This window comes from Glaciihabitans arcticus (assembly GCF_004310685.1).
Classification (GTDB): Bacteria; Actinomycetota; Actinomycetes; order Actinomycetales; family Microbacteriaceae; genus Conyzicola; species Conyzicola arctica.
The window spans coordinates 2,535,913-2,591,353 of record NZ_SISG01000001.1 but is presented as its reverse complement, the minus strand read 5'-3'; the positions used below and the strand labels follow the sequence as shown (position 1 = coordinate 2,591,353).

Genomic DNA, 55,441 nt, shown 5'->3' with positions numbered 1-55,441 from the left:
TGATCACCGGCGGCGCGAAGGAGGGGCTCGAACTGCCCCTCCCCTCCGAGCAGCTGACCATCGGCCGCGCGAGCGAGTCCGGTCTTGTCATCCGCGACGACTACACCTCGACACACCACGCGCGCCTGCTGCTCTGGCAGGACGGCTGGGTCATCCAAGACCTAGACTCGACCAACGGAACATTCCTCGACGGAACCCGCGTCATCGTTCCCACCCAGGTACCCGTGAACACGCCAGTCAAGATCGGCACAACGAGTTTTGAACTTCGGCGGTAGGTGAATGGCCACTAGCGGCAAGAGCGCGGCCGTCTCCCACGTCGGGAAGATCCGCGCCAACAACCAGGACAGCGGCTACGCCGGCTCGCACCTGTTCGTCGTCGCCGACGGCATGGGCGGCCACGCGGGCGGCGACGTCGCCTCGGCCATCACCGTCAACCGCGTCATCGACATCGACAAGCAGTTCTCCTCGGGCTCCGAGGCCGAGTTCGCCTTCCACGCCTCCCTCACCGCGGCCAACGCGATGCTCGCCGAGACCGTGTTCGACCACCCCGAACTGACCGGCATGGGCACAACGGTGAGCGGCATGCTTCTCGTCGATGGCCAAGCCGCGATCGCTCACATCGGCGACTCCCGCATCTATCTGCTTCGGGATGGCGAGCTCAAGCAGGTGACCTCTGATCACACGTTCGTGCAGCGCCTGGTCGACTCCGGCCGCATCACGGAAGAGGAGGCCGCCGTCCACCCCCGCCGTTCCGTGCTCATGCGCGTGCTCGGCGACGTGGATGCCACCCCCGAGATCGACACCTCGGTTGTTCCCGTCCGAGACGGAGATCGCTGGCTGCTCTGCTCCGACGGACTCAGCAGCTACGTGAGCGAGGACAAGATCGCTGCCGCCCTGATGACGAACCCGCTCGCCCAGGATGCGGCCGAGCGTCTCGTCAAGGACAGCCTCGACCAGGGTGCCCCCGACAACGTCACCGTCGTCATCGTCGACATCGACTCCGCCGAGGGCTCGGCGCACGTTCCCCCTCTCACGGTCGGATCCGCCTCGGTCCCGCTCGTGTTCGAGGGCGACACGGGCCGCAAGGCGATCCGGCTGCCGACGCTGCTGCTTCATCCCCTCAAGGCGACGAAGCCCGACGACAGCCACTTCGAACCGGAGTCAGACGGCTACCTCGACGAGCTGATCCTCGAGGACCGCAAGCGCGCCCGGCGTCGCCGCATCACCTGGCTCGTTGTGCTCGCGCTCATCGTCGCTGCGGTGGTCGCCGCCGCGGTGATCGGCTACCAGTGGACCCAGACCCGTTTCTTCGTGGGCGCGAGTGGCACCTCGGTCGCGATCTATCAGGGTGTGCAGCAGGATCTCGGGCCGATCAGCCTCTCCAACGTGTACCGCAAGACCGATCTCGGTCTCGACCAGTTGTCCGATTTCTCGCGCAAGGCGGTGATGGCGACGATCAGCGCCTCCGATCTCGCCGACGCCGAACGCATAGTGGAGCAGCTGGTCGATGCCAGCAATTAACGACGTAGCGACCGGCCCGGTGAACACATCCACGGGCCGCCTGAACCTGACCGGGGCGATCAAGCTGCGCCTGCGCGTGCCCGCACGCCTGCGCAATCTCGAACTCGTTCTGCTGGTCTTCGCCTGCACCATCAACCTCGCCGCGATCTGCCTCGTGCAGCTCGGTGCGCTCGGGGCCATCGACTCGAGCATCATCACCCTGGGCTTCGGGCTCACCGCGCTCGTCTTCGCGATGCATATCGTGATGCGGTTCATCGCGACCGAAGCCGACCCGTTCATCCTGCCGGTCGCCACCCTGCTCAACGGCCTGGGCGTCGCGATGATCTACCGCATCGATCTCGCCAAGGGCTTCACCGGCTGGGACAGCGCGGGCATCCGCCAGATCGTCTGGACCGCGATCGCGATCGCCATCTCGATCGCGGTGATCGTCGTCGTACGCAACCACCGCGTGCTGCAGCGCTTCCGCTTCGTGGCGATGTTCGCCGGCATCGTGCTGCTGCTGCTCCCCCTCCTGCCGGGTATCGGCGACGAGCGCTTCGGCGCACGCATCTGGATCCAGGTCGGCCCGCTGAGCTTCCAGCCCGGCGAGCTCGCCAAGATCGCGCTCGCGATCTTCTTCGCCGGCTACCTGGTGACCGCGCGCGACTCGCTCTCCATGGTCGGCAGGCGTGTGCTCGGGATGCGGTTCCCCCGCGCCCGCGATCTCGGTCCGATCCTCGTGATCTTCGCTGTGTCGATGGGTGTGCTCATCTTCCAGCGCGACCTCGGCACCTCGCTGCTCTACTTCGGCCTCTTCCTGGTGATGATCTACGTGGCCACGGGGCGCGCGAGCTGGATCGTGCTCGGCCTCGGCATGTTCCTTGCCGGCGCTCTCGTCGCCGCCCAGGTCCTCGCCTACGTGCAGGGCCGCTTCAGCGCCTGGCTCGACGCGTTCAGCCAGGTGAACTACGACCGTCAGGGCGGAAGCTTCCAACTCGTGCAGGGACTCTTCGGTCTCGGCAACGGAGGTCTCATCGGAACCGGACTCGGTGTGGGCCGTCCGAACATCGTGCCGCTCGCCGAGAGCGACTACATTATCGCGAGCCTCGGCGAGGAGCTCGGCCTGATCGGCCTGTTCGCCATCCTCTGCCTCTACCTGCTGCTCGTCGCCCGCGGCTTCCGCATCGGCTTCGCCGGGCAGGATGACTTCGGTCGCCTCCTCGGGGTCGGCCTCGCATTCGTCGTGGCGCTGCAGGTGTTCATCGTGGTCGGTGGGGTGACCCGCGTCATCCCGCTCACCGGTCTGACGACCCCGTTCCTCGCGGCCGGTGGATCGTCTCTCGTCGCCAACTGGATCATCGTCGCGCTGCTGCTGCGCCTGAGCGACACCGTGCGCAACCAGCCCCGGGCGGTGATCGAGCCGTGAACAAGGAACTCAAGCGCGTGAGTACCGTGGTGCTGCTCATGTTCCTCGCGCTGTTCGTGTCGACAAGCGTCATCCAGGTCGCCAGCGTCGACTCCCTCAAGGCCGACCCGCGCAACTCGCGCACCCTGTACGACAGCTTCTCGGCCGAGCGCGGTCCGATCCTCGTCGACGGCGTCGCGATCGCCGAGTCGACCCCGGTCGACGACGCGTTCTCGTACCTGCGCACCTACTCGAACGGCCCGCTGTACGCGCCGGTCACCGGCTACTTCACCCTCAACCAGGGCAACACCGGCGTTGAGGGATCCCTCAACGACTACCTGAGCGGGTCGGCGAACGAGCAGTTCCTCAACAAGCTCTACGGCATCATCACCGGGCAGGATCCGAAGGGCGCTGCGGTCGAGACGACCATCGACGCCTCCGTGCAGCAGGCGGCGTGGGATGCGCTCGGCAGCAACAGTGGAGCGGTGGTGGCCATCGTCCCGCAGACGGGTGAGATCCTCGCGATGGTCTCGAAGGAATCCTTCGACCCGAACCTGCTCGCCGTGCACAAGACCTCCGAGGTCATCGCCAGCTACGAAGCGCTCAGCGCCGACGCCGGCAAGCCGCTCGTCAATCGCGCGATCGGCGGCGACCTGTACCCGCCCGGGTCGGTGTTCAAGATCATCATGACCGCGGCCGCGCTCGAGAGCGGCGAATACACCCCAGAGTCCGAGTTCCCGAACCCTCCGCGCCTGACCCTGCCGGAGAGCAGCAACGTCATCCGCAATGCCGGCGGCAGCAACTGCGGTGGGGGCGAGAACGCGTCCATCGCGACCGCCCTGCGACTGTCGTGCAACATCCCCTTCGCTCAACTGGGACTCGCGCTCGGCAACGAGCGCGTTCGGGACATGGCGGAGGGCTTCGGATTCGGCACCTCGTTCGACCTGCCCATGGCGTCCACGCCGAGCCAGTACCCGCAGACCGCGAGCGACGCCGAGCAGATGCTCTCCTCGTTCGGCCAGGCGAGCGACCGCGTCACCCCCCTGCAAATGGCAATGGTCTCGGCCGCTGTCGCGAACGGAGGCACAGTCATGCAGCCCACAGTCGTCGAGAAGATCCTCGGCCCCGACCTGACCGTGCTGCAGCAGTTCGAGCCCACGGTCTTCAACAATCCGATCAGCCCCGAGAACGCCGACATCATCAAGCAGATGATGGTCGACGGGGTCGCCAACGGGGCCGCGAGTAATGCGAGAATTAGCGGGGTCGACGTGGGTGGAAAGACCGGTACAGCCGAGAACGGCGGCTCGCGGCCGTACACACTCTGGTTCACCGGTTTCGCTCCCGCTGACAACCCGCAGGTAGCGGTTGCCGTTGTCGTGGAGAACGGCGGCGGCCTCGGCCAGTCGGCGTTCGGAAACCAGATCGCAGCTCCAATAGCAAAGAAAGTCATAGAGGCGGTGCTAAGCAGATGAGACCCACAAGCGGCCTCACATTCGGGGGCAGATACCAGCTCTCCAGTCGCGTAGCGATTGGTGGCATGGGCGAGGTCTGGCAGGCGACCGACCTGGTGATCGGGCGCACCGTCGCGATCAAGATCCTCAAGGACGAGTACCTCGGCGACCCCGGCTTCCTCGAGCGTTTCCGCGCCGAGGCGCGCCACGCAGCCCTCGTCAACCACGAGGGCATCGCGAACGTCTTCGACTACGGCGAGGAGGAGGGCAGCGCCTTCCTCGTGATGGAGCTCGTGCCCGGCGAGGCACTCTCGGCAATCCTCGAGCGAGAGCGGGTGCTCTCCAGCGACCGCGTGCTCGACATCGTGGCGCAGACCGCGAACGCTCTCTCCGCCGCGCACGCCGCAGGTCTGGTCCACCGCGACATCAAGCCCGGCAACCTGCTCATCACGCCCGACAACCGCGTGAAGATCACCGACTTCGGCATCGCCCGTATCGCGGACCAGGTTCCCCTCACCGCGACCGGCCAGGTCATGGGCACCGTGCAGTACCTCTCACCCGAGCAGGCGAGCGGCCACTCCGCGAGCCCGAGCACCGACATCTATTCGCTCGGCATCGTCGCCTACGAAGCCCTCGCCGGCCGCCGCCCCTTCACGGGCGAGTCGCAGGTGGCCATCGCCATGGCGCAGATCAACGAGACCCCGCCCGAGCTCCCGGTCACCGTGTCGGAGCCCGTACGCAACCTCGTCTACTCCTGCCTCGCCAAGTCACCGGCCGATCGTCCCGCCTCCGCCGCCCACCTCGCGCGCGCGGCCCAGTCGCTTCGCCGAGGGGATGTCGCGGCCGCCGCCGCCGCCGTGCCCGGCATCATCGGCTCCGGTTCCCTCGCGGCGACCGTCGGGGCGAACTACGGGCAGCCCACTCAGGCCACGACCGTGCTCGAGTCGGCGACGCCGCCGACCGCCCCGCTCGAGGAGGTGCGTAAGCGCAACCCGTGGACCTGGCCGCTCGTCGCCCTCGTCTCGATCCTCGCCGTTGTGCTCGTCGCGGTCATCATCGCGCTCACCCTCAACCCGGATGAGGAGCCGGAGCCCGCTCCGACTACGCCAAGCAGCTCGGTGCCACCCTCGATCGAGCCCTCTCCGTCTTCGACGACCGTTCAGGTCGACGAAGCGGAGTTTGTCGGACTCACGCAGGCCCAGGCGAAGGCGAAGATCGAGGCCCTCGAGCTCGAGTTCCAGGCCCGCACGGGCGACGTCGCCCCGACGCAGGCCCAGAACGGTCTGTCCTACCGGGTGAACCCGACGGGTCGAGCGACCAAGGGTGACGTGATCGAGGTCACGTTCTACTCCGACCTCGCCGATCCGGCCAAGCCCGACCCCCTGTCGTCGGAGACCGTCGATCCGCAGCCCATCTCCACCGTGGTCACCGTGACGTGGCCGTCGTACGGCAAGTGCCCCGCGGGCCACCCGCTCACCGGGTACAGCTTCGAGGTGACGAACGGCACGGCGGCCAGCCCCAATCCGGTCGACGAGAACGCCACCTCGCTGGACATCACTCTGCGGGGCAACCCCGGAACGACGACCGTCGCCTATACCGCGCTCTGCGAAAAGCTTCCCTCCATCGTCTCGGACACCCTGACCTTCACCGTCCAGTGACCGCCGACCCGCACCCTCCGCCCAGGGCTCACCGGAGCCGGGCGGTACACTATCCAGAGCAATTTCGTGGAGTGACCGGAGATATTTCGTGACTGATGGCGTAGCCCAAAGTGTCCGCCTGCTCGCAGGCAGGTACCAGGTCGGCGACCTCATCGGCCGGGGCGGCATGGCCGACGTGCATGTCGGAACCGATTCCCGTCTCGGGCGCCGCGTGGCGATCAAGCTGCTTAAACCGCAGCTTGCCACCGATCCCGCATTCCGCAGCCGCTTCCGCCGTGAGGCCCAGGACGCCGCCAAGATGGCGCACCCGACCATCGTGCGCATCTTCGACGCGGGCGAGGAGACGGTGCGCGACTCCCTCGGCGCCGAGATTCAGGTTCCGTTCATCATCATGGAGTTCGTGGATGGTCGCCTGCTCAAGGACATGATCGCCCAGGGCCCGCTCGAGTCGGCAGAAGCCGTGCGCATCACCGAACAGGTGCTCACCGCACTCGAGTACTCGCACCGCGCGGGTGTCGTGCACCGCGACATCAAGCCCGGCAACATCATGGTGACGACCTCCGGCCAGGTGAAGGTCATGGACTTCGGCATCGCGCGGGCGATCTCCGAGTCCTCCGCGAGCATCGCCGAGACGAGCACCATCGTCGGCACCGCCCAGTACTTCTCCCCCGAGCAGGCTCGCGGTGAGGCGGTCGACGCCCGCACCGACCTGTATTCGATGGGCATCGTGCTCTTCGAGATGCTGACCGGTCGCGCCCCGTTCACCGGTGAGAACCCGGTCGCCGTCGCCTACCAGCACGTCAACCAGCCCGCGCCCCGCCCGAGCGCGCTGAATCCCTCCGTCTCCGCATCGCTCGATGCCGTGGTGCTGCGTTCGATCGCGAAGGACCGCTTCGAGCGCTTCCAGAGTGCCGCCGAGTTCCGCGCCGACGTCGAGTCGGCCGGGGCCGGCGCAGCTGTCACGCGCAAGCTGCCGGCCAACGATTTTAACTCGACGCTGTTCGGCGTCAACCCGACCGCCACGAGTGGGCAGGAGGCAACCCTCCGCCAGCTCTCCGCGGAGGAGACCGATCGCTCGGTCCGCACGCAGGCCCGACCGCCGGTGGCCTGGATCTGGGGCGGCATCGCCGTGCTCGCCGTCGTGATCGTGGCCGTCGGCTTCTGGGCGTTCAGCCTCACGCAGACCAGCTTCGGCGGAGAGGGTGTCTCCGCAACGGTGCCCGTCGTCGAGAAGCTCGGCTGGGACGAAGCTGCCGCCAAGCTCGAGACGGCGAAGCTCAGCCCGCAGCGAGTCGACAAGGTCGATGACAGTGTGCAGGCCGGCACCGTCATCAGTACCGATCCGCCCGCGGGCGTCACGGTACCGCCGAACACGTCGATCATTGTCTACGTGTCGAGCGGCGGGGCGAAGGTCAAGATCCCCGAGCTCGCCGGACTCACCCAGGCGGCTGCGCGCGACAGGCTCGAAGCGCTCGGCATCACGCTCGGCGTGACGACGACCTCGCACTCGGCGACCATCAAGAAGGGCGTCGTTATCTCTTCGTCCGTTCCGACCGGAACTCTCGTGACCCCGAGCGACACCACCCTCGACCTCGTGGTGTCCGATGGGCTGATTTCGGTGCCCGACGTGGTGGGCCAGTCGATCGGCGAGGCGACATCGGTGCTCAGCGGCCCCGACCTTCAACTGCAGGTCAATGCCGTACCCGACCTGAACTGCACCGGCGACAAGGTGAAGAGCCAGTCCATCAAGGGCGACAACCCCCAGCGGTCGAAGGTCACCATCTCCTACTGCGCCAAGTCCTAGCGAGTATTCGCCCGCTCAACCCATCCGCACGAGCGGCGTGAGACCCTTCGCGGTCTCCGCGGCTTCGGGCAGGCCCGCGACGGCGAGCCAGTTGCCGAGCATCAGGTAGCCACCCTCGGTGAGAACTGATTCGGGATGGAACTGCACGCCGTATACCGGGCTACTCGCGTGCTTCACGCCCATGATCACTCCCCCGGCGGTGCGACTCGTGACGACGAGGTCGTCCGGCACCGTGGAGTCGACGATCGCGAGCGAGTGGTAGCGGGTTGCCGTGAACGGGTCGGGCACACCGGTGTAGAACGCGCTCCCGTCGTGCTCGATGAGCGAGGTCTTGCCGTGCATCAGGTCTTCGGCATGGGTGACGACTCCGCCCATGGCCTCGGCGATGGCCTGGTGTCCGAGGCAGACGCCGAGCAGGGGTTGTCCCGATGCAATCGCGGCGCGCACCACGGGGATCGAGACGCCGGCGGATGCGGGAGTGCCGGGGCCGGGCGAGAGCAGCACGGCGTCGTAGTCCGCTATTGTCGCCGCCGCGTCATCCACAGCGAATGAATCGTTGCGAACCACGGTCGTCTCGGCACCCAGTTGCAGCAGGTATCCGTTGAGCGTGTACACAAAACTGTCGTAGTTGTCGACCACCAGTACTCGCGTCATTCGTCCAGCGTAACTTCCTCATTGTTCAACCACAGGTCGATGGCCGGAAAAACCCACGTGACGAGCACGGCGAGCACCGCCGCGACGAGGGCGAGAGCGAGAATCACGCGTAGCCATACGGGGCCGGGCAGGGTGCGCCAGATCCAGCCGTACATCAGTTGCCCGCCGCGTTCACGGTGCCGGCGATCTCGTCGGGGGCTCCCCCGGCGCGCGGCCACCAGCGGTCGTAGACCGTGTACACGATCATGCGCTCGGCGGTCGAGTAGAGCGGGTTGCAGGTGGTCAGGGTCAGCAGGCTCTCGGTCGGGGTCTCGTTCACGAAATGCGGAACCGACGCGAGCACCTCGCCCTGCGACGCACGCACATACTCGGTGTTGCGGTAGGTGTACTGGTACCAGCCGGCCTTGGTCTCCAGGAAGACGTGGTCGCCGACGACGAGCGCGTTGATGTTGTGAAACGCTCCGCCGTATGCGGAGCGGTGTGAGGCGAGCACCACGTTGCCGAGCTCGCCCGGAAGGTTGGTGGTCGGGTAGCGACCGATGCCGAGACGGCTCGTGTTGAGCACGTTGTGGCCGACCCCCTCGGCAACCGGCTTGCGGTAGTCGGCGCCGAATCGCGGGATGATGATGTTGGCCCAGGCCTCACCGTCGGCGAACTGCTTCGCAACGGGTGCGACTCCCGATTCATCTCCCTCGGAAGTTCCTTCGGGCTCCGCCGGTTCTTCTTCTGCCCACTCCTGCGAGAGCTCGTTGGCGGCAGAGGTCTGCGAGTTGCTGAACATCGCGTCGTTGTAATACAGCTTCCACCCGAGGAACAGCGCGATGAGCACACCGGCCGTGACAGCCAGCTCGCCGATGACGAGAATACCGGTCGAGCGGCGGTAGCTCTTCGCCCTCCGGGCGTCTCCCCGCCTGGCGACGGGCTGCGACTCGCTACTCATGCTTCCGATTCTACGGCGAACGTCGTGGCCGCCCACCCGCTCCGGGGTGACGGACAGGCGTTTAAGGCTAGGATTCTGGGCATGGCCCGTAGCACTGACCGCACCAAGTCCGAACGTCCCGTGAGTTCAACGTCGAGCGAGCCCGGACCGAACCCGGTGTGGTTCAAGCCGATCATGTTCGGCTTTATGCTCATTGGCCTCATCTGGATCATCGTCTACTACGTGAGCGACCAGCAGCTGCCCGTCGCCGACTGGAAGTACATGAACATCGTCGCCGGCTTCGGCATCATGTTCGTCGGCTTCCTGATGACGACGCGCTGGCGCTGAGTTCTCGCCAGCCCGGTCAAACACTGGCTAGTTACAGCCGTGTAATTATCCCCACTGTGGATTAACCTGTGGAGAACTTTCCCTCAGCTTTACTCAGGCGGCGATGAGCGTGATCGCCACGAGCGCGGCGGCGATCGCCACGACCCCGCCGATCTGCCAGCGACGCTGCGCCGGCGAGCGGGTCTGCAGGTAGACGTACGACACCGCGAGGCCCACAACGAGTCCTCCGACGTGGCCCTGCCATGACACATTCGGGATGATGAACCCGAGCACCAGGTTGAGCGCGATGAGGATCACCAGCTGGATCGTGTTGCCGCCCAGCTTGCGCTGGATCATGAAGAACGCACCGAATAGGCCGAAGATGGCACCGGATGCCCCGATCACTCCGCCCGTAGGATCCCCGAGTAGCAGCACCGCAACCGATCCGCCGAATGCGGACAACAGGTAGAGCGCGATGAAGCGCCCCCGCCCGAGCATCTGCTCGAGCTGCGGCCCGAAGATGAACAGGGCGTACATGTTGAACAGGATGTGGAAGATGGAGGTCTCGGAGTGCAGGAACGCCGAGGTGATCATGCGCCACGGCTCTGACGCCGTGAGGAACGGTGCGTAGGCGAAGTTCTGGAACACGAAGTCGCCGAGCAGGAACTGCAGCGCGAAGACGATCGCGTTCAGCACGATGATCGAATAGGTGACGACGGGCTTGGTGCTCGAGCGGCGGAACGCGGTGACGATCGCGGGCTTGCGCTTGGGCATCCGGGCTCGCGCCTCAGCTACACACTCGGGGCAATGCACCCCGACGGCGGCCTGTGTCTGGCACTCCGGGCAGATCGTCCGCCCGCACCGCTGGCACAGGATGTAGCTCTCGCGATCCGGATGCCGGTAACAGTAGTTGTTCGGATCCCGCGCGTCACTCACGAACGGGGACTAAACGGTGGTGATCGTGACGCTCTCAATGACGACGTCACTGAGTGGCTTGTCACGGCCGTCCGTCGGCACTGCCTCGATCGCGTCGACGACGCGGCGCGACTCCTCGTCTTCGACCAGGCCGAAGATCGTGTGCTTGGCCTGGAGCCACGGGGTCGGAACCGTCGTGATGAAGAACTGCGAGCCGTTGGTGCCCTTGCCGCCGCGCGAGCCGGCGTTGGCCATGGCGAGCACGTACGGCTCGTTGAAGTTCAGCTCGGGGTGGATCTCGTCGTCGAACTCGTAGCCGGGTCCACCGACGCCCTGGCCCAGCGGGTCGCCGGCCTGGAGCATGAACTGCTTGATGATGCGATGGAAGATCACACCGTTGTACAGCGGGTCATTGGAGACCTTGCCCGTTGCCGGGTGGGTCCATTCGCGGCTACCCGTGGCAAGGCCGACGAAGTTGTCGACGGTCTTCGGGGCGTGGTTACCGAGAAGGTTGACCGTGATGACGCCGTGGTTGGTGGTGATGGTTGCAACAGCAGTGTGGACAGACATAGCCCCAATTCTTGCATAGGGCGTAGCTGTGAGGCTGCGGTGACGTTCGGCTCCTCCACAAGTCTCTCCCAGCTTCATCGGTACTGTTGAAGCAAGCGCGTGACAGGATTGTCACGATTGCTGATCCCCACAGACGGAGGTTGTTCCATGGGACTGTCCCGCAAGCGCCAGCGCGAGTTCACAAAGCTCAAGCGCCAGGCCGAAGAACTCGTGCACGACCAGCGAGACGTTCTCGAGCACGCCACCCGAGTCGTTCGTGACGCAAGTCGCCAGGCTGCCAACTACGCCCGCGAAGACGTCGCCCCGCGCGTCAAGGACACGTACGAGGACCGCATCCGTCCCGTCGTGAACACTGGCGTCTCGGCAACGCGTCACGCGGCCACCTCGACCCGCGACAAGTTCGTCGATGACGTCTTCCCCGCCGTGACCTCAGCCCTCGGTTCGGCTCTCGCCGTCATCGAGGCCGCGAAGAGCCCGCACGTGCGCGAAGCTCTCGGACGCGCGACCAAGTCTGCCGCCAAGACCGCCAACGCGGTGGGCGTGAAGACCGGCCTCGTGCAGCAGAAGTCCGGACCCGGCAAGTACATCCTGATCGGCATCGGCGTTGTGGCCTTCGCCGGCATCGCCTACGCCGCCTGGCAGACGCTGCGCGCCGACGACGACCTGTGGATCGACGACGAGGAACTGCTCCCCGTCGACCAGGCCGACGTCGAGACGCCGACCGCCTAACCACGCCAACGAGAAAAGGCCCGCACATTGTGCGGGCCTTTTCTTGTTAGGACGTGGAGCCTAGGGGAATCGAACCCCTGACCTCCTGCTTGCAAAGCAGGCGCTCTACCAATTGAGCTAAGGCCCCGGTCGAAGAGTCCTTTTTTCATGGACTCCAGTGGGGGTACGTGGACTTGAACCACGGACCTCTTCGTTATCAGCGAAGCGCTCTAACCGCCTGAGCTATACCCCCGTTGGGCAGATACGAGAGTATCGCACCCGCACCCAGTTTCCCAATCGAGCGATGCTCGCTGAGAAAAAGTGGCTTAGTTGTTGGTGAATCCGACGAGGAGTCCACCGGTCAGTCGCACGCTGAGGTTGTACAGCAGGCTCGTGATCGCACCGAGGGCCGTGCCCACGATGATGTTCACGATAGCGACGATGATGCTGAAGAAACCGACCGTGCCGAGCGAGAGGTTCTTGGCGATGCTGAACCCGTCCTCCGTCAGGATGTCGATGAGCAGGGCATCCACCTTGTCAAAAACGCCCGTGGATTGCAGGACGAGGTAGATCAGGATGGTTGCGACGACGAGCACAACGCCCAGCGAAACCGCGACGAGGAACGACAGCTTGACCGTCGACCAGAAGTCGACGTAGACCAGCTTGAGGCGAACCTGCTTGGTGGCTACTGGCCGCTGCGACTTGCGCTGCAGCTTCTCCGCGACACTACTCATCTACTGACTCGTCCTTTCCAGGAGCTTCGACTTCCGTCACGCCCTCGGCGTCGACGGGTTCGTCGTCCTGACTAACTAGATTGCGCTCACTGTTCTTGGCAAGTGCGATGATCTTGTCGTCGTCCGCAAACCGGGCGAACACAACACCCATGGTGTCACGACCCTTGGCCGGAACCTCGGCCACCGAGGAGCGTACCACCTTGCCGCTGGCAAGAACCACAAGGACCTCGTCGTCGTCGCCGACGATCAGGGCACCCGCGAGATCGCCACGCGCCTCCTGCAACTTGGCCACCTTGATGCCCAGGCCGCCTCGATTCTGCACGCGGTACTGGTCGGCCGCGGTGCGCTTCGCGAAGCCACCCTCGGTCACGACGAAGACGAAACCGTCGTCGGTGACGACACTCGCGCTCAGCAGCTGGTCCTCCGCCCGGAAGTCCATTCCCTTCACGCCAGAGGTCGAACGGCCCATGGGTCGCATCGCCGAGTCGGATGCCGTGAAACGGATCGACATGCCCTTGCGGGAGACGAGGAGCACATCCTGGTCCTCCTCGACGAGCATGGCCGAGACAAGCTCGTCGCCCTCGCGCAGGTTGATGGCGATGATGCCTCCGGTGCGGTTGGTGTCGTACTCGGTGAGGCCGGTCTTCTTGACGAGGCCGCCGCGGGTGGCGAGCACCAGGTACTTGGCCGCCTCGTAGTCGCGGATGTCGAGGATCTGGGCTATCTCCTCCCCCGGCTGCATGGCGAGCAGGTTGGCGACGTGCTGGCCCTTGGCATCGCGGCCGGCCTCCTGCACCTCGTAGGCCTTGGCGCGGTAGACCCGACCGGTATTCGTGAAGAACAGCAGCCAGTGGTGGGTCGTGGTGACGAAGAAGTGCTCGACGATGTCGTCGGCGCGCAGCTGGGCGCCCTTGACGCCCTTGCCGCCGCGGTGCTGGCTGCGGTAGTTGTCGCTGCGGGTGCGCTTGATGTACCCACCGCGCGTGACGGTGAGAACCATCTCCTCTTCGGGGATGAGGTCTTCGACGCTCATGTCGCCGTCGAAACCGAACATGATCTCGGTGCGGCGGTCGTCGCCGTACTTGGCGATCAGGTCGGTGAGCTCTTCGCTGACGATCGCGCTCTGGCGCTCGGGGCTGGCGATGATCGCCTTGAACTCCACGATCTCGGCCTCGATGGCGTCGTGCTCGTCGATGATCTTCTGGCGCTCGAGGGCGGCGAGGCGGCGCAACTGCATGTCGAGGATGGCGCGAGCCTGCAGCTCGTCGATGTCGAGCAGCGTCATCAGGCCGTCGCGGGCCTCCTCGACGGTGGGCGAGCGGCGGATGAGAGCGATGACCTCGTCGAGCGCGTCGAGCGCCTTGAGGTAACCGCGCAGGATGTGCGCGCGCTCCTCGGCCTTACGCAGGCGGAACTGCGTGCGGCGGACGATGACCTCGATCTGGTGCGTCGCCCAGGCGGTGATGAAGCCGTCGAGCGAGAGCGTGCGCGGGATTCCGTCCACGATCGCGAGCATGTTCGCGCCGAAGTTCTCCTGCAGCTGCGTGTGCTTGTAGAGGTTGTTGAGCACGACCTTCGGAATCGCGTCGCGCTTGAGCACGATCACGAGGCGCTGGCCGGTGCGACCCGAGGTCTCGTCGCGGATGTCGGCGATGCCCGCGAGCTTGCCCTCCTTGACGAGGTCGGCGATCTTGAGCGCGAGGTTGTCGGGGTTGACCTGGTACGGCAGCTCGGTGACGACGAGGCAGGTGCGACCCTGGAGCTCTTCGACGTTCACCACGGCGCGCATCGTGATCGAGCCGCGGCCCGTGCGGTACGCGTCCTGGATGCCCTTCATACCGAGGATCTGCGCGCCGGTCGGGAAGTCCGGGCCCTTCACGCGCTGGATCAGCGCTTCGAGCAGCTCCTCGCGGGACGCCTGCGGATTCGCAAGGTGCCAGAGTGCGGCCTCGCCGACCTCGCGAAGATTGTGCGGCGGGATGTTCGTGGCCATGCCGACCGCGATGCCCACCGAACCGTTGACGAGCAGGTTCGGGAAGCGGCTCGGCAGAACCGTGGGCTCCTGGGTGCGACCGTCGTAGTTGTCCTGGAAGTCGACGGTGTCTTCCTCGATGTCCCGCACCATCTCCATGGCGAGCGGGGCCATCTTGGTCTCGGTGTACCGGTGGGCGGCGGCGCCGTCGTTTCCGGGCGAACCGAAGTTACCCTGCCCGAGGGCGAGCGGGTAACGCAGGCTCCACGGCTGAACGAGGCGCACGAGTGCGTCGTAGACCGAGGAGTCACCGTGCGGGTGGAACTGCCCCATCACGTCACCGATGACGCGGGTGCACTTGGAGAAACCCTTCTCGGGGCGGTAGCCGCCGTCGTACATCGCGTAGATCACGCGACGGTGCACGGGCTTGAGGCCGTCACGCACCTCGGGCAGCGCGCGACCGACGATAACGCTCATCGCGTAGTCGAGGTAGGAGCGCTGCATCTCAAGCTGCAGGTCGACCTGGTTGATCTTGTCGTGACGGGTGTCCACAACGGCGTCGACGAATTTCGGCTCGTTCTTCGGCGTTTCGGGTTCTGTTACATCGGCCATGGGTTAGTCCTTATATGTCCAGGAAGCGGACGTCTTTGGCGTTGCGCTGGATGAAGTTGCGGCGGGACTCGACGTCTTCACCCATGAGGGTGGAGAAGATCTCGTCGGCGGCGGCAGCGTCATCCAGAGTCACCTGGAGAAGAGTGCGGGTCGCGGGGTCCATCGTGGTCTCCCACAGCTCCTTGTAGTCCATCTCGCCCAGACCCTTGTAGCGCTGGATGCCGTTGTCCTTGGGCATACGCTTTCCGGCGGCGAGGCCTGCCTCGACGAGGGCGTCGCGTTCGCGGTCGCTGTAGACGTACTCGTGCTGAGCGTTGCTCCACTTGAGACGGTAGAGCGGCGGCTGCGCGAGGTAGACGTAGCCGAGGTCGATGAGTGGACGCATGTAGCGGAACAGCAGTGTCAGCAGCAGGGTCGTGATGTGCTGGCCGTCGACGTCGGCATCGGCCATCAGCACGATCTTGTGGTACCGGGCCTTCTCGGGGTCGAAGTCCTCGCCGACGCCCGCGCCGAACGCGGTGATCATCGACTGGACCTCGTTGTTGCCGAGGGCGCGATCGAGACGTGCCTTCTCGACGTTGAGGATCTTGCCACGCAGCGGCAGGATCGCCTGGAATTCGGGATTACGTCCCTGCACGGCCGAACCGCCGGCCGAGTCGCCCTCCACCATGAAGATCTCGGACAGCGCCGGGTCTTTGCTGGAGCAGTCGCGCAGCTTGCCGGGCATTCCGCTCGACTCGAGCAGTCCCTTGCGGCGGGTCTGCTCGCGCGCCTTGCGGGCGGCGAGACGCGCCTGCGAAGCCTGGATCGCCTTGCGGATCACGTCGCGTGCCTGCGTCGGGTTGCGGTCGAACCAGTCGCCGAGCTGCTGGCCGGCGACGCGCTGCACGAACGCCTTCGCCTCGGTGTTGCCGAGCTTGGTCTTGGTCTGGCCCTCGAACTGCGGTTCGGCGAGCTTCACCGAGATGACGGCGGTGAGACCCTCGCGCACGTCGTCGCCGGAGAGGTTCTCGTCCTTCTCCTTGATGATGTTCTTCTCGCGTGCGTACTTGTTGACGAGGGTGGTCAGCGCCGCCCGGAAGCCCTCCTCGTGGGTTCCACCCTCGTGGGTGTTGATCGTGTTCGCGTAGGTGTGCACGCTCTCGGTGTAAGCGTTGGTCCACTGCATCGCGACCTCGAGGGAGATCTTGCGGTCGCTGTCCTCCGACTCGAAGGCGATGACGTCGGGGTGGATGAGGTCGGCCTTCTTCGCCGTGTTGAGGTACTCGACGTAGTCGACGAGACCGCGCTCATACATGTACGACTCGGAGACCTCTTCTTCACCGCGTTCGTCGGTGATGGTGATCCGCAGGCCCTTGTTGAGGAAGGCCATCTGCTGGAAGCGTGCACGGAGAGTTTCATAGTCGAACTCGACCGTCTCGAAGGTCTCCTTGCTCGGCCAGAAGGTCTGCTGGGTTCCGGTCTCGTTGGTGCTCTCGCCCTTCTCGAGCGGTGCGACGGGCACACCGTTCTTGAACGACATGCGCCAGACGTGACCCTGGCGGCGCACCTCGGTGTCGACCTCGCTCGAGAGCGCGTTCACGACGGAGATGCCTACGCCGTGCAGTCCACCGGAAACGGAGTAACCACCGCCGCCGAACTTGCCACCCGCGTGCAGGATCGTCATCACGACCTCGACAGTGGACTTGTTCTCCTGCTTGTTGAGGTCGACCGGGATTCCGCGGCCGTTGTCGCGCGTGCGCAGCGAGCCGTCCTTGCGGATCCAGACATCGATGGTGTCGCAGTAGCCGGCGAGTGCCTCATCGACGGAGTTGTCGACGACCTCGTAGACGAGGTGGTGGAGTCCGCGCGGGCCGGTCGAACCGATGTACATACCCGGGCGCTTGCGCACGGCCTCAAGACCCTCGAGGATCTGGATCTGGTCGGCACCGTAGTTGTCGTCTGCTTCACCCTGGTGAAGAGCGGTGGGGTCTGCCGCCGGCGCTGCTTCGATCGGGGCTGCTACTTCGATCGGTGCCAAGCTGTCAATCGGTGCTGGAGTGGCGTCTTCCGGAAGGCCTTCAGTAGGGTTTGCTGACATCTGTAGTTGTCTCCTGACGCGTTCGATCACTCCGCCATTCGGAGGTGTGGTCCCAAGTGAGACGCGTCCGACGGCCACCGAACAGTCTACCAAGTTCTACCCCCTCAGAGGGGATATACGCCGGTCTGGGGACAGTTCGTCGCCATGTGACCGAATTTGCCCTACTAGCCGTAGGTATCGCGTGGGCCACGGCCTGGAATAGATCTGGGGCCACGTTTCCACGAAGGGGCGTTCGGTCCTTCGAAGCGTATGGACTGGATTCCGGCCTCCGGGTACCTCGTCGCAATGTGCGTGGTGATCGTGGTCTTCATCAGGCGCAGCTGTGTTGCCCAGGCAGTCGAGTCGCATTGCACAGTGAGGATGCCGTCCTCGATGCCCATCGGTGTCGAGTGCTCGGCCGTCTCCGCACCGGCGATATCGGCCCAGGCCAGCAGCAGCTCGGACTGTGCAAGCGGGGACGTCCACCCCATCCGTGCGGTCAGGCCGTCGATGATGTCGCCGAGTCCTGACGGGTCTCGGCCGGCGCCGAAGGGAACTGTCGCGCCATCCACCCTGATCGCGCGCTTGCGCGCGTCGCGCGAGGTTGCACCGGGCTGGCCGAAGATCCGGCGGAAGCGCGCATAGACCGCACGGGCCTCATCGGTCTCGCGCTCCCCAGAAGTTTCACGTGGAACATTGCTGTCGGTCACGCGTCCTCCTCGATCGCTCCGGCGCGGATACGCACGATGTGACCGGCGAGTTCGGCGGGAACGTCATCCAGTACCGCGGCTGTGATGAGCACCTGTTCGAATCCCTCGACCGCAGATGCCAGGCGAGCCCGGCGGGACTGGTCGAGTTCCGCGAAGACATCGTCGAGGATTAGCACCGGATCGCCGGATGGCGACTCGCGCCGCAGCACCTCGGCGGACGCCAGCTTCAGCGCGAGGGCGAACGACCAGGACTCACCGTGACTCGCATAGCCTCGCGCGGGCAACCCGTTGAGCTGGAGCACAAGATCATCGCGGTGTGGGCCGGCGAGCGTGAGGCCGCGATCGAGTTCCGCGCGACGGAGTCGCGCGAGTGCGGCGCGGAAGTGTTCTCCGGCGTCGGTGGCGCTGATCGATCCCCCACGGGTAGCCGCCTCGTCGAGCTCGGGCTCGGCGTCGCGAGAGTCGGTCGAGAGGATGCTGAGCAGGGTGGTGAGACTCGCCTCATGGTCGGCGCCGGCGATCGCCGAATAAGCCGCGGCCACCTCGGGCAGGAGTTCTGCGATGAGCTGGCTGCGCGCCTCGATGATGAGGGAGCCGAACTCGACCAGGCGCTCGTCCCAGATCTCGAGGGTGCTGAGCTGGTCGCCGCGCACGCCAGACGCTCGCGCGGACTTCAAGAGGGTGTTGCGCTGGCGGAGCACACGTTCGTAGTCGGTCATCACTGCGGAGAGTCGGGGCGAGCGCTGCACGAGCAGCTCATCCATGAAGCGTCGGCGGCCGGAGGGCTCCCCCCTCACGAGAGCGAGATCCTCGGGGGCGAACAGCACGCTCGAGAAGTAGCGCGGAAGCTCCCGGGTCTTGATCACCGAACGGTTGACCTGCGCGCGGTTGGCTCCCGAACGGTTGATCTGCACCTCGGCGAGCACCTGGCGATCACCATTCTCAAGGCGGGCCCGAACGATTGCCGAATCGCGTCCCTGCCGGATCATTGCGTGATCGGTTGAGACGCGGTGCGATCCGAGCGTGCTCAGATAACCGAGCGCCTCGACCAGGTTCGTCTTGCCCTGTCCGTTGCTGCCGACGAACACATTGGCGCCCGGCACCATCGCGACATCGACCGTCTCGTAGTTACGGAAGTCGGTGAGGTTGAGATGCGAGACGATCACGAGCTGCGCGCTCGCCTCAGCTCTTGCGGACGGCGTGCCCACCGAACTGCTTGCGCAGCGCAGCGACGGCTTTCATCGACGGAGAGTCCTGCTGGCGGGAGACGAACCGGGCGAAGATCGACGCACTGATCGTCGGAACCGGCACGGCATTGTTGAGTGCTTCCTCGACGGTCCACCGTCCCTCACCGGAATCCTCGACATAGCCCTCGATGTCCTCGAATTCCGGATCCTCCTCGAGCGCCTTGACCAGCAGCTCGAGCAGCCAGGAGCGCACAACAGTTCCGCGCTGCCAGGCCTTGAAGGTGCCCGTGACGTCTTTGATGATGTCCTTGCGGGTGTCGAGCAGTTCGTAGCCCTCGGCCCAGGCCTGCATCAGCGCGTACTCGATGCCGTTGTGCACCATCTTCGCGTAGTGGCCGGCACCGATCTCGCCGGCGTGCACGAATCCCTCGTCGCGCGGACCATCGGGGCGGAGCGCGTCGAATACCGGGAGTGCGCGCTCAACGTCGGACGCGTCGCCGCCGACCATGAGGCCGTAACCGTTCTTGAGACCCCACACTCCGCCGGAAACACCGGCATCGACATACTTCACACCCTTTTCGGCGAGCAGCGCCGAATGTGTGAAATCCTCGGTGAAGCGGGAGTTGCCACCCTCGATGACCAGGTCGCCGGCCTCGAGTACTCCGCCGAGCTCGGTAATGACACTCGCCGTGATGGCACCGGAGGGCACCATGACCCAGACGATGCGCGGTGTGGGGAGAGCTTCTGCGAGGGCGGCGAGGCTCGCGACATCCGAAACCTCGGGATTCGGGTCGTAACCCGTGACCTCGATGTCGTGCTCCCGCAGGCGAGCGCGCATGTTGTTGCCCATCTTGCCGAGTCCGATAAGCCCGATGTGCATGGTGGTCCCTTGAGTGTTCGTGGTGGATGCTGCTTAGCGAAGAAGCAGGTTGGGCTGCAGCAGGTACTTGTAGTTATCGGCGCCCGGCTGGTCCTTGGACGCCTGGCTGGTGATCAGCACCGGCCCGGGCTTGTTCGGGTTCTCGGTCTTGGTGAACGAGATGCGCACGAACTCCGAGTGCACGGCACCCAGACCGTCAAGCAGGAAAGCCGGCTTGAGCGAGACGACGGTGTCGGTTCCGGTGAGGAATGCATCGATGGTCTCGGAGGCCTGGGCCTGCTCGGATCCGATCGCCTCGAGGGTGAGTCCCTCGATCGAGAAGGAGAAGCGCAGCGCGGCCTCGCGCTCGAGCACCAGCGAGACGCGGCGCACGGCCTCGATGAGCTCTGCGGTGTTGATGACCGCGTAGTTGTCGACGACCTCGGGGAAGAGGCGCTTGACCGGAGGAAAGTTGCCCTTGATGAGCAGCGACGTCACGGTCTTCTTGTCGGCCTGGAACGCGATCAGCTCACGTTCGTCGGTGCTCGTGATCGCGACCGAGATGCTGCCGCTGTGGCCGAACGTCTTGCCGATCTCGGTGAGGGTGCGGGCGGGCACGAGGGCGGTGAGTCCGTCGGTGACCGACTCTCCCCCGGTCCACTCGATCTCGCGGACCGCAACGCGGTACCGGTCGGTGGCGATGAGGGACAGGCTGTTCTCGGAAATCTCGAGCTGCACACCTGTGATCACGGGGGTCACGTCATCCCGCGATGCAGCGACGGCGACCTGCGAGACAGCGGCTGCGAACAACTCAGCCGGCAGGACGCCGGACTGGGCCGACACCTGCGGAAGCGTGGGGTATTCCTCGACCGGCATGCTCAGGAGGGTGAAGTTCGCCGAACCACAGGAGACGGAGATGCGCCCCTCGTCGGTGGAGAAGGTGACGGGAGCGTTCGGCAAGCGGCTCGCGATGTCGGCGAGCAGGCGACCGGAGACGAGAACCTTGCCGGGTTCCTCCACCTGGGCGGCGATCTCCGTCTGGGCCGAGACCTCGTAGTCGAAGGAGGAGAGGGTGAGTCCGTCAGCGGTCGCCTCGATCAGGATTCCGCTCAGGATGGGGAGCGTGGTGCGCTGCGGAAGCAGCTTGACCGCAAAGGACACAGCCTCGCTGAAGACGTCGCGATTGACCTGGAACTTCACGGAGTAACCCCTGTCGCTGATGGATGCTGGTCTGGCCGGTTAATACTGACACAGCGCGGTAGGGCGTGGACGTCAAAGGTTCTTTCAGATCCAACAAAGAATTAAAGAAAGAACAACATTCTTAACCGCTGTGGGAACTGTGGATAACTTGTCATTCGCAGGCCACGGATTGGGAACTACATCAGTGTGACTTGTAGAGACCGGGGTCACAAACTGTGGGACGAAGTCCACAACCGCCGGCGTCGGCGAATCCTGTTTCCACAGGCCAGAGATTTTCATCAACAATCCGAGCGGCGAGTCGGCACGGTTATCCACAGGTTGTGGAATGCATGTGCAAACTCTCGATCAGCTCTTGAAGCGGTGGTTCTGCTTGATGCGGCTGGTGAGCTCGGTGACCTGGTTGTAAATGGAGCGACGTTCTTTCATCAGCTCGGTGATCTTTTTGTTCGCGTACATGACCGTTGTGTGGTCACGGTTGCCGAACAGCTGTCCGATCTTGGGCAGCGAAAGGTTGGTCATTTCGCGGCAGAGATACATCGCGATCTGGCGGGCGGTCGCGACGGCCTGGGAACGGGATGACCCGTATAGGTCGTCGACCGTGAGCTTGAAGTACGCCGCGGTGTGGTTGATGATGTCGACCGGTGCGATGACATTGTCCTCGTCGAGGGTGATGAGGTCCTTGAGCACGGTCTGCACCAGGGCGAGGTCGACCGGCTGGCGGTTGAGGCTCGCGAACGCTGTGACGCGGATCAGGGTTCCCTCGAGCTCGCGGATGTTCGACGACACCTTCGAGGCCATGTATTCGAGGATCTCGTTCTCGACCTGAAGCTTCTCGCTCTGTGCCTTCTTGCGGAGGATGGCGATGCGTGTCTCAAGGTCCGGTGCCTGCACGTCGGTGATGAGGCCCCACTCGAAGCGGGAACGCATGCGGTCCTCGAACCCCGTGAGGTGTTTCGGGGGCAGGTCGCTTGTGATGACCACCTGCTTGTTGTGGTCGTGCAGCGTATTGAAGGTGTGGAAGAAGGCCTCCTGAGTGGAGTCCTTGCCCTGCAGGAACTGGATGTCGTCGATCAGCAGGATGTCGATCTCGCGGTAGCGCGACTGGAAGACACTGGCCCTGTTGTTGGCAATCGAGTTGATGAAGTCGTTGGTGAATTCCTCGCTGGACACGTAGCGCACGCGGATTCCGGGGTAGAGACTCTCGGCGTAGTGGCCGATCGCGTGCAGGAGGTGGGTCTTACCAAGCCCGGAATCGCCGTAGATGAAGAGCGGGTTATAGGCCTTGGCCGGCGCCTCGGCCACGGCGACTGCTGCAGCGTGGGCGAAGCGGTTGGATCCACCGATGACGAAGTTGTCGAAGTTGTACTTCGGGTTGAGGCGGGAGTCGGCGCGACGGCTGGGCGGTGAGGTGTTCTCTTGCTCGAGCGACGATGACATCATGGTCGGTTCGATGTAGCCGGGCTCACTGATCGTGTTCGCCTGCTCGAGGGTGTCGGCCTGGATATCGGGGTTTACGACGATGGCGAAGTTCGTGACTTCCTGATCCTCGCTGAGTCCGGCGATCGCGTTGAGGAGCGGGAGACGGATGCGCTGCTCGAGCATGCCGCGGGTCAATTCGTTCGGCACCTCGAGGTAGAGGGTGCCGGCCATGATGCCGCGTGGCTCGACCAGGCTGATGAAGCCGTGCAGCTGGGGCGTAATGCGCTCGTCGGAGGTGAGGCGAGCGAGCACCGAGCGCCAGATTGCCGGCGTCGAATCAGCGGTGTCTGCCATGTGCCTTCCGAATCGAATTAACAGTTACTCACAGAGTTATCCACTGGTACGATAACCTTGGGGAGTTCGCGAATGCCGATTCTGCCCTCGAAGAATGGCTGAGCTTTACCTTAGTTCAGCGCGTGGCCGGGTTACCAACCCCCAGTTATCCCGATGTGGATAACTTTGTTTCCACAAGGTCGGGTTTGACCGCACGGGTTTAACACCGTATTTTTAATCAGTTGACTTCCGCCCTCGGGCATTCCTAACTTTTCCGGCTTCCAGAGCTGGGCTTTGGAGCTATACACATGAGCAAGAGAACTTTCCAGCCGAACAACCGTCGCCGTTCCAAGGTGCATGGCTTCCGTCTTCGCATGCGCACCCGCGCCGGCCGCGCCATCCTCGGTGCTCGTCGTCGTAAGGGTCGCACCGAACTCTCCGCCTAGTTCTTCCCGGTGCTGTTGCGGCCCGTGCAGTCATTCCGTGATTGTGGTGCCAGGTCTCGCCATGCTCGCTAAAGCGAACAGGGTGATTACCGGCGCCGAATTCAGGAGTGTCGTGCGCACGGGACGCAGGGCCACCTCCCCCATAGCCGTCGTCTACTCGACGCGAACGGGCGATTCGTCGCCGACTCGATTCGGGTTCATCGTCGCGAAGAGTGTCGGCGGCTCTGTCGTGAGAAACAGGATGCGCCGAAGGCTCCGGTCGATCGGACGAGAATTGCTGGAATCACGGGCTACGGGTCACGACATCGTGGTGCGTCCGCTTCCAGCTTCCACCGAGGCTTCCTGGGTTACCCTGCACACGGAGATCATCAACGCTGTAACCAGGAGTGTGGAGAGACGATGAACAGGGCGCTCTCCTTCGTGATGCTCGTTCCCCGCAATCTCTGCGTCGTCATCCTCCGCGTCTATCGCGCGGTGATCTCTCCGCTCTACGGCGATGTCTGCCGGTATTACCCCTCCTGCTCGGCGTACGCGCTCGAGGCCATCCAGCAGTACGGCGTTGTACGCGGCGTCTGGATGGGCTCACGCCGTATCGCACGCTGCCACCCCTGGGCGGTCGGCGGAGTGGATGACGTTCCCGCGCGCGAGCCCCACCGGCACACGACGACGCGGTTCGGTTTTGTTACAGCGAGTGGCCACGGAAAGGGCTGACCCCACACATGCCAGATATCTTCGGAGCCATACTGTGGCCCATCAAATGGGTGGTCGAGCTCATCCTCGTTGCCTTCCATTGGCTACTCACCAACATCGGCCTCGACCCCGACGCGGGTCTGACCTGGGTGCTGTCCATCGTCGGACTCGTGCTCGTCATCCGTGCCGCGCTGATTCCGATCTTCGTACGCCAGATCAAGAGCCAGCGCCGCATGATGGAGGTCGCGCCCCAGCTCAAGAAGATTCAGGACAAGTACAAGGGCAAGAAGGACCAGTTCTCCCGCGAGGCCATGTCCCGCGAGACGATGGCCATGTACAAGGACACCGGGACCAACCCGCTCTCTTCCTGCCTGCCGCTGCTTATCCAGATGCCGATCTTCTTCAGCCTCTTCTCCGTGCTGAGCCACGCGCAGAACCACGCGGTCAACGTCAAGAACGGCGTTGAGACCGCGGGCGTCGGCCTGCTCAACGACGACCTCTCGAAGTCATTCGGCGACGCGTCGCTGTTCGACATCGCTCCCCTGCACCTCGCGATGAGCACCGCAGACGGCAACGTCTGGGTCATCGTGATCGCCGCCATCATGGTCGTGCTCATGACTGCCTCGCAGTTCATCACCCAGCTGCAGATCATGTCGAAGAACCAGTCGAAGGAGATGAAGGAGAGCCCAATGTTCAAGCAGCAGCGCGTGCTGCTGTACCTGCTTCCCCTCGTCTTCGCCTTCTCCGGTTTTGCCTTCCCGCTCGGCGTGATGTTCTATTGGCTCACGTCGAACGCCTGGACCATGGTCCAGCAGTTCCTCGTGATCCGTAACCTGCCGACTCCCGGCAGCCAGGCCGCCTTCGAGCGGGAGGCCCGCCTCGCCCGCAAGCGCCAGCGTCGCGGCATCCCCGAACCGATCTCCGAGACCCCGCTCGTCGAGGAGCCCAAGAAAGTCCAGCGTGCACAGCCCGTTGGTAAGAACCGTTCCAAGAAGCAGGGTGGAAAAAAGTGACCGACGTTACCCAGACCGAAGAAGCAGCAGCCGACGAAGCCGTCGAAGCTGAGGCCACGACCGAGGAGAGCACCAGCAGTGCTCCTACCGCCGGCCAGCTCGAAGAAGAGGGCGAGATCGCTGCCGACTACATCGAGGAGCTCCTCGACATAACGGATCTCGATGGAGACATCGAGATCGACACCCGCGGTGGGCGCGCCTACGTCTCAGTGAACTCGAGTGAGGACACCAACCTGCGCCTGCTCTCCAAGCCGGAGACCGTCAACGCGCTGCAGGAGCTCACGCGCATCGCCGTGCAGACCAAGACCGGCGGATTCTCCCGCCTCATCCTCGATGTCGGCGGATCGCGCGAGGCTCGCGTGGCCGAGTTGACCATCCTCGTCGACAAGGCGATCGAGCGCATCGACGGTGGAGCTTCCTCCGCGGCCCTTCCCGCCATGTCCTCCTACGAGCGGAAGCTCGTCCACGATGTGGTGAGCGAGCGCGGTTTCTCCTCGGAGTCCGAGGGCGAAGGCCGCGACCGTCACACCGTCATCACCCGCGCATAGTTTCACGTGAAACATTGAGCGACATCCCCGAAGTTGAGAATGCCGTCGAGGCAGAGCCGTCGACCGCAGCCCCGCTCTTCGGCGACCGCATCGATGTCGCTCGCCAGTACACCGCCGATCTCGCGAGACGCGGTGAGGAGCTGGGTCTCATTGGGCCGCTCGAGGTGCCACGACTGTGGTCACGTCACATCCTGAACTGCGCGATCGTCGCTCCCCTGCTCCGTCCCGGTCGTACCGGAGACGTAGGCAGCGGAGCTGGCCTTCCCGGACTGGTTCTGGCGATCGCCCGCCCCGACGTGCACCTCGTGCTCATCGAGCCGATGGAGCGCAGAGTCGACTGGCTGATCTCCGAGGCGGCGGATCTCGGACTGGACAACGTCACGGTCATCCGTGCTCGCTCGGAGGAGACTCGTCTCGACGTACCGTTGGATCAGCTGACGGCGCGCGCGGTGAGTTCACTGAGCAAGCTGATCCCCACGACCGCTCCCCTGGTCCGTTCGGGCGGTGAACTCCTGTTCATGAAGGGCTCACGAGTCCAGGATGAGATCGACGCTGCGGCGAAGATCATCCGTAAAGCCCGGCTGAGCAATGTTGAGGTGCTCGTGTTGGGCGAGGGAGTTGTCCCCGAAGTCACCCGGGTGTTTCGGGCTACAGTTGACTGATCGTTTGCGCCTCTCCTCCGGAGCCTGAGCGCGCGGCGGATTATCCCCAGCGAGGGGTCGACCAGCACCCCGGGTCGGCCGATCCGGATACTCTGCCCCCAGCAACCACGAAGAAGGTTTCACGTGAAACATCCGAACAGTGACGTCGCCGCTGCGACGAACCCCGGAACTCCGTCGCGCGTCAGCCCCCTGGCCCCGACCCCCGTGAACGTCGCCCTCGCCCAGGCCGTGGAAGAACGCGCGGCTGCGAAGAAAGCCGAAACCATCACCCCTTCTGCATTTGATGCAACAACCCCCCTCGCCCGCGAACTGGCGGAGAACACCCGCCGCCGTATGGCGATCGAAGCGGAATCGCTCCCCCTGCCGACCGAGCCACGAATCTTCACCGTCGCCAACCAGAAAGGTGGCGTCGGCAAGACCACCACGACCGTGAACCTGGCAGCAGCACTTGCCCGGTCCGGCGCTCGAGTGCTGGTCATCGACCTGGACCCGCAGGGCAACGCCTCGACCGCGCTCGGCGTAGAGCACCGTTCAGACACCGTGAGTGTCTACGACGTCATCATCAACGACGAACCCATGTCGCAGGTCATCCAGAAGAGCCCCGAGTTCGACACCCTGTTCTGCGTGCCCGCGACCATTCACCTCGCCGGTGCCGAAATTGAGCTCGTCTCCCTCGTCGCGCGCGAGCAGCGTCTGCGCTCCGCGCTCGACGCGTTCCTCGGCCAGTCCGATGACGACTTCCATTACGTGTTCATCGACTGCCCACCCTCGCTCGGGCTGCTGACCATCAACGCGTTCGTTGCGGCCCGCGAGGTTCTCATACCGATCCAGTGCGAGTACTACGCGCTCGAGGGCCTCAGCCAGCTGCTGAACAACATCAAGCTGATCGAGCGCCACCTCAACCCGCGCCTGTCGGTATCGACGATCCTGTTGACCATGTACGACTCGCGCACCAATCTCGCCAACCAGGTGGCGGATGACGTTCGCCAGCACTTTCCTCAGGAAGTGCTCAAGACCCTGATCCCCCGCTCGGTGCGCATCTCCGAGGCGCCCAGCTACGGCCAGACCGTCATCAGCTACGACCCGACCTCGCCAGGTTCACTCTCGTACCTCGAAGCAGCATCCGAAATCGCACACAGGGGAGCACCCGCCTAATGGCAACACCCAAGAGAACCGGCCTCGGTCGAGGCATCGGCGCCCTGATCCCGGGCAGCGACAGCGAAGACACCGGCCGCCCGGTCGACGTCTTCTTCCCGAGCAGCCCGGCCACGACGATCGACGACGGTGAGGCCCTGCTCGCCGTGCCCGGTGCGCGCCTCGCCAACCTCTCCCCCGACGACATCGTGCCGAACTCGAGCCAGCCGCGCACCGAGTTCCGCGAGGAGGAGCTCGCCGAACTCGTCGTCTCCATCCGCGAGATCGGCGTCCTGCAGCCCATTGTGGTGCGTCCGCTCCAGGGCGCTGTCGCCGGTGGCCCGCAGTTCGAGCTCATCATGGGTGAGCGCCGACTTCGTGCGACCAAGCAGCTCGGACTCGACACGATCCCCGCGGTCATCAAGAACACCGCCGACGAGGACATGCTTCGGGATGCCCTGCTCGAGAACCTGCACCGCGCCAACCTCAACCCGCTCGAAGAGGCATCGGCCTACCAGCAGCTGCTCGCGGACTTCGGAATCACCCAGGACGAGCTGGCCACGCGCATCGGTCGCTCGCGCCCGCAGATCACCAACACCATCCGCCTGCTGCGCCTGCCCGCCTCGATCCAGAAGCGTGTCGCTGCCGGAGTACTGAGCGCGGGTCACGCGAGGGCCATCCTCTCGGTCGGAGACGACGCGGCCACGCAGGAGACCCTGGCGACGAAGATCGTCAACGAGGACCTCTCGGTGCGTGCCGCGGAGGCCGCAGCCGGTCAGGTCGCCCCGAAGAAGCCGACGAAGACGAAGCCTTCAGCAGGCGGACGCCAGGGCCAGCTCGATGAGATCGCGGAGCGTCTTGGCGACCGTCTCAACACCCGTGTCAAGGTGAGCCTCGGCTCGTCGAAGGGCACCATCGTGATCGACTTCGCCACGGTAGGCGACCTGAACCGTATCCTCGGCGAGCTCGGGCAGCCCGGCTTCAACTAGGAAAAAAGCTGGTCAAACCCTAATTGTGGTCGCGAACGGCGGTGTCGGCGAGGGCCGAATAGACCCACCCGACGTCGTGGCCGGCGGCTTCGAGTGCGATCGGGAAGAGTGACGTCTCGGTGAGTCCGGGCATCACGCTCGCCTCGAGGAACCACGGCGTGCCGGCCGCATCCACGATGATGTCGACGCGAGAGATGTGGCGGAGGCCGAGGGCGGCGTGGGCCGCGATGGCCACCTCGGCGACGCGCGCCGCGACATCCGGAGCAATGCGGGCCGGAGCGTAGAAACGGGTCTCCCCCGCCGTGTAGTGCGCCTCGAAGCTGTAGACGCCGCCCACCGGTTCGATCTCGATGGCCGGCAGCGCCACGGGGCCATCCCCGGTGTCGATGATGCAGACAGCGACCTCTGTGCCGACGATCTTCTGCTCGATGAGCGCCACGTCGAAGTAGGTGTAGGCGTTGACCATGGCGCGCGGCAGGTCATCGACGCTGTCGACGATGCTCACGCCCTGGGCCGAACCGCCCTGCGCGGGCTTCACCACGAGCGGGCCGGTGAGCTCCGCGGTGATCACATCGAGCACGGCCGAGGCGCCCAGCTCTCGGAAGGTGTCGCGGGGCAGCGTGATCGAGCGCGGTGTCGGCACCCCCGCGCGTTGGACGACTACCTTGGCGGTCGGCTTGTCCCAGGCGAGGCGCGTGGCGTCGGCGGTCGAGCCGACGTACGGGATGCCCAGGTAGTCCAGGAGGCCGCGCAGGGCGCCGTCTTCGCCGCTTGCGCCGTGGAGGGCCGGCCAGATCACGTCGGGCCGTGTCGCTGAGAGATCGGCGAGAAGAGTGGCATCCGGATCTCTCGTGACGACCGAGATGCCGTGCTGCGAGAGGCTGTCGGAGACCCGGCGCCCCGAGCGCAGGGAGACGTCGCGCTCGTGGGAGAGGCCGCCGGCCAGGACGACGATGGAGCGGTGTGTCGTGTCGGTCATAAGGAGTCCCTAGTTAATGTTCGGCGGCGGGCTGATGTACTTGAGGTCCTGACGCACGACGTCGAGCTGGCCGGTGCCGGCGAAGGTGTCGAGCAGCTCGAGTTCGCCGTTCACGACCTTGGTCAGGCGGCGGATACCCTCGCGAATGAAGTCGGGCGTGGGGTAGCAGAACGAGAGGCGGATCTTGTTCTTCCCGCTCCCATCAGCATAAAAAGCGGTTCCGGGGGTGTAGGCGACGAGCTCGGTGACGGCGCGCGGCAGCATTGCCTTGCTGTCGAGCCGGTCAGGCAGGGTGAGCCAGACGTAGAAGCCGCCGTTGGGAACCGTCCACGACAGGTCGGGCAGGTAGTCGTCGAGCGCCTGCAGCATGGCGTCGCGTCGCTCGCGGTACACACCGCGGAAGGTGTCGATCTGGCCCTTCCAGTCCGTCGTCGCGAGATAGTCGGAGATCACGAGCTGGCTGAACGACGACGGCGAGAGCACGGCCGCCTCGTTGGCCAGAATGAGCTTCTCGCGGATGGCGTGCGGCGCGAGCGCCCAGCCCACACGGAATCCGGGCGCGAGGGTCTTCGAGAACGTTCCGAGGTACACCACGCCGTCCTCGTCGACCGAACGCAGCGCGTGCGGCGGCGGGGCGTCGAAGTACAGCAGGCCGTAGGGGTTGTCTTCGAGAACGAGGATGTCGTTCGAGCGGCAGATCTCGAGGATCTCGAGGCGGCGCTCCCAGGTCAGGGTGACCCCGGCCGGGTTGCTGAAGGTGGGAATCGTGTAGAGGAACTTGATCCGCTTGCCATCGGCCTTGAGCGAGGCGATCTTCCGGCGCAGAGCCTCGGGGATCAGCCCGAACTCGTCCATGTCGGCGTGCTCGATCTGGGCCTGGAACGAACGGAACACGACCATGGCCGTGACATAGCTGGGGCCTTCGGCGATGACGACGTCACCCGGGTTGATGAACAGCTTGGTGATGAGCTCGAGAGCGTGCTGGGAGCCCGTGGTGACGACGACGTCATCCGCACTCCCCCGGATGCCCTCGAGTGCCATGACCTCGAGGATCTGCTCACGCAGGCGCGGGTCACCCTGGCCGGAGCCATACTGCAAAGCGACGGAACCGCGTTCGCGCATCACGCGATCGAGGGTGTCGCCCACGCGATCCTGCGGCAGGGCGGAGACGAAGGGCATACCGCCGGCCAGAGAGACGACCTCGGGGCGCGAGGCGACGGCGAACAGGGCGCGGACTTCAGAGGCGCTGAGGTTCGCCGTGCGGTCTGCGTAGTGGTGGTACCACGGGTCGAGGTTGTTGCCCTGTGCGGTCATGGTTCGTCCGATTTCGTGTCGAAGGTTCAAGAATAGGGGCTGATTACACGGAAGAAGCCCCTCTCGACATGCGAGCGGGGCTTCCGAGTTCAGCGACGGACCCCGCCGTTAGGCGAGGAACTCGGCAAGGTCAGCCTCGATGGCCGGCTTCGGCTTTGCGCCGATGATGGTCTTGACGACCTCGCCGCCCTTGAAGACCTTCATCGCGGGGATGGAGGTGATCTGGTACTTCATGGCGATCTGCGGGTTGTCGTCGACGTTGAGCTTGACGATCTTGATCTTGTCGGAGTGCTCCGTCGCGATCGCGTCGAGGATCGGGGAGACGGCGCGACACGGGCCGCACCACTCGGCCCAGAAGTCCACCATGATGGTGTCTTCCGAGTTGAGGACGAGGTCCTCGAAGGTGGCGTCGGTGACGTCGGGGGCTGCAGACATGGCTGGTTTCCTTTGTTCGGGGTGAGAAGTGGTTAGGCGCTGACCGGGACTTCGAGGCCGCTGGCCTGTACGGCCGCTTCCACGATCGCCTTCGGCAGCGACGCGAGGTAGTGCTCGGCGTCGAGGGCGGCTACGGTTCCCGATCCTGCAGCCGTGACGGCCTGGCGGTAGGTCGGGTCGATGACGTCGCCCGCGGCGAAGACTCCGGTGATGTTGGTGCGCGACGAGCGTCCGTCGACGGCGATTGTGCCCTCGGCGGTGAGGTCGAGCTGTCCGTGCACGAGGTGCGTGCGCGGGTCGGCGCCGATCGCGATGAACAGGCCGCTCAGGTCGACGGTCGTCTCCGAGCCGTCCACCGTGTCGAGCAGGCCGACACCCGTGACCAGTCCGTCGCCGTAGATGTGCGCGACTTCCTTGTTCCAGAGGAACTCGATCTTCGGGTTGGTGAAGGCGCGATCCTGCATGGCCTTCGACGCGCGCAGCGAATCCTTGCGGTGGATGACATAGACCTTGTCCGCGAACTTCGTGAGGAAGGTCGCTTCTTCCATGGCCGAGTCGCCGCCGCCGACGACCGCGATCGTCTTCTGGCGGAAGAAGAACCCGTCGCAGGTTGCACACCAGGACACGCCGGAGCCGCTGAGGCGATCCTCGTCTGACAGTCCGAGCTTGCGGTAGGCCGACCCTGTGGCGAAGACAACGGACAGGGCTTCGTGAATGTCGCCGTTGCCGAGCGTGACGCGCTTGACGTCTCCCTCGAGCTCGAGCTTGGTGACGTCATCCAGAACAATCTCTGTGCCGAAGCGACGTGCCTGGGCCTCCATGGCGATCATGAGGTCGGGGCCCTGGATGCCTTCGGGGAATCCGGGGTAGTTGTCGACCTCAGTGGTCTTCATGAGTTCGCCGCCGGCCTCGACGGAGCTCGCGATGAGCAGGGGGGCGAGGTTGGCTCGCGCGGCGTAGATGGCCGCCGTGTATCCGGCGGGTCCTGAGCCGATGATGATGATCTGGCGCACGTGAAACGACCCTTCAAGATTGTGCTGTAGCCGGTATAACCCATCCTAGGGGCAGCATATTCCGGCTATCAGGCTGAGATGCGGGATGCCCCGGCCGCTAGCTTCTGCGGCGGATCCGAGCCAGAAGCGGCCCGACGAAGGCCCGCAGCTCGGCGACCCGGAGCAGCCAGAGCACACCGAAGTACACGCCGGCCATCGCCGTACCGATGGCGGCCATGGAGAGCAGCGCGTTCAGCAAGCTTGAGACGGCAAATCCGCCGGCAACGGTGCCACCCATAACGAATAGCAGGCCGACGCCTACCGCCGCGGCCGGCAGGCTCGCGAGCAGGTAGAGCGCGTACTGGCGCAGAACTCTCTTCGCGTCAATGCCGCCGAGCCGGCGGCGCAGGATGAGCGCTGCGGTGAGGAACTGCACGGTTCCCGCAATGGATGTCACAGCGGCGATGCCGATCGCGATGACCGAGGTCGGCCAGGTCGCGACGACAAGCGCCCCGAGCACGAACAGTGAGGACTGCAGCACGGTGAAGAAGAACGGTGTGCGGGTGTCTTCGAGCGCGTAGAAGGTGCGCTGCAGCACGAACAGCACGCTGAACGGGATGAGCCCGAGCAGGTAGAAGATCACCACGGGCGCCATCTGCGAGACGGTGGCGAAGTCGACGGTTCCACCGCTCACCGAGAACAGGGCGCTGAACGGGTAGGCGAGCACGACCAGCCCGACGGCGGCGAAGACGAGGATGACACCGATGCCGCGCAACGACGACGACAGGTCGCGACGAACGGCGGCGAAGTCCCCGTCACGCGCGGACCCGCTCATCCTGGTGAAATAGGGTGTCGCGATCGATACGGCGGCGATCGAGTGCGGCAGCATAAAGATCAACCAGGAGAAGCGCAGCGTGTTGATCGAGGCACCCTCGCCCGAGGCGAGCGAGGCGACGCGGTTCTGCACAACACCCGCGAGCTGGGTGACGGTGATCATCGCGAAGGTCCAGGCAGCCGCCTTGCCCGCGGTGCCGAGACCCACACCCCGCCAGCGGAAGTCGGGACGATAGGAGAGCCCGGATCGGCGCCAGAACAGCATCAGGAACGCGGCCTGCACGACAACGCCGAGCGTCGCGCTGCCGGCGACGAGGGCGATCATGCCCGTCGTCCAGTCCTCGCCCTCCGCGTTTGCGGGGTCGGCGCCGAACATGACGATGAAGGCGACGAGGCCGCCGATCGCGATGACGTTGTTGACAACCGGCGCCCAGGTGAACGGCCCGAACACGCGGCGCGCGTTCAGCACCTCACCGAGCAGGCTGTAGACCGCGTAGAAAAAGATCTGCGGCAGGCACCAGTAGGCGAACAGGTTGGCGAGCTCGCGGTCGGCCGGGTCGAGCCCGCGTGACCCCTCGCCGCCCTGCTGCGAGTAGAAGTCGACGAGCAGGGGAGCCGCGACAGTGGCGAGCACCGCGATGAGCAGGAAGACGACCAGGCCGAGCGTGATCAGCCGGTTGATGTAGAGCTGGCCGCCGTCGGGGTGCTTCTCGGCGCGCACAATCTGCGGCACGAGGATCGCGCTCAGCAAGCCGCCCGCGATGATCGCGTAGATGTTGTTGGGCAGCTGGTTGGCCAGGGCGAAGGCGTCACCGACCCCGAGTTGGCCGAGGGCTGCGGCGAGAACGAGGGCGCTGACCAGTCCGAGAATCCTCGATATCAGCGTGCCCGAGGCGAGGATCGCACTCGACCGCCCGATGCTCTGCCCGCTCACTCGGCCTCCGTGGCTGCGACGGTGTCTACCGGTGCGCGACGTGCCTTAAGGCGACGGCGGATGTTCCGCACGATGCCGAGCGCGAAAACACCGAACACCAGCACGCCGATGATGCTCACGACCGGCGTCTCCCAGCCCGCCTGCACGTTGGCCTTGAAGTAGGTGGTGGTGCCGACGCGCACGTCGCCGAGGCTGCGCACGGACACCGCGAGGTCGACGAGCCCGTTGGAGCGGGCGACGGCCGGGATCTGCGCGCGGCGCTGCGAGGCGGGCTCGATCGTGAGCTCGAAGTTGGCATCCTCGACGTTGAGCAGCGGGGTGAGCGGTTTGACCGTAATGATCACGGTCACCGGCTGCTCGAGGTTATTGATGATGTTGACCGGCACGAACCCGCGCTCGGGGAACACGAGGTCGCTCGAGGCTGCGACGCGCACCGAGGCTCGCAGCGACGCGGAGTCGGCGAGGTAGCCGTCGACCTCGGAGCCCCAGGTACCCGGGTCACGGTTCCACTGCGGCGCGAGCGCGCTGAGCAGGCGGATCCTGCGCTCCCCCGTGATCAGCGCGGGATCCTCGGCGACCGTCGCGAACGACGCGTCGAGACCCTCCGCCGTGAGCATCGACTTCGCGAGGGACACCCGCACGTCGGTCTGCGGTGCATCGGTGAGCGTGGTGCTGGCAGCGTCATCCCGCAGCACGTCAGAGAGGCCGACCAGCTCGAGATTCTGCGGCACACTGAGCGACAGAAGTGTCGCGCGCAGGCGGGAGCCCGGGGCAAAACTGCCCCGGTCGAGGCCGAGTACGACGGATGCCACGTCGCCGTCGCGGGGCGCGGGGATCGCGCCGAGAGCGGTCGAGAGTGCGATGGTCTGCTGCTGCCAGGCTTCGGTCGAGGTCGCCGTGATCGTCGCGCTGAGCTGGGCGGAGAGGGCGTCATCCGTGACGAGAACGGACTCGCCGCCGACGCTCAGGTGGGCGCGGCCCGCGGCGACCGCTGTCACGTTGCCGGAGCTCAGCACCGTCGAGGTGTAGCCGCTCGCCGTGATCGTCGCGAGGTCGTCTGCGGTGACCGTCGCCGGCTGCGGCCAGGCCACGTCGCCGAGGGTGTAGTCCCAGTCGAGCAGGGTCTCGCTCGTGGGCAGCGGGGGCGCCGTGCCCGGGTCGGCCGTCGCGTTCGGATCGGGCGTGGCCTCCGGGTCGACCGCTGCGAACAGGCCGGAGTCGATCGCGAAGTCGAAGGAGGTGGGCTCGAGCACCGCACCGCTGCCGGCCTGCAGGCCGAGAGTGAGGTCGGAATCCGCGTAGCTCAGGGCGAACGTGTCATTGCTGGCCGCGGCGAGACGATCGAGCCACTGGGTGGCGCTCTCGGGGGCGGAGGAGCCGAGCAGGCGAATCGACGCAATGATCATCGGATCGATGCCGATCGTCACCGGGGTGTCGATGATGGCCTCGAGCTCCCGGGTCAACAGGCCGCCGGGCGCGGTATAGGCGGCGAGGGTGTCCAGGTCGATGATGCCGCCGAGACCGCCCGGAACACTGAGCGGCACAACCACCCCGACGCGCACGACAGAGGCCGGTGCGAGAGCGGCGGCGTTCGCTGAGACGGGTGCGCTCGCGACAAGCGCGACGACGCCGATTGCCGCGGCAAAGGCGCGGATCGCGGGCTTCACGGACACGGGCATGCCCCTGAAGTTCGCTCGGCCACCATGGGAAGAGTCTATTCTCTTGGCTATGGAGAGCGTCGCTTCGGCAGTTCAGAGGCTGGCCGAACTCGCCGCCACCCCGCACATCAGTCGCCTGTCGACCGCATTCGCGGCAGCAGGCCACGAACTGGCGCTCGTCGGCGGGCCGGTTCGGGATGCGTTCATCGGACGCCCGCTCAGTGACCTCGACTTCACCACCGACGCCACACCCGACGAGATCCTCGCGATCGTCGCGCCCATCGCCGACGCGCACTGGGACATCGGCCGGGCGTTCGGCACCATCGGAGCGCGCTTTTCCGGCGATACCGTCGAGATCACCACCTACCGCACCGACGCGTACGACGGGGAGACCCGAAAGCCGGTCGTAGAGTTCGGCGACTCGCTCGAGGCCGACCTGGTGCGCCGCGACTTCACGGTGAACTCGATGGCGCTGCGGCTGCCCGAGCAGGTGCTCGTCGACCCGAGCGGCGGGCTCGACGATCTCATCGCCCGAAAGCTGACCACCCCGGGCGCTCCCGAGGACTCCTTCGGCGACGACCCGCTCCGCATGCTGCGGGCTGCGCGCTTCACCAGCCAGCTCGGATTCGAGATCGCCGCCCCGACCCGCGCCGCGATGTCCGCTCTCGCCGACCGCATCTCCATCGTCAGCGTGGAGCGCATCGCCGATGAGCTGTCGAAGCTGCTGAAGACGGATGACCCCGTGCCGGGCATCCGGATTCTGGTGGAAAGCGGTCTCGCAGAGCTGGTGCTGCCCGAGATTCCCGCACTCAAACTCGAGATCGACGAGCACGCCCACCACAAGGACGTCTACGAGCACAGCCTCACCGTGCTGACCCAGGCCATCGACCTCGAGAAGTCGCGGCACCCGGGGGAGGCGCCCGACCTGATCCTGCGGCTCGCCGCGCTCATGCACGACGTGGGCAAGCCCGCGACCCGGCGCATCGAGGCGGGCGGCGTCGTCACCTTCCACCACCACGACGTAGTCGGGGCGAAGCAAGCGGCGCGCCGGCTCAGGGCGCTGCGCTTCGACAAGGAGACCATCACCTCGGTCGCACGGCTCATCGAGCTGCATCTGCGCTTCTTCGGCTATTCCGAGGGCGCCTGGACCGACTCCGCAGTTCGTCGATATGTGCGGGATGCCGGCCCGCTCCTCCCGCGCCTGCACATCCTGACGCGCGCCGACGTCACCACCCGCAACGTGCGCAAGGCCGACCAGCTCGCCTTCGCCTACGACAATCTCGAGGAGCGTATCGCTGCGATTGCCGAAGCCGAGGGCATCGCCGCCGTGCGACCCGACCTCGACGGCGACCGGATCCAGGCCGTGCTCGGCATCAGGCCCGGCCGCGAGGTCGGTGAGGCGTACCGGTTCCTGCTCGACCTGCGGCTCGACGAGGGACCGCTCGGCGAGGAGCTCGCGACCGAACGCCTGCTGGAATGGTGGAGCGGTCGCTCAGCGAATCCGGCGTGAGCGCACTCGGCGAACGCCCGCGCTGACCCGCGCGTCGGCCCACTGCAGAAAGACCTTGCTAGCCCAGGAGAACATAAAGCCGACGAAGAAGATGCCGATGATCCAGATCACGGCCCACGCGATGCCCATCAGGACCGCTGTGACACCCGCACTGGTGATGCAGCAGTGATCGAACAGCATGACCGAAGGCTACTCCCCAGTACTTCTTTCCCGAATGCAGGATGACACGGCTCACCCCCCCCGCAGCACCCGCGCGTTTCCGGCAACTCGCGGAAATCGGTCCTGCATGTGGGAGCAACCTGCACGGTTGAGGTTCGTGGGGCGGAACGACTACACTAGGCAGGTTGCCCCGATCCTTCTGGATCGCGGGCACACGTCAACACCCTCCTGTCACAGATCGTCTGTGGCCGTTCTAGTCCGAAGGAGGTGGGTTAGTGACGCACCAGTATGAACTCATGGTCATCCTCGATCCAGAGATCGATGAGCGAACCGTGGCTCCAAGCCTCGACAAGTTCCTCAACGTCATCCGCAACGATGGTGGATCCATCGACAGCGTAGACATTTGGGGCCGCCGTCGACTCGCTTACGAGATCAACAAGAAGACCGAAGGCATCTACGCCGTCGTCAACTTCACGGCAACTTCCGCAGCAACGAACGAACTCGACCGCCAGCTCGGTCTGAGTGAAGCCGTTATGCGCACCAAGGTGCTGCGCGCCGAAGAGGGCATCGCCCAGGTCGCAGCCGCCAAGGTCGCCGCGGACGAGAAGGCAGCCCGCAAGGCCGCCGCGACTCCGAAGGCCGCACCCGTCGCCGAGAAGGCCGCAGCTGAGAAGCCCGCGACCGACGCGAAGCCGGCTGCTGCTGCCAAGGTCGAAGCTCCCGCTGAAGAGGCTGCCGCTCCGGCCGCCGACGAGACGGCTGCAGAGTAGATCATGGCCGGCGAAACCGTTATCACCGTGGTGGGAAACCTCACCAGTGACCCCGAGCTGCGTTACACGCAGAACGGGCTGGCGGTTGCGAACTTCACGATCGCATCGACCCCTCGCAACTTCGACCGTGCGAGCAACGACTGGAAAGACGGCGAATCGCTGTTCATTCGCGCAAGCGTGTGGCGCGAGTTCGCCGAGCACGTCGCGGGATCCCTCACCAAGGGCTCACGCGTCATCGCTACCGGTCGGCTCAAGCAGCGTTCTTACGAGACCAAAGAGGGCGAGAAGCGTACGAGCATCGAGCTCGAGGTCGATGAGATCGGCCCGTCGCTGCGCTACGCGACCGCCCAGGTAACCCGCGCCGCATCCTCTCGCGAGGGTGGCGGCAACGGTGGCGGAAATCGTGGCGGATCGCAGGGCGCTCCCCAGGGTCAGGTAGCCGACGAGCCGTGGGCGCCCAGCGCACCCGCAGCTGCCGACGGCGACGTCTGGAACACGCCCGGCAACTACTCGGACGAAACTCCCTTCTAAACCCTCACTTCACAGGCGGCTCCGGTCGCTTGAACAATCTCTGAAAGAAGAAACCCATGGCTGGAAAGAGCAGCGGCGATCGCCGTAAGCCCATCCGCAAGGGCAAGGACGGCAAGAACGCCGCCCCCGCCAAGTCGATCCGCGTAGGCGTCATCGACTACAAGGATGTTGCAACCCTTCGTAAGTTCATCTCGGAGCGTGGAAAGATCCGCGCCCGTCGTATCACCGGTGTCTCCGTTCAGGAGCAGCGCCTCATCGCCCGTGCCGTCAAGAACGCACGCGAGATGGCACTCCTCCCCTACGCCGGCTCAGGCCGTTAAGGAGCCCCGATATGTCTAAGCTCATCCTCACGCACGAGGTCACCGGCCTCGGTGCCCCCGGAGACGTCGTCGACGTCAAGAACGGTTTCGCTCGCAACTACCTCATCCCCCAGGGCTTCGCCGTGGCGTGGACGCGCGGTGGCGAAAAGCAGATCGAGTCCATCAAGGCAGCCCGCGCAGCGCGCGAGCACGCCACGCTCGAAGAGGCACAGGACCTCAAGGCCAAGCTCCAGGCTGCATCGGTCAAGCTGACCGTCAAGGCCGGCGAGGGCGGACGCCTCTTCGGTTCGGTCAAGACCTCGGACATCGCTGACGCGGTTGCCGCTGCTGGTCTCGGCACGATCGACAAGCGCAAGATTGAGATCACGGGCGCCATCAAGGCGACCGGCACGCACGAGGCAACGGTTCGTCTTCGCGACGACATCGTCGCGACGATCACCCTCTCGGTGGTCGCTGCCAAGTAGCACGCTGCAACTAGCAAACACTCTGCGATAGCGGTGGGCGAGAGCCCACCGCTATCGCTCTTTTAACCCCCGTGTCAAGCTGAATTCCGCAGTTCTGTGCACAGGTATTGAAACTCGGTACACAACCCTCAACGTGCAGTTCAAACATGTTTCTACACACACCGTGTGAAAAACAAAAAAGCAGGTCAAAAGGATGTACCCGCTCGAAATTCTCGAGTTATCCACAGCTGGTTCCACAGCTTGTTCACACGAGTTCCGGCGTTTCGCCCGAGTTGTCCCCAACGTTATACACAGGGGTACTTGTTGCCGGTTTCGGCGGGCCTTAGCGTAGGGCAGCCGCTCGGATCACAGTCGATATCCGGCCCGATCGCCGCCACACCAGCGCCAATCGACGACTACCCGAACCGGGTGTCGGAGGCTGGACCTAGACATAGTAAAACCGTGGCACACGGGTCGGGTTCCACCCGAACCGAGCACCGCAAGCCCTACCCAGCTCATACGTCCGATCGCACCACGGCCCCCGGCCCGACGGCGTTCGACAAAACTGTTTCGGAAGGAACCCCCGTGTCTATCGCGCATCTCGGACTCGCAGGCGAACAGCGCCAGCAGGGTGGCGGCGACAACCGCGGCGATCGGGTTCCCCCGCACGACCTCCTGGCCGAGCAGAGCGCGATCGGGGGCATGCTGCTGAGCAAAGATGCGGTAGCGGATGTCGTTGAGGTCATCCGTGGCATCGACTTCTACATCCCGAAGCACGAACTCATCTTCGACGCGATCCTCACCCTCTACTCGCGGGGCGAACCGACCGACGTCATCGCCGTCTCCGATGAGCTGACCAAAAGCGGCCTGATCGCTCGCGCGGGCGGCGCCGACTACCTGCACACGCTCACCGGGCTTGTGCCGACCGCGGCCAACGCGGGCTTCTACTCGTCCATCGTCGCCGAGAAGGCCGTGCTGCGTCGCCTCGTCGAGGCCGGCACCCGTATCGTGCAGATGGGTTACGCGAGCGAGGGTGAGGTCGTTGATCTCGTCAATAACGCCCAGGCCGAGGTGTACGCAGTCACCGGTGGTGTCGAGAGCGAGGACTTCGTTCCGCTGACCGACGCCGTGACGTCCGCCATCGACGAGATCGAGGCCGCGCAGGGTCGCGACGGATCGATGATCGGTGTACCGACCGGCTTCGCCGAGCTCGACGACCTGACCAACGGCCTTCACCCGGGCCAGCTCATCATCCTCGCGGCACGCCCCGCCATTGGTAAGTCGACGCTCGGCCTCGACATCGCGCGCTCGGCGGCCATCCACCACGACATGCCGACGATCCTGTTCTCCCTCGAAATGGGCCGCAGTGAGATCGCGATGCGTCTGCTCTCCGCCGAGGCCGCGGTCGGCCTGCAGAGCATGCGTAAGGGAACCGTGCACGCTCAGGACTGGACGACCATCGCCCAGACCCGCGGCCGCATCAACGACGCCCCGCTCTACATCGATGACAGCCCCAACATGACCCTCGTCGAGATCCGCGCCAAGTGCCGCCGTCTCAAGCAGAAGGTCGGGCTCAAGATGGTCATCATCGACTACCTGCAGCTGATGACCTCGGGCAAGAAGGTCGAATCCCGCCAGCAGGAGGTCAGCGAGTTCTCGCGTGCCCTGAAGCTGCTCGCCAAGGAGCTCAGCGTTCCCGTCATCGCGATCTCGCAACTGAACCGTGGTGCCGAGCAGCGTGCCGACAAGAAGCCCGCGCTCTCCGACCTCCGCGAGTCGGGATCGATCGAGCAGGACGCCGACATGGTGATCCTCCTGCACCGCGAGAGCGCCTACGAGGCCGACAACGTGCGTGCCGGTGAGGCAGACCTGATCGTGGCCAAGCACCGCAACGGTCCGACCAAGACGATCACTGTGGGTTTCCATGGTCACTTCTCCAGATTCGTGGACCTCCCGCCCGGAGCGTAAACTGACGGGAGTGAACCCGCGCAGAAAGAGGTATCACTGCCGTGTCCTCCCCCTCCCTCACCACCCAGCCCGCGTCCGCGCGCCTGCTGGACTGGATCGCCACGACCTGGGTCGCCATGCTCGCCCGGGCCGCTACGGCGATCGGGGTCGCCATCCTCATCACGTTCACGGCTGACCACGCCGCACCGTTCGGCTTCCGCATGTTCGGCGTCTTCGCTCTCGTCACGGGCGTTGTGCTCGTGCTCGCCGCACTGCGTTCGGCTGACGCGCGCCCCTGGCTGGCAGCGCAGGGGGTGCTCGGCATCGTGGCAGGACTCGTGGCTGTCTTCTCCCCGGGCGCCGGACTCGCGTTCCTCGTTTTCCTCGTGAGCACATGGGCAGCGGTGACCGGCTTTCTCGAGCTGTACCTGGGTCTGCGCGCGAGGCGGAGCGCTGCGGCATCCCGTGTCGACAGCGCAGGTTCGCTCGCGAAGGACCGCCTGTTCGTCGGCGGACTGACCGCGCTGTTCGCGGTCGCGATTCTGCTTGTGCCGGTCGATTACAACCTGCCGTACATGGGCGCCGACAAGGTCGAGCGCTTCCTCACCGGGTCGATCATCGTTGTGGGTGCGCTCGGCGCCTACTGCGCGATCCTCGGTGTCTACCTCGTCATCGCAGCCATGTCGCTGCGCTGGGCCGATAACGCGGATGCCTCGGCTCTCGCCACCGAGAGCAGGAGCTGACCGTGTCTGAACCCACCCGCAGGGACCGCACGCGTCCCGCAGAACTCCTGCTCATCTCCGCGGGACTCGCCATCTTCATTGCCCTCATCGTGCTCATGTCGACGCGCCAGTGGGAGCTAGCCCTCATCTTCGGCGGCGTGGCCTTCATCGTGGTGCTGGTCGTGCTCGCGATGCTCGTGCTCGCGATCCGACCGGATGGCGCCGAGAAGCTCGACCTCGACGAACAGGACCGCGGCTCGGGTCACTGAGGCCGTTCGAACACGCGCCCGACACTCGGTCGCGTGCCCGACCGCTATGCCTCGAGGAAGTCGACGAGCTGGCTCGCGAGCCCCGCGTAGCCGGCCGGCGTGAGCGTGCGCAGTCGTGCCTTGGCCTCGGCGCTGATGTCGAGGCCGTCGATGAACTCAACGAGCTCGACCTGTCCGACGCGGTGGCCGCGGGTCAGCTCCTTGAGCATCGCGTACGGGTCGGCGATCGAGGAGCGTCCGGCGGTGATCTCCGCGCGGATGACCGTCTGGATCGCCTCGCCCAGAATCTCCCAGTTGCCATCGAGGTCGGCGTCGAGGGCCGCGGTGTTCACCGAGAACTCGCCGAGCCCGCGGTGGATGTTGTCGAGCGCGAGCAGCGAGTGGCCGAGGGCTACGCCCACGTTGCGTTGTGTGGTCGAGTCGGTGAGGTCGCGCTGCAGCCGTGAGGTCACGAGAGTCTGCGCGAGCGAGTCGAGCAGGGCGCTCGACAACTCGAGGTTGGCCTCGGCGTTCTCGAACCGGATCGGGTTGATCTTGTGCGGCATGGTCGACGAGCCGGTCGCGCCCGCCTGCGGGATCTGCGTGAGGTAGCCCATCGAGATGTAGGTCCAGATGTCGGTGCATAGGTTGTGCAGCACCCGGTTGGTGTGGGCGACGCGGTTGTACAGCTCCGCCTGCCAGTCGTGCGACTCGATCTGCGTGGTGAGCGGGTTCCAGTCCAGTCCGAGGGATGTCACGAACTCCCGCGACACAGCCGGCCAGTCCTGCGTGGCGTCGGCCGCGACGTGCGCCGCGAACGTTCCCGTCGCGCCCGAGAACTTGCCGAGGTACTCGGTGGACTCGACCTGGGTGAGGATCCGCTCGAGGCGGTGCACGAACACCGCGAACTCCTTGCCCACGGTGGTGGGGGTGGCGGGCTGGCCGTGAGTGTGCGCGAGCATGGGCGCGTCGCGGTGATCGAAAGCGAGGGTGCGGAGGCTCGCGGCCACGGCGCGAGCGCGGGGCATCCACACCTCACGAATCGCCGAACCGATGGTCAGCGCGTAGGAGAGGTTGTTGATGTCCTCGCTGGTGCAGGCGAAGTGGGTCAGTTCGGCGACGCGGGTGAGGCCGAGCGCGGTGAGTTTGTTGCGCACCAGGTACTCGACGGCCTTCACGTCGTGGCGGGTGGTCGCCTCGAGACTCGCGAGTTCATCGATCTCGGCCTGCCCGAAGTCGGTGACGAGGGCGCGCAGCGAGCGGGCCTCCTCGGGTGTGAGCCGAGTGGAGCCGAAGAGCTCGCGATCGGTGAGGTAGAGCAGCCACTCGACCTCGACCTGCACGCGGGCGCGGTTGAGGCCGGCCTCGGAGAGGAACTCGCCGAGTCCTGTGACCGAGGCGCGGTAGCGTCCGTCGAGCGGGCTGATGGGCTGTTCGGGCAGTGGCGTCATGAGGCTCCCTGGTTGATGCCGGGCTTGATCTGGTCGAAGAGTGCGGCGCTCGCGTGTTCGACCATGCTGAGCACACGGTCGAAGAGGGCGGCGTCGGAGTAGTAGGGGTCAGGTACGTCGAGCTCGCCCTGGTTCTTATCGAAGCTCAGCAGCAGGTTGACCTTCGAGCGCTCCCGCTCGTTGGGCGCCCAGGCCTTGAGAATCCGGTCGTGGCTGCGATCGAAGGCGATCACGAGGTCGAGCTTCTCGAACCAGTCGGGGTCGAACTGCTTGGCACGGTGCTTCGAGCCGTCGTAGCCGCGTGCCGAGAGGGCGGTGAGGGTGCGCTCGTCGCTGCGCTCGCCCACGTGCCAGTCGCCGGTGCCGGCGGAGCTGACGGCGATGCGGTCGTCGAGCCCGGCCTTCTGCACGAGGTCGCGAAAGACGGTCTCGGCCATCGGCGAGCGGCAGATGTTACCGGTGCAGACGAAGCAGATGCGGAAGAGCCCCGACTCGTCGCGATCCAGGTCGAAGCTCATGCGCCTATTGTCCCGTAGTTTGCGACTCCTTCACAGTCGGCATCCGGATGCCCCAGCGCACCGGTCCGCCACGCAGCGCCCGACGGCTCCCCGCTTCGGTTCAGCATGGTTCTGTGACCAGCACCTTTGACTCCTTACTCGCCGTGAGACTCGCCGCGCTCGGCCCCCTGCGTGCTCGGGTCGATGCCCTGCTCGCCTGGCTGCCGCCTCCGGCCGACGCCTGGTCCGGTCGCGCGCAGAGTGGGTTCGAGGCGGACCTTGCCGAGCTGCGCCGGCAGGCCCTGGCCGCCGGTGATGCGGTCGCCTCCGCGCAGGCGCTCACGGGCAGGGAGATCGACGATGGCTGATGGGCTGGAGATTTCCGGTGGCGGGGCCTTGACCGTCGCCACCGATGAGTTGATGGAGCGCGCGCGATCCCTCGATCGAGTGACCCGGGAGGCGGAGGGCTGCGCGGGCCAGGTCGCGGGCATCCTCATGCTGGGCGCCGGGCGACCGCCGGATGCCGCAACGCGCGAACTCGAGCGGGCGGGCCTGCTGCTCGGCGAGGTTCGCACGGCGTCCTCGCGCACCGCGACGGCGCTGCGGAGTGCCGCCGACAATTACGACCGGCTCGAGTTCGCCCTGCAACGGGCGGGGCAGCAGCTGACCGCGACGCTCGGCTACGCGGCGGGGTGGTTCCTCCCCACGCTCGCGTTCCTGGTGCTGCCCGCCTCGGCGATCGCCCTCGCCGGGCTCTTCGGTGCGGCGGTGCTCTTTCCGCGGGGAGCGATCGAGGCTGCCGGAGCGCTCGGCGATTGGCTGCGCGCCCACCGCGGTGTGCTGTCGAGCCCGTTCACCGTCGCGCTGCTGCGCTCCGCGGTGTCGAGTGTCGACGACACCGGCGCGGGGCTCGCGCGACTGCCACCCGGTCTCGCCCTCGCGCTCGGCGAGGAGGGTTTCGGGGTAGCCGGTGTCGGAACGTCTGCTGCCGCGATCGCGCTCGTCGGCGCGCGATTCGGCGTGTTCGCCGAGACCCCGGTGACGGTGCGCCCGACGGTCCGGTCGCTGGGCGCGCAGCCCCCGCGCGGCATCGCCGATCGCATCGGCCGCGTGCCCGATCCGAAGGGCAACGCTTACGGCGAGCAGATCGTGATCGAGCGGTACTCGATCCGCGGCATGGACCGCTTCGAGGTCTATCTGGGCGGCACGGTGGACTTCTCCCCCGTCGCCGGTACCGAGGTGTGGGATCTCACGAGCAACGTGCACGCCGTCGCCGAGCTGCCGGCCGGGTCGTACCGTGCCGCACGCGAGGCGCTCGCCGATGCGGGCGTCATGAAGGGGAGCCCGATCGTCTTCACCGGGTACTCGCAAGGCGGGTTGATCGCGACGGCGCTCGCCGCCTCCGGGGACTACTCACCGCAGGGGCTCATCACCGTAGGGGCGCCTGCCGGCCAGATCCCGGTGCCCGCGGGCATCCCGACCATCACCATCGAGCACACCGACGACCTGGTGCCGGCGTTCGGCGGCACACGGGTGAACCACGACGCGGTGCTCGTCGAGAGGCAGGCGTTCGGCGGGGTGCCGCTGCCCGACGACCGGGCGGTTCCGGCGCACGATCTCGCGGTCTACCGGCGCACGGCCGAACTCGCCGACGGTGCGGGCAGTGAGAAGCTCGCGCGCGCCGTCGAGTCGATCGACTGGCGGGACACCGTCACGCGCTCGACGAGCACGAGCTACCTCGCGGAGAGGGGAGGCGATTGAAGAAGGCCTATGCCTTGCGGTTCTCGCGCAGGGCCGGGCGGAGGAACAGCGAGATGAACCAGCTGATGATGCCGAGCACGATCGCGCCCCAGAAGCCGGCCCAGAAGCCGTCGACGAAGAGGCCGAAGCCGAGCAGGCCCGAGATCCAACTCACGATCAGCAGCAGCAGGGCATTCACCACGAGCGCAATGAGACCGAGGGTGAGGATGTAGATGGGGAACGCCACAATGCGGATCGTGTTACCGACCACACCGTTCACAACACCGAAGATGAAGGCCACGACCAGGAAGGTCAGCACGATCTGCAGGGTCTCGCCGGGAGCGAAGGGCTCGAGGGTCAGGCCGGTCACGATGAGCGTCGTCAGCCACAGGGCGACGGCATTGATGAGGAGCTTGACCAGGAATCTCTGCATGCCACCACTATGCACTGGAGGCACCGCCCCCGCAATTAGGCTGGGGAGGTGAGTTCACGAGTACGTCTGCGTCCCGAGATCGAGTCGATGGTTCCGTACCGCCAGGGAAAACCTGCCGCTGCGGACGCCTTCAAGTTGTCCTCCAACGAGAATCCCTTCGAGCCGATCGCCGCCGTGCGCGAGGCGCTCGCCGGCAGCAGCATCAACCGTTACCCCGACGCGACGGCCACCGTGCTGCGCGGAATCCTCGCCGACCGCTTCGGTGTCACCGCCGAGCAGATCCAGGTCGGTGCCGGATCCGTATCCGTCATCACCCAGCTGATCACCGCGGCCGCCGGGCACGGCGACGAGGTCGTCTACGCCTGGCGCAGCTTCGAGGCCTACCCCGGCATCGTCACCGTCGCGGGTGCCACGAGCGTGCAGGTTCCGCTCACCGCCGACCACCGTCACGACCTGCCCGCGATGGCGGCGGCCGTCACCGACCGCACCCGCGTGATCCTGGTCTGCTCCCCCAACAACCCGACCGGCACGATCGTCACCGCCGACGAGTTCGAGACGTTCATGGCCGCCGTGCCCGAGTCGGTGCTCGTGCTGCTCGACGAGGCCTACATCGAGTTCGTGACCGATCCGGCGAAGGTGGATGGCCCGGCTCTCCTCAGCCGCTACCCCAACCTCGTCGTCCTCCGCACCTTCTCCAAGGCCTACGGCCTTGCCGGGTTGCGCGTCGGCTACGCGCTCGGCGCCGAATACATCATGGACGCAGCGCGCGCAACCGCCATCCCGCTGTCCGTCACCGAGCCCGCGCAGATCGCCGCGATCGTCTCCCTCGAGCACGAGGACGAACTGCTCGAGCGCGTGCACCGCATCGCCGTGTTGCGCGATCAGGTCTGGCAGGCGCTCATCGACCAGGGCTGGAACGTGCCGAAGCCGCACGGAAACTTCCTCTGGCTGCCCACCGGCGAGCAGTCCACCTGGGCCGCCGAGGTCTTCACACAGCACGGAATCGTTGTGCGCGCACTGCTGCCCGAGGGCATCCGCGTGAGCATCGGCGAGACCGGATCTGTAGACAAACTCCTCAAAGCTGCGGCGGACGTTGTGCGAGAGCTACGAACGGGCGCCGCGCAACCCGCGTTAGATTAGACGAATGTCTTACACCGCCGCGACGGTCCAGCTGCTCTCCCCCGAGGGAACCATCGTCGAAAGCGATGCCTCGGCCGAGTACCTGCCGCTCATCGATGCGCTCAGCGACGAGCAACTGCGCGAATTCCATCGCCAGATGGTCGTCATCCGCCGCTTCGACAATGAGGCAACCAACCTGCAGCGCCAGGGCCAGCTCGGCCTCTGGGTGCCGAGCCTCGGCCAGGAGGCGGCGCAGGTCGGCTCCGGCTACGCAGCCCGCGCGCAGGACCACATCTTCCCGGCCTACCGCGAGCACGCCATCGCGCGCATCCGCGGCGTCGATCCGCTCAACATCATCAAGCTGCTGAGGGGCACCACGCACGGCGGCTGGAACCCTGCCGAGCACGGCAACTTCCACCTGTACACGCTGGTCATCGGATCCCACACCCTGCACGCGACGGGAGTCGCCATGGCGATGACCCTCGATGGAACGACCGGCACGGGGCATCCCGAAACCGACGGCGCCGTGATCACCTACTTCGGCGACGGTGCCACGAGCCAGGGCGACGTGAGCGAGGCCTTCGTGTTCGCCGCGAGCTACCAGGCTCCCGTGCTGTTCTTTTTGCAGAACAACCACTGGGCGATCTCGGTTCCGGTCAGCACCCAGTCGCGCACCCCGCTCTACCTGCGCTCGGAGGGCTTCGGCATCCCGGGCGTGCAGATCGACGGCAACGACGTGCTCGCGAGCTACGCGGTCTCGTTCGCCAATCTCGAGCGCATCCGTGCCGGCGGCGGACCCCGACTCATCGAGGCGCTGACCTACCGCATGGGCGCGCACACGTCCTCCGACGACCCGACCAAGTACCGCGAGAACTCCGAGGTCGAGTACTGGGCCGAGCGCGACCCGATCAGCCGCTTCGAGACCTACCTGCGCGGCCGCGGCGAGAGCGACGCGTTCTTCGCCGAGCTTGAGGTGGAGGCCGCCGACTTCGCGGCCGACATCCGGGGGCGCACCCTCGCCCTCGAGACTCCGTCCACGGCGAAGATCTTCGACCACGTCTACTCGGAGCCGCATCCCGTGATCGATTCGCAGAAGCAGTGGCTCGCCGACTACGAGGCATCGTTCGGAGGCGACCAGTGAGCACCGAAATCATGCCGCTCGCCAAGGCGCTGAATGCGGGCCTCCGCAAGGCCATGCAGGATGACGCCAAGGTGCTCCTGATGGGCGAGGACATCGGCCCGCTCGGTGGCGTCTTCCGTGTGACCGAGGGCCTGCAGGCCGAGTTCGGCACCCACCGCGTCATGGACACCCCGCTCGCCGAGTCCGGCATCGTCGGCACCGCGATCGGCCTCGCGATGGGGGGCTACCGTCCCGTCGTCGAGATCCAGTTCGACGGCTTCATCTTCCCGGGCTTCGACCAGATCACGACCCAGCTGGCGAAGCTCACGAACCGCCACGAGGGCACCCTGCAGCTGCCGGTCGTCATCCGCGTGCCCTACGGCGGGCACATCGGAGCGGTCGAGCACCACCAGGAGAGCCCGGAGGCGTACTTCGCGCACACCCCCGGCCTGCGCCTCGTGAGCCCGAGCACCCCGCACGACGCCTACTGGATGATCCAGGAGGCCATCGCGAGCAACGACCCGGTCATGTTCTTCGAACCCAAGAGCCGCTACTGGCCCAAGGGCGAAGTCGACTTCTCCGCCTCCGGCGCTCCGCTGCACTCCACCCGCGTGGTGCGCGAGGGCAGCGAGATCACCCTGCTCGGCCACGGCGCCATGGTCGCGACCCTGCTGCAGGCGGCCGAGATCGCCGCCGAGGAGGGCACGAGCATCGAGGTCATCGACATCCGCTCGCTCTCCCCCATCGACTACGCGCCCATCATCGCCTCGGTGCAGAAGACCGGCCGACTCGTCGTCGTCTCCGAGGCACCCGGTTTCGTTTCGGTCAGCTCCGAGATCGCGGCGACGGTCACCGAGCGCGCCTTCTACTCGCTCGAGGCACCCGTGCTGCGGGTCTCCGGCTTCGACGCACCGTTCCCGCCCGCGAAGCTCGAGACGATCTACCTGCCTGACGCCGACCGCGTGCTCGAGGCAGTCGACCGGGCCCTGGCCTACTAAAAAAGGACTGAACGCATGAGTGATTCTGAGTTCACCCTCCCCGACGTCGGCGAGGGCCTGACCGAGGCCGAGATCGTGCAGTGGCGCGTCAAGCCCGGCGACACCGTCGAGATCAACCAGGTGCTCGTCGAGATCGAGACCGCCAAATCGCTGGTCGAGCTGCCCTCCCCCTTCGCCGGGACCGTGTCGGCCCTGCTCGCCGACGAGGGCCAGACGGTCGAGGTCGGCTCGGTGCTGATCCGGGTCGCCGAGGCCGGTGCGAGCGAGGATGCCCCGGCTCCCGCCCCCGCGAACCCCGAGACCACCAGCACCGTCGCAGACACCGCGTCCAGCATCTCAACGGAGGCGTCGGAGGAGAAGCCCGGCGCCGTTCTCGTCGGTTACGGGATCAAGGGACACGGCGCTTCGCGGCGCCGCAAGTCCGCGCCGGCGGCGGAGGCACCCGTGCCCGACGCGCGCGCCACGACCCGTCCCAGTTCGGTGCCGGCGGCCGCGGCATCCTCAATCATCGCGAAGCCGCCGATTCGCAAGCTCGCCAAGGATCTGGGCGTGGATCTCGCCGAGGTGCTCGCGACCGGCCTCGCCGGCGAGATCACCCGCGACGACGTGATCCGCCAGGCCTCGCAGGCGAGCGTCTTCCGCAACATCGAGACCCCCGCGTGGTCGGATGAGCGCGAGGAGATCATCCCGGTCAAGGGAATGCGCAAGGCCATCGCCACGGCCATGACGACGAGCGCGTTCACCGCGCCGCACGTGAGTGTGTTCGTGGACATCGACGCGACCCGCACCATGGAGTTCGTCAAGCGCCTCAAGAACTCCCCCGATTTCGCCGGTATCCGCGTCTCACCGCTGCTCATCGCGGCCAAGGCGCTCATCTGGGCTGTGCGTCGCAACCCCATGGTGAACAGCACGTTCACCGACAAGGAGATCACGGTGCACCACTACGTGAACCTCGGCATCGCCGCGGCCACGCCCCGTGGACTCGTGGTTCCGAACGTCAAGGACGCGCAGGAGCTGTCGCTGCGCGAGCTCGCCATGGCGCTCGAGGCTCTCACCATCACCGCGCGGGACGGCAAGACCAGCCCCGCGCAGATGTCTGGCGGCACCATCACGATCACGAACCTCGGTTCCTTCGGCATGGACACCGGCACGCCGATTCTCAACCCGGGCGAGGTCGGGATCATCGCGCTCGGCACCATCAAGCAGAAGCCGTGGGTCGTCGACGGAGAGGTGCGTCCGCGCTTCGTCACGACACTGGGCGGCAGCTTCGACCACCGCGTGGTCGACGGCGACGTGGTGAGCCGCTTCGTGGCGGACGTCGCGAGCATCCTCGAAGAGCCCGCGCTGCTGCTCGACTAGCTCATTGAGAAGCTGGCCGCCCGCCGATTTGGCCGGGCGGCGTCAGCGCGTCATACTGTTGATAACGAATCTCATTACCGTTCGCAACACGCGCCTTAGAAAGCCCTTCATGAACAAGCTCTTCCCCCTGTCCATCGCGGCAACGCTCGCCCTCGCCGGTTGCGCGAGTACCCCGGCGGTCGATGACGGCACCCTCAAGGTCGTCGCGTCCACCAACGTCTATGGAAGCATCGCCGAGTCCATCGGCGGCGACCGCGTCACCGTGACGAGCCTCATCACGAGTGCCGCGCAGGACCCGCACAGCTACGAGGCCTCCGCACAGGACCAGCTCGCCCTCTCCAAGGCCGACCTCGTGATCGAGAACGGCGGCGGGTACGACCCGTTCATCGACACGCTGCTCGAGGCCGGGTCATCCAGTGCCGTCGTCGTCAGCGCGAGCGAGGCATCGGGCCTGCTCGAGGGCGACAACCACGGTCACGAGGGCGACGCTCACGAGGAAGACGCCGACGGCGGCGAGGCCGACGACGCCGCCCAGGAGATCGACGGTCACGGCCACGATCACATCGAGGGCTTCAACGAGCATGTCTGGTACAGCCTGCACGGAGTGCTGCACGTCGCCGAGGAACTCGCCCACCAGTTCGGCGAGCTCGACGCCGCGAACGCCGCCGAGTACACCGCCAACTTTGAGGACTTCGCGGCGAAGATCGAGGCGCTCGAGGCAACGGCCGAGGCGCTCGACACCGACGGTCTCGGCGTCGCCATCACCGAGCCGGTGCCGCTGTACCTGCTCGAGGCCGCCGGCTTCACCAACAGGACGCCCGAAGCCTTCTCCGAGGCGATCGAAGAGGGCACGGATGTGTCGCCCACCACGCTGCGCGACACCCTCGCCGTCATCGGCTCGGGTGATGTCGCCCTGCTCGCCTACAACGCGCAGACCGCAAGCTCGGAGACCGAGCAGCTGCGCGGGGCCGCCGAGGACGCGGGCATTCCGGTGGTCGAATTCACCGAGACGCTCCCGGATGGCACAGACTATGTCTCGTGGATGACCGACAACCTGAACGCGATCGCCGCCGTTCTGAAGTGATCCCACCGGTACTCGAATTCCAGGAGGGTGCGCTCGGCTTCGGCGGGCGCACCCTCTGGAGCGACCTCGACCTCAGAGTCGCGCCCGGCGAATTCCTCGCCGTGCTGGGGCCGAACGGCTCCGGAAAGACCAGCCTGCTGAAGACGATCCTCGGCCAGCAGAGGCTCGACGCCGGCACCGTGACCCTGGGCGGACGGAGCGTGACCCGCGGCGATCGGCGAGTGGGGTACATCCCGCAACAGAAGCTGGTCGCGGCCGGCACCCCGCTGCGCGGTCGTGACCTGGTCACGCTCGGCGTCAACGGACACCGCTTCGGGCTGCCCATCACGAGTCGCGCAGAACACGAGAGGGTGGATGCCCTGCTCGCCGACGTCGGAGCCACGACCTTCGCGTCCCGCCCGGTCGGCACCCTGTCGGGCGGCGAACAGCAGCGTCTCCGGGTCGGACAGGCGCTCGCCGGCGACCCGATCCTGCTGCTCTGCGACGAACCGCTGCTCAGTCTCGACCTGCAGCACCAGCGCGCGGTCTCCGAACTCATCGACCGCCGTCGCCGCGAGCACAACACCGCAGTCGTGTTCGTCACGCACGACGTGAACCCGGTGCTCGATGTCGTCGACCGCGTTCTCTACCTGGCCGATGGACGGTTCCGGCAGGGCACCCCCGACGAGGTGCTGCAGTCGGACGTGCTCAGCGAGCTGTACGGAACCCCGGTCGACGTCATTCGCAGCCACGGACGCGTGATCGTCGTCGGCGTGCCCGACCACCACCACGACGAGGTGGCCGAGTGACGCTCTTCAACTTCGAGAACTACGGCGAACTGCTGGGCCTCGTGCAGAACTCGATTGTGGCCGCGGCCGTGCTCGGCATCGTCGGCGGCCTCATCGGCGTCTTCGTGATGCAACGTGACATGGCTTTCGCCGTGCACGGCATCAGCGAGCTGTCCTTCGCGGGTGCGGCGGGCGCGCTGCTCATCGGTGCGAACGTCGTCACCGGATCCCTCGTCGGCTCGCTGCTCGCCGCCATCCTCATCGGTGTGCTCGGCGCCCGTGCGCGCGACCGCAACTCCATCATCGGGGTGCTCATGCCGTTCGGGCTGGGCCTCGGCATTCTCTTCCTCGCCCTCTACCCGGGCCGCAGCGCCAACAAGTTCGGCCTGCTCACCGGCCAGATCATCTCCGTGGATGTGCCGCAACTCGGGCTGCTCATCACCATCTCGATCGTGGTGCTGCTCGGTCTGCTCATCGTCTGGCGTCCGCTCAGCTTCGACAGCCTCGACCCCGACGTTGCGGCGGCGCGCGGAGTCCCGTCGCGAACCCTGTCCCTCGTGTTCATGGTGCTGCTCGGACTCACCGTCGCTGTCTCGGTGCAGATCATCGGCTCGCTCTTGGTGCTCGCGCTTCTCGTGACTCCCGCGGCTGCCGCGTTGCGCGTGTCATCGTCGCCGGTCCTGGTGCCCGTGCTGAGCATGGCCTTCGGGTTGGTGTCGGCCGTCGGTGGCATCCTGCTGGCCCTCGGCGGTTCGCTGCCGATCAGCCCATACATCACCACCATCTCGTTCCTGATCTACCTCGTCTGCCGCATCATGGGCTGGCGGCGCGAGGCAAGCGGTCGCCGAACCGTGAAAGGTACGATGAGGGCATGAAGCGCAACACGTGGCAGCGGGAGGCGGTGCGCGAGGCGCTCGGCACCTCCGAGAGCTTCGTGAGCGCGCAGTCTCTGCACTCGAGCCTGCGGGACTCCGGCTCCCCCATCGGCCTGGCCACCGTCTACCGCGCCCTCACCGACCTCGCGACCGAGGGTGAGGCAGACTCGCTGCAGCAGGACGGCGAGAGCCTCTACCGCGCGTGCACTCCGGGCAGCCACCACCACCACCTGATCTGCCGCAACTGCGGGCTCACGGTCGAGATCGAGGCGGATGCCGTCGAGACCTGGGCGCAGCAGGTGGCGGCCGAGCACGGCTTCACCCAGCCGAACCACATCGTCGACGTCTTCGGCCTGTGTGCCGAGTGCTCGAAGCTGGGCCTCCCCGCCTGAGCTACTTGCGGGTGGAGTAGGCGAACGCGAGCGCGCCCAGCTTCGCGCGGGTGAGCGATCCACCCTGCACCACGTCGCGGATGGTGCGCAGCGCGAACGCCGGACCCTGCACGAGCATCGTCGTCACGACGGACGACTCCCAGGCCGCGAGCTCATCCCGAATCTTCTCCGGCGGGCCGATGAGGGCGATCTCTTCGACGAGGCGCGTGGGCACCGCGGCGATCGCCTCCTCCTTGCGACCGGCGAGGTACAGCTCCTGGATGCGGTCGCAGTCGTCCGAGTAGCCGAGCCGGTCGATCACGTTGCGGTGGAAGTTGGCGCCCTTGGCCCCCATGCCGCCCACGTACAGCGCGATGATCGGCCGCACCATGTCTGCGGCCGCCTCCACCGACGGGTGCGGGATGACGGCCAGCTGCACGGCGACCTCGAACTGCGAGGGATCCGACAAGAGCGGTGACCGCAGCGCGAAGCCGTTGGCGAGGTAGCCGGCGAACTCGTCATTGGCCCGCGGCGAGAACAGGAACGGCAGCCAGCCGTCGGCGATCTCCGCGGCCAGTGCCACGTTCTTCGGCCCCTCTGCCGCGAGATAGATGGGCAGGTTGGCGCGGAGCGGGTGAACCGTCGAGCGCAGCGGTTTGCCGAGGCCCGTTGCATCCTCGCCCGTATAGGGCAGCGGGTAGTGCGGACCGGTCGCACTCACCGTGCTCTCGCGACGCAGCACGTCGCGCACGATCGACACGTACTCGCGAGTGCGGGCGAGCGGCTTGGGGTACGGCTGGCCGTACCAGCCCTCGACGACCTGCGGTCCTGATGCACCGAGACCGAGGATGACACGGCCCCCCGACAGGTGATCGAGGGTCAGAGCGGCCATCGCCGTCGCGGCCGGGGTTCGAGCGGAGAGCTGCGCGATGCCCGTGCCGAGCCGGATGCGGCGCGTGTGCGACCCCCACCAGGCCAGCGGGGTGAAGGCGTCTGATCCGTAGGCCTCCGCGGTCCACACCGACTCGAAGCCGAGGCGCTCGGCCGTGCGCACGGCCTTCAGCGCCCCTCGCGGTGGTCCCTGCTTCCAGTACCCCGTTGCATAACCGATCCGCATACGGTCAGTCTGCCGCTAACTTGCGGGCGACACGCCGAGAATATAAGCTTTCTCCTTGGTGTGTGAGAAATCCCACGCCCCACGTACGCAGCCGGCTCGTTTACGAAGCGGTGGTCGCGTGCCGACAAGTGACCTTGGGTGAAGCATTCGCTTCACGGTAACCAGACTAGGAGTACGCCCATGGCAGCAACATGCCAGGTGACCGGAGCCATTCCCGGCTTCGGACACAACATTTC

The 55,441-nt window shown here is 65.9% G+C and carries 58 protein-coding genes, 2 tRNA genes and 1 pseudogene (2 of these 61 running past the window's edge); 35 read left to right on the top strand and 26 right to left on the bottom strand.

Features of this window, described 5'->3' with window-relative positions:
- The 6 genes from EYE40_RS12610 to pknB all read left to right on the top strand — a co-directional run.
- Nucleotides 1-275, top strand: partial view of an FHA domain-containing protein FhaB/FipA gene (locus EYE40_RS12610; protein ID WP_130982269.1) — the 3' portion only. Its footprint begins 235 nt before the window's first position; only the last 275 of its 510 coding nucleotides appear in the window; its start codon lies off the left edge, out of view; it ends in the stop codon at nt 273-275.
- A gap of 4 nt (nt 276-279) precedes the next feature.
- Nucleotides 280-1,521 carry a PP2C family protein-serine/threonine phosphatase gene (locus EYE40_RS12605; protein ID WP_130982268.1) on the top strand — a complete coding sequence of 414 codons (1,242 nt, stop codon included), beginning with the start codon at nt 280-282 and terminating at the stop codon, nt 1,519-1,521.
- Nucleotides 1,508-2,926: an FtsW/RodA/SpoVE family cell cycle protein gene (locus EYE40_RS12600; RefSeq protein WP_130982267.1), complete on the top strand. Its 1,419-nt coding sequence runs from the start codon at nt 1,508-1,510 to the stop codon at nt 2,924-2,926. The genes EYE40_RS12605 and EYE40_RS12600 overlap by 14 nt, the downstream gene beginning before the upstream one ends.
- Entirely contained in the window at nt 2,923-4,377 is a 1,455-nt protein-coding gene (locus EYE40_RS12595) for a peptidoglycan D,D-transpeptidase FtsI family protein (protein WP_130982266.1), read from the top strand. Before EYE40_RS12600 ends, EYE40_RS12595 begins: the two co-directional genes overlap by 4 nt.
- The gene (locus EYE40_RS12590; RefSeq protein WP_130982265.1) at nt 4,374-6,014 is read left to right on the top strand and encodes a protein kinase domain-containing protein; all 1,641 of its coding nucleotides are present in this window, start codon (nt 4,374-4,376) and stop codon (nt 6,012-6,014) included. The genes EYE40_RS12595 and EYE40_RS12590 overlap by 4 nt, the downstream gene beginning before the upstream one ends.
- A gap of 88 nt (nt 6,015-6,102) precedes the next feature.
- Nucleotides 6,103-7,818: a Stk1 family PASTA domain-containing Ser/Thr kinase gene (gene pknB / locus EYE40_RS12585; RefSeq protein WP_130982264.1), complete on the top strand. Its 1,716-nt coding sequence runs from the start codon at nt 6,103-6,105 to the stop codon at nt 7,816-7,818.
- 15 nt (nt 7,819-7,833) lie between these two features.
- Here pknB and EYE40_RS12580 read toward each other — a convergent pair whose 3' ends face one another.
- The 3 genes from EYE40_RS12580 to EYE40_RS12575 are packed head-to-tail and all read right to left on the bottom strand — an operon-like array spanning nt 7,834 to nt 9,412.
- A complete protein-coding gene (locus EYE40_RS12580) occupies nt 7,834-8,472 on the bottom strand; it encodes an anthranilate synthase component II (protein WP_130982263.1) in 639 nt (212 codons plus the stop codon).
- The gene (locus tag EYE40_RS15525) at nt 8,469-8,627 is read right to left on the bottom strand and encodes a hypothetical protein (protein WP_193554512.1); all 159 of its coding nucleotides are present in this window, start codon (nt 8,625-8,627) and stop codon (nt 8,469-8,471) included. Before EYE40_RS15525 ends, EYE40_RS12580 begins: the two co-directional genes overlap by 4 nt.
- A complete protein-coding gene (locus tag EYE40_RS12575; RefSeq protein ID WP_130982262.1) occupies nt 8,627-9,412 on the bottom strand; it encodes a class E sortase in 786 nt (261 codons plus the stop codon). Before EYE40_RS12575 ends, EYE40_RS15525 begins: the two co-directional genes overlap by 1 nt.
- 81 nt (nt 9,413-9,493) lie before the next feature.
- Here EYE40_RS12575 and EYE40_RS12570 point away from each other — a divergent pair, with 81 nt between their 5' ends.
- The gene (locus EYE40_RS12570; protein WP_130982261.1) at nt 9,494-9,739 is read left to right on the top strand and encodes a cell division protein CrgA; all 246 of its coding nucleotides are present in this window, start codon (nt 9,494-9,496) and stop codon (nt 9,737-9,739) included.
- A 93-nt stretch (nt 9,740-9,832) separates the two neighbouring features.
- Here the strand turns inward: EYE40_RS12570 and EYE40_RS12565 are convergent, their stop codons facing one another.
- Together EYE40_RS12565 and EYE40_RS12560 are read right to left on the bottom strand one after the other, a co-directional pair.
- Nucleotides 9,833-10,492 (bottom strand): rhomboid family intramembrane serine protease, encoded by a 660-nt coding sequence (locus EYE40_RS12565; RefSeq protein WP_338029031.1) that lies wholly within the window; start codon nt 10,490-10,492, stop codon nt 9,833-9,835.
- A 171-nt stretch (nt 10,493-10,663) separates the two neighbouring features.
- Nucleotides 10,664-11,203 (bottom strand): peptidylprolyl isomerase, encoded by a 540-nt coding sequence (locus EYE40_RS12560; RefSeq protein WP_130982259.1) that lies wholly within the window; start codon nt 11,201-11,203, stop codon nt 10,664-10,666.
- Between the two features lie 147 nt (nt 11,204-11,350).
- On the opposite strand from EYE40_RS12560, the gene EYE40_RS12555 reads away from it, so the two are divergent.
- Nucleotides 11,351-11,932, top strand: a complete 582-nt coding sequence (locus tag EYE40_RS12555; protein WP_130982258.1) for a hypothetical protein — start codon at nt 11,351-11,353, stop codon at nt 11,930-11,932.
- Between the two features lie 54 nt (nt 11,933-11,986).
- Here EYE40_RS12555 and EYE40_RS12550 read toward each other — a convergent pair.
- The 10 genes from EYE40_RS12550 to dnaA form a co-directional block, all read right to left on the bottom strand.
- Nucleotides 11,987-12,059 (bottom strand) — tRNA-Ala (locus EYE40_RS12550).
- Between the two features lie 31 nt (nt 12,060-12,090).
- Nucleotides 12,091-12,164 (bottom strand) — tRNA-Ile (locus EYE40_RS12545).
- A gap of 73 nt (nt 12,165-12,237) precedes the next feature.
- On the bottom strand, nt 12,238-12,645 hold the full coding sequence (locus EYE40_RS12540; protein ID WP_130982257.1) for a DUF3566 domain-containing protein: 408 nt from the start codon (nt 12,643-12,645) through the stop codon (nt 12,238-12,240).
- Nucleotides 12,638-15,229, bottom strand: a complete 2,592-nt coding sequence (gene gyrA / locus EYE40_RS12535) for a DNA gyrase subunit A (RefSeq protein ID WP_130982256.1) — start codon at nt 15,227-15,229, stop codon at nt 12,638-12,640. Before gyrA ends, EYE40_RS12540 begins: the two co-directional genes overlap by 8 nt.
- A gap of 10 nt (nt 15,230-15,239) precedes the next feature.
- Nucleotides 15,240-17,309, bottom strand: a complete 2,070-nt coding sequence (gene gyrB, locus EYE40_RS12530; protein ID WP_193554511.1) for a DNA topoisomerase (ATP-hydrolyzing) subunit B — start codon at nt 17,307-17,309, stop codon at nt 15,240-15,242.
- 164 nt (nt 17,310-17,473) lie between these two features.
- Nucleotides 17,474-17,998: a DciA family protein gene (locus tag EYE40_RS12525; RefSeq protein ID WP_130982255.1), complete on the bottom strand. Its 525-nt coding sequence runs from the start codon at nt 17,996-17,998 to the stop codon at nt 17,474-17,476.
- Complete coding sequence (gene recF, locus EYE40_RS12520) at nt 17,995-19,164, bottom strand: DNA replication/repair protein RecF (RefSeq protein WP_130982919.1); 1,170 nt, start codon at nt 19,162-19,164, stop codon at nt 17,995-17,997. The genes EYE40_RS12525 and recF overlap by 4 nt, the downstream gene beginning before the upstream one ends.
- A gap of 16 nt (nt 19,165-19,180) precedes the next feature.
- Entirely contained in the window at nt 19,181-20,065 is an 885-nt protein-coding gene (gene gnd, locus EYE40_RS12515; RefSeq protein ID WP_130982254.1) for a phosphogluconate dehydrogenase (NAD(+)-dependent, decarboxylating), read from the bottom strand.
- 33 nt (nt 20,066-20,098) lie between these two features.
- Entirely contained in the window at nt 20,099-21,244 is a 1,146-nt protein-coding gene (gene dnaN / locus EYE40_RS12510) for a DNA polymerase III subunit beta (protein WP_130982253.1), read from the bottom strand.
- A gap of 345 nt (nt 21,245-21,589) precedes the next feature.
- Nucleotides 21,590-23,017 (bottom strand): chromosomal replication initiator protein DnaA, encoded by a 1,428-nt coding sequence (gene dnaA, locus EYE40_RS12505; protein ID WP_130982252.1) that lies wholly within the window; start codon nt 23,015-23,017, stop codon nt 21,590-21,592.
- 287 nt (nt 23,018-23,304) lie between these two features.
- Between dnaA and rpmH the strand changes: the two genes are divergently transcribed.
- The 8 genes from rpmH (at nt 23,305) to EYE40_RS12465 (ending at nt 28,478) form a co-directional block, all read left to right on the top strand.
- Complete coding sequence (gene rpmH, locus EYE40_RS12500; RefSeq protein ID WP_130982251.1) at nt 23,305-23,442, top strand: 50S ribosomal protein L34; 138 nt, start codon at nt 23,305-23,307, stop codon at nt 23,440-23,442.
- Between the two features lie 61 nt (nt 23,443-23,503).
- Nucleotides 23,504-23,845 (top strand): ribonuclease P protein component, encoded by a 342-nt coding sequence (gene rnpA, locus EYE40_RS12495; RefSeq protein ID WP_130982250.1) that lies wholly within the window; start codon nt 23,504-23,506, stop codon nt 23,843-23,845.
- Nucleotides 23,842-24,153: a membrane protein insertion efficiency factor YidD gene (yidD, locus tag EYE40_RS12490; protein WP_130982249.1), complete on the top strand. Its 312-nt coding sequence runs from the start codon at nt 23,842-23,844 to the stop codon at nt 24,151-24,153. Before rnpA ends, yidD begins: the two co-directional genes overlap by 4 nt.
- 8 nt (nt 24,154-24,161) lie before the next feature.
- Nucleotides 24,162-25,145 carry a membrane protein insertase YidC gene (gene yidC / locus EYE40_RS12485; RefSeq protein WP_130982248.1) on the top strand — a complete coding sequence of 328 codons (984 nt, stop codon included), beginning with the start codon at nt 24,162-24,164 and terminating at the stop codon, nt 25,143-25,145.
- Entirely contained in the window at nt 25,142-25,693 is a 552-nt protein-coding gene (locus EYE40_RS12480) for a Jag family protein (RefSeq protein ID WP_130982247.1), read from the top strand. The genes yidC and EYE40_RS12480 overlap by 4 nt, the downstream gene beginning before the upstream one ends.
- 23 nt (nt 25,694-25,716) lie before the next feature.
- Nucleotides 25,717-26,355: a 16S rRNA (guanine(527)-N(7))-methyltransferase RsmG gene (rsmG, locus tag EYE40_RS12475; RefSeq protein ID WP_130982918.1), complete on the top strand. Its 639-nt coding sequence runs from the start codon at nt 25,717-25,719 to the stop codon at nt 26,353-26,355.
- A gap of 333 nt (nt 26,356-26,688) precedes the next feature.
- Complete coding sequence (locus tag EYE40_RS12470; protein WP_130982917.1) at nt 26,689-27,510, top strand: ParA family protein; 822 nt, start codon at nt 26,689-26,691, stop codon at nt 27,508-27,510.
- Nucleotides 27,510-28,478, top strand: coding sequence for a ParB/RepB/Spo0J family partition protein (locus tag EYE40_RS12465; RefSeq protein WP_130982246.1), 969 nt, complete (start codon nt 27,510-27,512; stop codon nt 28,476-28,478). The genes EYE40_RS12470 and EYE40_RS12465 overlap by 1 nt, the downstream gene beginning before the upstream one ends.
- 19 nt (nt 28,479-28,497) lie before the next feature.
- On the opposite strand, the gene EYE40_RS12460 is transcribed toward EYE40_RS12465, so the two are convergent.
- From EYE40_RS12460 to EYE40_RS12435, 6 genes are all read right to left on the bottom strand, one after another.
- The gene (locus EYE40_RS12460) at nt 28,498-29,457 is read right to left on the bottom strand and encodes a D-alanine--D-alanine ligase family protein (protein ID WP_130982245.1); all 960 of its coding nucleotides are present in this window, start codon (nt 29,455-29,457) and stop codon (nt 28,498-28,500) included.
- A gap of 9 nt (nt 29,458-29,466) precedes the next feature.
- Nucleotides 29,467-30,771: an aminotransferase-like domain-containing protein gene (locus EYE40_RS12455; protein ID WP_130982244.1), complete on the bottom strand. Its 1,305-nt coding sequence runs from the start codon at nt 30,769-30,771 to the stop codon at nt 29,467-29,469.
- 108 nt (nt 30,772-30,879) lie between these two features.
- Nucleotides 30,880-31,206 (bottom strand): thioredoxin, encoded by a 327-nt coding sequence (trxA, locus tag EYE40_RS12450; RefSeq protein ID WP_130982243.1) that lies wholly within the window; start codon nt 31,204-31,206, stop codon nt 30,880-30,882.
- 32 nt (nt 31,207-31,238) lie between these two features.
- Nucleotides 31,239-32,219 carry a thioredoxin-disulfide reductase gene (trxB, locus tag EYE40_RS12445; protein ID WP_130982242.1) on the bottom strand — a complete coding sequence of 327 codons (981 nt, stop codon included), beginning with the start codon at nt 32,217-32,219 and terminating at the stop codon, nt 31,239-31,241.
- 97 nt (nt 32,220-32,316) lie between these two features.
- Nucleotides 32,317-33,966 carry a murein biosynthesis integral membrane protein MurJ gene (gene murJ / locus EYE40_RS12440; protein WP_130982241.1) on the bottom strand — a complete coding sequence of 550 codons (1,650 nt, stop codon included), beginning with the start codon at nt 33,964-33,966 and terminating at the stop codon, nt 32,317-32,319.
- The gene (locus EYE40_RS12435) at nt 33,963-35,639 is read right to left on the bottom strand and encodes a DUF6049 family protein (RefSeq protein WP_154071863.1); all 1,677 of its coding nucleotides are present in this window, start codon (nt 35,637-35,639) and stop codon (nt 33,963-33,965) included. The genes murJ and EYE40_RS12435 overlap by 4 nt, the downstream gene beginning before the upstream one ends.
- 55 nt (nt 35,640-35,694) lie before the next feature.
- Between EYE40_RS12435 and EYE40_RS12430 the strand changes: the two genes are divergently transcribed.
- Nucleotides 35,695-37,134: a CCA tRNA nucleotidyltransferase gene (locus EYE40_RS12430; RefSeq protein WP_130982239.1), complete on the top strand. Its 1,440-nt coding sequence runs from the start codon at nt 35,695-35,697 to the stop codon at nt 37,132-37,134.
- On the opposite strand, the gene EYE40_RS12425 is transcribed toward EYE40_RS12430, so the two are convergent.
- Nucleotides 37,117-37,314: a hypothetical protein gene (locus EYE40_RS12425; protein WP_130982238.1), complete on the bottom strand. Its 198-nt coding sequence runs from the start codon at nt 37,312-37,314 to the stop codon at nt 37,117-37,119. The two genes, EYE40_RS12430 and EYE40_RS12425, sit on opposite strands and share 18 nt — an antisense overlap.
- A 275-nt stretch (nt 37,315-37,589) precedes the next feature.
- Here EYE40_RS12425 and rpsF point away from each other — a divergent pair.
- The 7 genes and pseudogenes from rpsF to EYE40_RS12390 form a co-directional block, all read left to right on the top strand.
- Nucleotides 37,590-37,934 (top strand): annotated as a pseudogene (gene rpsF / locus EYE40_RS12420) (30S ribosomal protein S6); the annotation flags it as partial.
- 132 nt (nt 37,935-38,066) lie between these two features.
- Nucleotides 38,067-38,594: a single-stranded DNA-binding protein gene (locus EYE40_RS12415; protein WP_130982236.1), complete on the top strand. Its 528-nt coding sequence runs from the start codon at nt 38,067-38,069 to the stop codon at nt 38,592-38,594.
- A gap of 56 nt (nt 38,595-38,650) precedes the next feature.
- Entirely contained in the window at nt 38,651-38,914 is a 264-nt protein-coding gene (rpsR, locus tag EYE40_RS12410; RefSeq protein ID WP_055897232.1) for a 30S ribosomal protein S18, read from the top strand.
- An 11-nt stretch (nt 38,915-38,925) separates the two neighbouring features.
- Nucleotides 38,926-39,378, top strand: coding sequence for a 50S ribosomal protein L9 (rplI, locus tag EYE40_RS12405; protein ID WP_130982235.1), 453 nt, complete (start codon nt 38,926-38,928; stop codon nt 39,376-39,378).
- Nucleotides 39,379-39,942: 564 nt separating this feature from the next.
- Entirely contained in the window at nt 39,943-41,325 is a 1,383-nt protein-coding gene (dnaB, locus tag EYE40_RS12400; protein WP_130982234.1) for a replicative DNA helicase, read from the top strand.
- Nucleotides 41,326-41,366: 41 nt separating this feature from the next.
- A complete protein-coding gene (locus tag EYE40_RS12395; RefSeq protein WP_240034810.1) occupies nt 41,367-42,047 on the top strand; it encodes a hypothetical protein in 681 nt (226 codons plus the stop codon).
- A gap of 2 nt (nt 42,048-42,049) precedes the next feature.
- A complete protein-coding gene (locus EYE40_RS12390; protein ID WP_130982233.1) occupies nt 42,050-42,295 on the top strand; it encodes a hypothetical protein in 246 nt (81 codons plus the stop codon).
- A gap of 44 nt (nt 42,296-42,339) precedes the next feature.
- Here EYE40_RS12390 and purB read toward each other — a convergent pair whose 3' ends face one another.
- The gene (gene purB, locus EYE40_RS12385) at nt 42,340-43,725 is read right to left on the bottom strand and encodes an adenylosuccinate lyase (protein ID WP_130982232.1); all 1,386 of its coding nucleotides are present in this window, start codon (nt 43,723-43,725) and stop codon (nt 42,340-42,342) included.
- Complete coding sequence (locus EYE40_RS12380) at nt 43,722-44,243, bottom strand: low molecular weight protein-tyrosine-phosphatase (protein WP_130982231.1); 522 nt, start codon at nt 44,241-44,243, stop codon at nt 43,722-43,724. The genes purB and EYE40_RS12380 overlap by 4 nt, the downstream gene beginning before the upstream one ends.
- A 113-nt stretch (nt 44,244-44,356) precedes the next feature.
- On the opposite strand from EYE40_RS12380, the gene EYE40_RS12375 reads away from it, so the two are divergent.
- A complete protein-coding gene (locus EYE40_RS12375; protein ID WP_130982230.1) occupies nt 44,357-44,590 on the top strand; it encodes a hypothetical protein in 234 nt (77 codons plus the stop codon).
- Nucleotides 44,583-45,983, top strand: a complete 1,401-nt coding sequence (locus EYE40_RS12370) for an alpha/beta hydrolase family protein (RefSeq protein WP_130982229.1) — start codon at nt 44,583-44,585, stop codon at nt 45,981-45,983. The genes EYE40_RS12375 and EYE40_RS12370 overlap by 8 nt, the downstream gene beginning before the upstream one ends.
- Before the next feature lie 7 nt (nt 45,984-45,990).
- On the opposite strand, the gene EYE40_RS12365 is transcribed toward EYE40_RS12370, so the two are convergent.
- A complete protein-coding gene (locus EYE40_RS12365; RefSeq protein ID WP_130982228.1) occupies nt 45,991-46,395 on the bottom strand; it encodes a phage holin family protein in 405 nt (134 codons plus the stop codon).
- Between the two features lie 48 nt (nt 46,396-46,443).
- Between EYE40_RS12365 and EYE40_RS12360 the strand changes: the two genes are divergently transcribed.
- The 8 genes from EYE40_RS12360 to EYE40_RS12325 all read left to right on the top strand — a co-directional run bounded on the left by EYE40_RS12360 (nt 46,444) and on the right by EYE40_RS12325 (nt 54,109).
- Entirely contained in the window at nt 46,444-47,535 is a 1,092-nt protein-coding gene (locus EYE40_RS12360) for a histidinol-phosphate transaminase (RefSeq protein WP_275669404.1), read from the top strand.
- A gap of 4 nt (nt 47,536-47,539) precedes the next feature.
- A complete protein-coding gene (locus EYE40_RS12355; RefSeq protein WP_130982227.1) occupies nt 47,540-48,655 on the top strand; it encodes a thiamine pyrophosphate-dependent dehydrogenase E1 component subunit alpha in 1,116 nt (371 codons plus the stop codon).
- 11 nt (nt 48,656-48,666) lie between these two features.
- Complete coding sequence (locus EYE40_RS12350; protein ID WP_130982914.1) at nt 48,667-49,632, top strand: alpha-ketoacid dehydrogenase subunit beta; 966 nt, start codon at nt 48,667-48,669, stop codon at nt 49,630-49,632.
- A gap of 15 nt (nt 49,633-49,647) precedes the next feature.
- A complete protein-coding gene (locus tag EYE40_RS12345) occupies nt 49,648-50,991 on the top strand; it encodes a dihydrolipoamide acetyltransferase family protein (RefSeq protein WP_130982226.1) in 1,344 nt (447 codons plus the stop codon).
- A gap of 109 nt (nt 50,992-51,100) precedes the next feature.
- A complete protein-coding gene (locus EYE40_RS12340; protein ID WP_130982225.1) occupies nt 51,101-52,075 on the top strand; it encodes a metal ABC transporter solute-binding protein, Zn/Mn family in 975 nt (324 codons plus the stop codon).
- Nucleotides 52,075-52,863, top strand: a complete 789-nt coding sequence (locus EYE40_RS12335; protein WP_193554535.1) for a metal ABC transporter ATP-binding protein — start codon at nt 52,075-52,077, stop codon at nt 52,861-52,863. The genes EYE40_RS12340 and EYE40_RS12335 overlap by 1 nt, the downstream gene beginning before the upstream one ends.
- Nucleotides 52,860-53,717, top strand: a complete 858-nt coding sequence (locus EYE40_RS12330; protein ID WP_130982223.1) for a metal ABC transporter permease — start codon at nt 52,860-52,862, stop codon at nt 53,715-53,717. Before EYE40_RS12335 ends, EYE40_RS12330 begins: the two co-directional genes overlap by 4 nt.
- Nucleotides 53,714-54,109, top strand: a complete 396-nt coding sequence (locus EYE40_RS12325) for a Fur family transcriptional regulator (protein ID WP_130982222.1) — start codon at nt 53,714-53,716, stop codon at nt 54,107-54,109. Before EYE40_RS12330 ends, EYE40_RS12325 begins: the two co-directional genes overlap by 4 nt.
- 1 nt (nt 54,110) lies before the next feature.
- On the opposite strand, the gene EYE40_RS12320 is transcribed toward EYE40_RS12325, so the two are convergent.
- Nucleotides 54,111-55,205, bottom strand: coding sequence for an LLM class F420-dependent oxidoreductase (locus EYE40_RS12320; RefSeq protein ID WP_130982221.1), 1,095 nt, complete (start codon nt 55,203-55,205; stop codon nt 54,111-54,113).
- 180 nt (nt 55,206-55,385) lie between these two features.
- Between EYE40_RS12320 and rpmB the strand changes: the two genes are divergently transcribed.
- On the top strand, nt 55,386-55,441 hold the 5' end (the start) of the coding sequence (gene rpmB, locus EYE40_RS12315) for a 50S ribosomal protein L28 (protein ID WP_130982220.1). The gene runs 181 nt beyond the window's last position; 56 of the gene's 237 nt are visible here — the first part of the coding sequence; the start codon lies at nt 55,386-55,388; its stop codon lies off the right edge, out of view.

Bases quoted from the DNA above. Each gene is read 5' to 3' on its own strand.
- EYE40_RS12355 (WP_130982227.1), top strand. From the start codon at position 47,540: ATGTCTTACACCGCCGCGACGGTCCAGCTGCTCTCCCCCGAGGGAACC.
- EYE40_RS12575 (WP_130982262.1), bottom strand. From the start codon at position 9,412: ATGAGTAGCGAGTCGCAGCCCGTCGCCAGGCGGGGAGACGCCCGGAGG.
- EYE40_RS12565 (WP_338029031.1), bottom strand. From the start codon at position 10,492: ATGCCCAAGCGCAAGCCCGCGATCGTCACCGCGTTCCGCCGCTCGAGC.
- EYE40_RS15525 (WP_193554512.1), bottom strand. From the start codon at position 8,627: ATGTACGGCTGGATCTGGCGCACCCTGCCCGGCCCCGTATGGCTACGC.
- EYE40_RS12365 (WP_130982228.1), bottom strand. From the start codon at position 46,395: ATGCAGAGATTCCTGGTCAAGCTCCTCATCAATGCCGTCGCCCTGTGG.
- EYE40_RS12370 (WP_130982229.1), top strand. From the start codon at position 44,583: ATGGCTGATGGGCTGGAGATTTCCGGTGGCGGGGCCTTGACCGTCGCC.
- EYE40_RS12570 (WP_130982261.1), top strand. From the start codon at position 9,494: ATGGCCCGTAGCACTGACCGCACCAAGTCCGAACGTCCCGTGAGTTCA.
- EYE40_RS12590 (WP_130982265.1), top strand. From the start codon at position 4,374: ATGAGACCCACAAGCGGCCTCACATTCGGGGGCAGATACCAGCTCTCC.
- yidC (WP_130982248.1), top strand. From the start codon at position 24,162: ATGCCAGATATCTTCGGAGCCATACTGTGGCCCATCAAATGGGTGGTC.
- EYE40_RS12460 (WP_130982245.1), bottom strand. From the start codon at position 29,457: ATGACCGACACGACACACCGCTCCATCGTCGTCCTGGCCGGCGGCCTC.
- EYE40_RS12465 (WP_130982246.1), top strand. From the start codon at position 27,510: ATGGCAACACCCAAGAGAACCGGCCTCGGTCGAGGCATCGGCGCCCTG.
- EYE40_RS12560 (WP_130982259.1), bottom strand. From the start codon at position 11,203: ATGTCTGTCCACACTGCTGTTGCAACCATCACCACCAACCACGGCGTC.
- EYE40_RS12340 (WP_130982225.1), top strand. From the start codon at position 51,101: ATGAACAAGCTCTTCCCCCTGTCCATCGCGGCAACGCTCGCCCTCGCC.
- rnpA (WP_130982250.1), top strand. From the start codon at position 23,504: ATGCTCGCTAAAGCGAACAGGGTGATTACCGGCGCCGAATTCAGGAGT.
- rpmH (WP_130982251.1), top strand. From the start codon at position 23,305: ATGAGCAAGAGAACTTTCCAGCCGAACAACCGTCGCCGTTCCAAGGTG.
- EYE40_RS12455 (WP_130982244.1), bottom strand. From the start codon at position 30,771: ATGACCGCACAGGGCAACAACCTCGACCCGTGGTACCACCACTACGCA.
- EYE40_RS12345 (WP_130982226.1), top strand. From the start codon at position 49,648: ATGAGTGATTCTGAGTTCACCCTCCCCGACGTCGGCGAGGGCCTGACC.
- EYE40_RS12540 (WP_130982257.1), bottom strand. From the start codon at position 12,645: ATGAGTAGTGTCGCGGAGAAGCTGCAGCGCAAGTCGCAGCGGCCAGTA.
- yidD (WP_130982249.1), top strand. From the start codon at position 23,842: ATGAACAGGGCGCTCTCCTTCGTGATGCTCGTTCCCCGCAATCTCTGC.
- purB (WP_130982232.1), bottom strand. From the start codon at position 43,725: ATGACGCCACTGCCCGAACAGCCCATCAGCCCGCTCGACGGACGCTAC.
- EYE40_RS12605 (WP_130982268.1), top strand. From the start codon at position 280: ATGGCCACTAGCGGCAAGAGCGCGGCCGTCTCCCACGTCGGGAAGATC.
- rpsR (WP_055897232.1), top strand. From the start codon at position 38,651: ATGGCTGGAAAGAGCAGCGGCGATCGCCGTAAGCCCATCCGCAAGGGC.
- EYE40_RS12555 (WP_130982258.1), top strand. From the start codon at position 11,351: ATGGGACTGTCCCGCAAGCGCCAGCGCGAGTTCACAAAGCTCAAGCGC.
- trxA (WP_130982243.1), bottom strand. From the start codon at position 31,206: ATGTCTGCAGCCCCCGACGTCACCGACGCCACCTTCGAGGACCTCGTC.
- EYE40_RS12600 (WP_130982267.1), top strand. From the start codon at position 1,508: ATGCCAGCAATTAACGACGTAGCGACCGGCCCGGTGAACACATCCACG.
- EYE40_RS12350 (WP_130982914.1), top strand. From the start codon at position 48,667: ATGCCGCTCGCCAAGGCGCTGAATGCGGGCCTCCGCAAGGCCATGCAG.
- EYE40_RS12415 (WP_130982236.1), top strand. From the start codon at position 38,067: ATGGCCGGCGAAACCGTTATCACCGTGGTGGGAAACCTCACCAGTGAC.
- gyrB (WP_193554511.1), bottom strand. From the start codon at position 17,309: ATGTCAGCAAACCCTACTGAAGGCCTTCCGGAAGACGCCACTCCAGCA.
- rplI (WP_130982235.1), top strand. From the start codon at position 38,926: ATGTCTAAGCTCATCCTCACGCACGAGGTCACCGGCCTCGGTGCCCCC.
- dnaA (WP_130982252.1), bottom strand. From the start codon at position 23,017: ATGGCAGACACCGCTGATTCGACGCCGGCAATCTGGCGCTCGGTGCTC.
- EYE40_RS12430 (WP_130982239.1), top strand. From the start codon at position 35,695: ATGGAGAGCGTCGCTTCGGCAGTTCAGAGGCTGGCCGAACTCGCCGCC.
- EYE40_RS12320 (WP_130982221.1), bottom strand. From the start codon at position 55,205: ATGCGGATCGGTTATGCAACGGGGTACTGGAAGCAGGGACCACCGCGA.
- gnd (WP_130982254.1), bottom strand. From the start codon at position 20,065: ATGCACATCGGGCTTATCGGACTCGGCAAGATGGGCAACAACATGCGC.
- EYE40_RS12580 (WP_130982263.1), bottom strand. From the start codon at position 8,472: ATGACGCGAGTACTGGTGGTCGACAACTACGACAGTTTTGTGTACACG.
- EYE40_RS12470 (WP_130982917.1), top strand. From the start codon at position 26,689: ATGGCGATCGAAGCGGAATCGCTCCCCCTGCCGACCGAGCCACGAATC.
- gyrA (WP_130982256.1), bottom strand. From the start codon at position 15,229: ATGGCCGATGTAACAGAACCCGAAACGCCGAAGAACGAGCCGAAATTC.
- EYE40_RS12325 (WP_130982222.1), top strand. From the start codon at position 53,714: ATGAAGCGCAACACGTGGCAGCGGGAGGCGGTGCGCGAGGCGCTCGGC.
- EYE40_RS12425 (WP_130982238.1), bottom strand. From the start codon at position 37,314: ATGCTGTTCGATCACTGCTGCATCACCAGTGCGGGTGTCACAGCGGTC.
- EYE40_RS12380 (WP_130982231.1), bottom strand. From the start codon at position 44,243: ATGAGCTTCGACCTGGATCGCGACGAGTCGGGGCTCTTCCGCATCTGC.